This is a genomic window from Lelliottia jeotgali, assembly GCF_977070485.1.
Map to the genome: position 1 here is coordinate 55,540 of NZ_CDRVFO010000017.1, position 51,964 is coordinate 107,503.

General features: G+C 61.1%; 59 protein-coding genes (1 of these 59 cut by a window edge). 14 read left to right on the forward strand and 45 right to left on the reverse strand.

What is annotated here, in order from left to right; genetic code table 11:
* Both ACW4TB_RS22000 and ACW4TB_RS22005 read left to right on the forward strand, forming a co-directional pair.
* Positions 1–593: the 3' portion of a S9 family peptidase gene (locus tag ACW4TB_RS22000; protein ID WP_279930821.1), read on the forward strand. Its footprint begins 1,450 nt before the window's first position; 593 of the gene's 2,043 nt are visible here — the last part of the coding sequence; its start codon lies beyond the left edge, outside the window; it ends in the stop codon at positions 591–593.
* Between the two features lie 113 nt (positions 594–706).
* Positions 707–1,174, forward strand: a complete 468-nt coding sequence (locus ACW4TB_RS22005; RefSeq protein ID WP_012315714.1) for a cyclic nucleotide-binding domain-containing protein — start codon at positions 707–709, stop codon at positions 1,172–1,174.
* Here ACW4TB_RS22005 and ACW4TB_RS22010 read toward each other — a convergent pair.
* Complete coding sequence (locus ACW4TB_RS22010; RefSeq protein WP_279930824.1) at positions 1,171–1,449, reverse strand: hypothetical protein; 279 nt, start codon at positions 1,447–1,449, stop codon at positions 1,171–1,173. The two genes, ACW4TB_RS22005 and ACW4TB_RS22010, sit on opposite strands and share 4 nt — an antisense overlap.
* A gap of 131 nt (positions 1,450–1,580) precedes the next feature.
* Here ACW4TB_RS22010 and ACW4TB_RS22015 point away from each other — a divergent pair, with 131 nt between their 5' ends.
* The 3 genes from ACW4TB_RS22015 to ACW4TB_RS22025 all read left to right on the forward strand — a co-directional run bounded on the left by ACW4TB_RS22015 (position 1,581) and on the right by ACW4TB_RS22025 (position 2,951).
* Positions 1,581–1,952, forward strand: coding sequence for a YajD family HNH nuclease (locus ACW4TB_RS22015; protein ID WP_279930826.1), 372 nt, complete (start codon positions 1,581–1,583; stop codon positions 1,950–1,952).
* Positions 1,953–2,023: 71 nt separating this feature from the next.
* Positions 2,024–2,494, forward strand: coding sequence for an RNA methyltransferase (locus ACW4TB_RS22020; protein ID WP_039602101.1), 471 nt, complete (start codon positions 2,024–2,026; stop codon positions 2,492–2,494).
* Positions 2,495–2,609: 115 nt separating this feature from the next.
* Positions 2,610–2,951, forward strand: a complete 342-nt coding sequence (locus ACW4TB_RS22025; RefSeq protein ID WP_012315718.1) for a DUF2892 domain-containing protein — start codon at positions 2,610–2,612, stop codon at positions 2,949–2,951.
* A gap of 46 nt (positions 2,952–2,997) precedes the next feature.
* Here ACW4TB_RS22025 and ACW4TB_RS22030 read toward each other — a convergent pair whose 3' ends face one another.
* The 6 genes from ACW4TB_RS22030 to ACW4TB_RS22055 all read right to left on the reverse strand — a co-directional run bounded on the left by ACW4TB_RS22030 (position 2,998) and on the right by ACW4TB_RS22055 (position 7,787).
* A complete protein-coding gene (locus ACW4TB_RS22030; RefSeq protein WP_279930829.1) occupies positions 2,998–4,206 on the reverse strand; it encodes a hypothetical protein in 1,209 nt (402 codons plus the stop codon).
* A 41-nt stretch (positions 4,207–4,247) separates the two neighbouring features.
* A complete protein-coding gene (locus ACW4TB_RS22035) occupies positions 4,248–4,736 on the reverse strand; it encodes a YcgN family cysteine cluster protein (protein ID WP_012315720.1) in 489 nt (162 codons plus the stop codon).
* Positions 4,737–4,883: 147 nt separating this feature from the next.
* Positions 4,884–5,819 (reverse strand): D-2-hydroxyacid dehydrogenase, encoded by a 936-nt coding sequence (locus ACW4TB_RS22040; protein WP_455843077.1) that lies wholly within the window; start codon positions 5,817–5,819, stop codon positions 4,884–4,886.
* A 75-nt stretch (positions 5,820–5,894) separates the two neighbouring features.
* Positions 5,895–6,188 (reverse strand): YcgL domain-containing protein, encoded by a 294-nt coding sequence (locus tag ACW4TB_RS22045; protein ID WP_279930832.1) that lies wholly within the window; start codon positions 6,186–6,188, stop codon positions 5,895–5,897.
* Positions 6,185–7,318: a ribonuclease D gene (gene rnd, locus ACW4TB_RS22050; RefSeq protein WP_254466290.1), complete on the reverse strand. Its 1,134-nt coding sequence runs from the start codon at positions 7,316–7,318 to the stop codon at positions 6,185–6,187. Before rnd ends, ACW4TB_RS22045 begins: the two co-directional genes overlap by 4 nt.
* Positions 7,319–7,421: 103 nt before the next feature.
* Positions 7,422–7,787: a 5-carboxymethyl-2-hydroxymuconate Delta-isomerase gene (locus tag ACW4TB_RS22055; RefSeq protein WP_012315724.1), complete on the reverse strand. Its 366-nt coding sequence runs from the start codon at positions 7,785–7,787 to the stop codon at positions 7,422–7,424.
* 115 nt (positions 7,788–7,902) lie between these two features.
* On the opposite strand from ACW4TB_RS22055, the gene ACW4TB_RS22060 reads away from it, so the two are divergent.
* Positions 7,903–8,139: a YdcH family protein gene (locus ACW4TB_RS22060; RefSeq protein ID WP_012315725.1), complete on the forward strand. Its 237-nt coding sequence runs from the start codon at positions 7,903–7,905 to the stop codon at positions 8,137–8,139.
* Between the two features lie 68 nt (positions 8,140–8,207).
* Here ACW4TB_RS22060 and ACW4TB_RS22065 read toward each other — a convergent pair whose 3' ends face one another.
* Complete coding sequence (locus ACW4TB_RS22065) at positions 8,208–9,380, reverse strand: trans-sulfuration enzyme family protein (protein WP_196996882.1); 1,173 nt, start codon at positions 9,378–9,380, stop codon at positions 8,208–8,210.
* 134 nt (positions 9,381–9,514) lie between these two features.
* Between ACW4TB_RS22065 and ACW4TB_RS22070 the strand changes: the two genes are divergently transcribed.
* Positions 9,515–9,976 (forward strand): Lrp/AsnC family transcriptional regulator, encoded by a 462-nt coding sequence (locus tag ACW4TB_RS22070; RefSeq protein ID WP_012315727.1) that lies wholly within the window; start codon positions 9,515–9,517, stop codon positions 9,974–9,976.
* A 23-nt stretch (positions 9,977–9,999) separates the two neighbouring features.
* Here ACW4TB_RS22070 and ACW4TB_RS22075 read toward each other — a convergent pair whose 3' ends face one another.
* A complete protein-coding gene (locus tag ACW4TB_RS22075) occupies positions 10,000–12,327 on the reverse strand; it encodes an FdhF/YdeP family oxidoreductase (protein ID WP_279930838.1) in 2,328 nt (775 codons plus the stop codon).
* A gap of 320 nt (positions 12,328–12,647) precedes the next feature.
* Here ACW4TB_RS22075 and moaA point away from each other — a divergent pair, with 320 nt between their 5' ends.
* A complete protein-coding gene (gene moaA, locus ACW4TB_RS22080; protein ID WP_012315729.1) occupies positions 12,648–13,652 on the forward strand; it encodes a GTP 3',8-cyclase MoaA in 1,005 nt (334 codons plus the stop codon).
* A gap of 20 nt (positions 13,653–13,672) precedes the next feature.
* Positions 13,673–14,572 (forward strand): bestrophin family protein, encoded by a 900-nt coding sequence (locus ACW4TB_RS22085; protein WP_012315730.1) that lies wholly within the window; start codon positions 13,673–13,675, stop codon positions 14,570–14,572.
* A gap of 104 nt (positions 14,573–14,676) precedes the next feature.
* On the opposite strand, the gene moaB is transcribed toward ACW4TB_RS22085, so the two are convergent.
* Positions 14,677–15,216, reverse strand: coding sequence for a molybdenum cofactor biosynthesis protein B (moaB, locus tag ACW4TB_RS22090; protein ID WP_279930841.1), 540 nt, complete (start codon positions 15,214–15,216; stop codon positions 14,677–14,679).
* Positions 15,217–15,355: 139 nt separating this feature from the next.
* Here moaB and ACW4TB_RS22095 point away from each other — a divergent pair, with 139 nt between their 5' ends.
* Positions 15,356–16,243: a LysR family transcriptional regulator gene (locus ACW4TB_RS22095; protein WP_012315732.1), complete on the forward strand. Its 888-nt coding sequence runs from the start codon at positions 15,356–15,358 to the stop codon at positions 16,241–16,243.
* Between the two features lie 83 nt (positions 16,244–16,326).
* On the opposite strand, the gene ACW4TB_RS22100 is transcribed toward ACW4TB_RS22095, so the two are convergent.
* From ACW4TB_RS22100 to xenA, 4 genes are all read right to left on the reverse strand, one after another.
* A complete protein-coding gene (locus ACW4TB_RS22100; protein WP_012315733.1) occupies positions 16,327–17,541 on the reverse strand; it encodes a hypothetical protein in 1,215 nt (404 codons plus the stop codon).
* Positions 17,542–17,551: 10 nt separating this feature from the next.
* The gene (locus tag ACW4TB_RS22105; protein ID WP_012315734.1) at positions 17,552–19,441 is read right to left on the reverse strand and encodes a hypothetical protein; all 1,890 of its coding nucleotides are present in this window, start codon (positions 19,439–19,441) and stop codon (positions 17,552–17,554) included.
* An 8-nt stretch (positions 19,442–19,449) separates the two neighbouring features.
* Positions 19,450–20,307: an SH3 domain-containing protein gene (locus tag ACW4TB_RS22110; protein ID WP_012315735.1), complete on the reverse strand. Its 858-nt coding sequence runs from the start codon at positions 20,305–20,307 to the stop codon at positions 19,450–19,452.
* Between the two features lie 602 nt (positions 20,308–20,909).
* The gene (gene xenA, locus ACW4TB_RS22115; RefSeq protein WP_279930846.1) at positions 20,910–22,001 is read right to left on the reverse strand and encodes a xenobiotic reductase XenA; all 1,092 of its coding nucleotides are present in this window, start codon (positions 21,999–22,001) and stop codon (positions 20,910–20,912) included.
* Between the two features lie 85 nt (positions 22,002–22,086).
* On the opposite strand from xenA, the gene ACW4TB_RS22120 reads away from it, so the two are divergent.
* A complete protein-coding gene (locus ACW4TB_RS22120; RefSeq protein ID WP_455843078.1) occupies positions 22,087–22,386 on the forward strand; it encodes an ArsR/SmtB family transcription factor in 300 nt (99 codons plus the stop codon).
* An 81-nt stretch (positions 22,387–22,467) separates the two neighbouring features.
* On the opposite strand, the gene mqo is transcribed toward ACW4TB_RS22120, so the two are convergent.
* Positions 22,468–24,105, reverse strand: coding sequence for a malate dehydrogenase (quinone) (gene mqo / locus ACW4TB_RS22125; protein WP_012315738.1), 1,638 nt, complete (start codon positions 24,103–24,105; stop codon positions 22,468–22,470).
* Positions 24,106–24,433: 328 nt separating this feature from the next.
* Entirely contained in the window at positions 24,434–24,625 is a 192-nt protein-coding gene (locus tag ACW4TB_RS22130; protein WP_008097338.1) for a DUF4223 family protein, read from the reverse strand.
* Between the two features lie 526 nt (positions 24,626–25,151).
* Here ACW4TB_RS22130 and ACW4TB_RS22135 point away from each other — a divergent pair.
* Positions 25,152–25,415, forward strand: coding sequence for a hypothetical protein (locus ACW4TB_RS22135; RefSeq protein ID WP_279930849.1), 264 nt, complete (start codon positions 25,152–25,154; stop codon positions 25,413–25,415).
* Positions 25,416–25,869: 454 nt separating this feature from the next.
* Positions 25,870–26,613, forward strand: a complete 744-nt coding sequence (locus ACW4TB_RS22140; RefSeq protein ID WP_064314708.1) for a hypothetical protein — start codon at positions 25,870–25,872, stop codon at positions 26,611–26,613.
* A 2-nt stretch (positions 26,614–26,615) separates the two neighbouring features.
* On the opposite strand, the gene ACW4TB_RS22145 is transcribed toward ACW4TB_RS22140, so the two are convergent.
* From ACW4TB_RS22145 to ACW4TB_RS22280, 28 genes are all read right to left on the reverse strand, one after another.
* Positions 26,616–26,840 carry a hypothetical protein gene (locus ACW4TB_RS22145; protein ID WP_064314709.1) on the reverse strand — a complete coding sequence of 75 codons (225 nt, stop codon included), beginning with the start codon at positions 26,838–26,840 and terminating at the stop codon, positions 26,616–26,618.
* 13 nt (positions 26,841–26,853) lie between these two features.
* Positions 26,854–27,348 (reverse strand): DUF2514 domain-containing protein, encoded by a 495-nt coding sequence (locus tag ACW4TB_RS22150; RefSeq protein WP_064314710.1) that lies wholly within the window; start codon positions 27,346–27,348, stop codon positions 26,854–26,856.
* Complete coding sequence (locus tag ACW4TB_RS22155; RefSeq protein WP_064314362.1) at positions 27,345–27,833, reverse strand: glycoside hydrolase family 24 protein; 489 nt, start codon at positions 27,831–27,833, stop codon at positions 27,345–27,347. The genes ACW4TB_RS22150 and ACW4TB_RS22155 overlap by 4 nt, the downstream gene beginning before the upstream one ends.
* Before the next feature lie 59 nt (positions 27,834–27,892).
* Entirely contained in the window at positions 27,893–28,117 is a 225-nt protein-coding gene (locus ACW4TB_RS22160) for a hypothetical protein (protein ID WP_064314711.1), read from the reverse strand.
* A 61-nt stretch (positions 28,118–28,178) separates the two neighbouring features.
* A complete protein-coding gene (locus tag ACW4TB_RS22165; RefSeq protein ID WP_009681808.1) occupies positions 28,179–28,349 on the reverse strand; it encodes a hypothetical protein in 171 nt (56 codons plus the stop codon).
* Entirely contained in the window at positions 28,333–28,713 is a 381-nt protein-coding gene (locus ACW4TB_RS22170; RefSeq protein ID WP_064314712.1) for a hypothetical protein, read from the reverse strand. Before ACW4TB_RS22170 ends, ACW4TB_RS22165 begins: the two co-directional genes overlap by 17 nt.
* Entirely contained in the window at positions 28,710–35,591 is a 6,882-nt protein-coding gene (locus ACW4TB_RS22175; protein WP_455828555.1) for a phage tail tip fiber protein, read from the reverse strand. The genes ACW4TB_RS22170 and ACW4TB_RS22175 overlap by 4 nt, the downstream gene beginning before the upstream one ends.
* Positions 35,591–35,989 (reverse strand): DUF6950 family protein, encoded by a 399-nt coding sequence (locus ACW4TB_RS22180; protein ID WP_064314501.1) that lies wholly within the window; start codon positions 35,987–35,989, stop codon positions 35,591–35,593. Before ACW4TB_RS22180 ends, ACW4TB_RS22175 begins: the two co-directional genes overlap by 1 nt.
* Before the next feature lie 5 nt (positions 35,990–35,994).
* Complete coding sequence (locus tag ACW4TB_RS22185; RefSeq protein WP_064314502.1) at positions 35,995–36,591, reverse strand: hypothetical protein; 597 nt, start codon at positions 36,589–36,591, stop codon at positions 35,995–35,997.
* Positions 36,591–37,175: a hypothetical protein gene (locus tag ACW4TB_RS22190; protein ID WP_455828553.1), complete on the reverse strand. Its 585-nt coding sequence runs from the start codon at positions 37,173–37,175 to the stop codon at positions 36,591–36,593. Before ACW4TB_RS22190 ends, ACW4TB_RS22185 begins: the two co-directional genes overlap by 1 nt.
* Positions 37,176–37,184: 9 nt before the next feature.
* On the reverse strand, positions 37,185–40,526 hold the full coding sequence (locus ACW4TB_RS22195) for a tape measure protein (RefSeq protein WP_154211954.1): 3,342 nt from the start codon (positions 40,524–40,526) through the stop codon (positions 37,185–37,187).
* Positions 40,527–40,563: 37 nt separating this feature from the next.
* Entirely contained in the window at positions 40,564–40,920 is a 357-nt protein-coding gene (locus tag ACW4TB_RS22200) for a hypothetical protein (protein ID WP_064314505.1), read from the reverse strand.
* Between the two features lie 62 nt (positions 40,921–40,982).
* Positions 40,983–41,279, reverse strand: a complete 297-nt coding sequence (locus ACW4TB_RS22205) for a phage tail assembly protein T (protein ID WP_154211957.1) — start codon at positions 41,277–41,279, stop codon at positions 40,983–40,985.
* Positions 41,280–41,302: 23 nt separating this feature from the next.
* Entirely contained in the window at positions 41,303–41,770 is a 468-nt protein-coding gene (locus ACW4TB_RS22210; protein WP_154211956.1) for a phage tail assembly chaperone, read from the reverse strand.
* Entirely contained in the window at positions 41,770–42,240 is a 471-nt protein-coding gene (locus ACW4TB_RS22215; RefSeq protein WP_064314507.1) for a phage tail tube protein, read from the reverse strand. Before ACW4TB_RS22215 ends, ACW4TB_RS22210 begins: the two co-directional genes overlap by 1 nt.
* A gap of 8 nt (positions 42,241–42,248) precedes the next feature.
* Positions 42,249–42,596 (reverse strand): tail completion protein gp17, encoded by a 348-nt coding sequence (gene gp17 / locus ACW4TB_RS22220; RefSeq protein ID WP_455828551.1) that lies wholly within the window; start codon positions 42,594–42,596, stop codon positions 42,249–42,251.
* A 4-nt stretch (positions 42,597–42,600) separates the two neighbouring features.
* The gene (locus ACW4TB_RS22225; protein WP_064314509.1) at positions 42,601–43,071 is read right to left on the reverse strand and encodes an HK97-gp10 family putative phage morphogenesis protein; all 471 of its coding nucleotides are present in this window, start codon (positions 43,069–43,071) and stop codon (positions 42,601–42,603) included.
* The gene (locus tag ACW4TB_RS22230; RefSeq protein WP_064314510.1) at positions 43,068–43,388 is read right to left on the reverse strand and encodes a phage head closure protein; all 321 of its coding nucleotides are present in this window, start codon (positions 43,386–43,388) and stop codon (positions 43,068–43,070) included. The genes ACW4TB_RS22225 and ACW4TB_RS22230 overlap by 4 nt, the downstream gene beginning before the upstream one ends.
* Positions 43,388–43,864: a head-tail connector protein gene (locus ACW4TB_RS22235; protein ID WP_064314511.1), complete on the reverse strand. Its 477-nt coding sequence runs from the start codon at positions 43,862–43,864 to the stop codon at positions 43,388–43,390. Before ACW4TB_RS22235 ends, ACW4TB_RS22230 begins: the two co-directional genes overlap by 1 nt.
* A gap of 3 nt (positions 43,865–43,867) precedes the next feature.
* Positions 43,868–44,257: a hypothetical protein gene (locus ACW4TB_RS22240; RefSeq protein WP_064314512.1), complete on the reverse strand. Its 390-nt coding sequence runs from the start codon at positions 44,255–44,257 to the stop codon at positions 43,868–43,870.
* 43 nt (positions 44,258–44,300) lie between these two features.
* Positions 44,301–45,515, reverse strand: coding sequence for a phage major capsid protein (locus tag ACW4TB_RS22245; protein ID WP_064314513.1), 1,215 nt, complete (start codon positions 45,513–45,515; stop codon positions 44,301–44,303).
* Between the two features lie 14 nt (positions 45,516–45,529).
* Positions 45,530–46,405, reverse strand: a complete 876-nt coding sequence (locus ACW4TB_RS22250) for a head maturation protease, ClpP-related (RefSeq protein WP_009685295.1) — start codon at positions 46,403–46,405, stop codon at positions 45,530–45,532.
* Between the two features lie 13 nt (positions 46,406–46,418).
* Positions 46,419–47,819 carry a phage portal protein gene (locus ACW4TB_RS22255; RefSeq protein WP_455843080.1) on the reverse strand — a complete coding sequence of 467 codons (1,401 nt, stop codon included), beginning with the start codon at positions 47,817–47,819 and terminating at the stop codon, positions 46,419–46,421.
* A complete protein-coding gene (locus tag ACW4TB_RS22260) occupies positions 47,816–49,513 on the reverse strand; it encodes a terminase large subunit (RefSeq protein WP_064314515.1) in 1,698 nt (565 codons plus the stop codon). Before ACW4TB_RS22260 ends, ACW4TB_RS22255 begins: the two co-directional genes overlap by 4 nt.
* Positions 49,510–49,983, reverse strand: coding sequence for a terminase small subunit (locus ACW4TB_RS22265; RefSeq protein WP_064314516.1), 474 nt, complete (start codon positions 49,981–49,983; stop codon positions 49,510–49,512). Before ACW4TB_RS22265 ends, ACW4TB_RS22260 begins: the two co-directional genes overlap by 4 nt.
* Positions 49,984–50,137: 154 nt before the next feature.
* Positions 50,138–50,476 carry an HNH endonuclease gene (locus tag ACW4TB_RS22270; protein WP_064314517.1) on the reverse strand — a complete coding sequence of 113 codons (339 nt, stop codon included), beginning with the start codon at positions 50,474–50,476 and terminating at the stop codon, positions 50,138–50,140.
* Positions 50,476–50,664 (reverse strand): hypothetical protein, encoded by a 189-nt coding sequence (locus ACW4TB_RS22275; protein ID WP_064314518.1) that lies wholly within the window; start codon positions 50,662–50,664, stop codon positions 50,476–50,478. Before ACW4TB_RS22275 ends, ACW4TB_RS22270 begins: the two co-directional genes overlap by 1 nt.
* The gene (locus ACW4TB_RS22280) at positions 50,661–50,954 is read right to left on the reverse strand and encodes a hypothetical protein (protein WP_064314519.1); all 294 of its coding nucleotides are present in this window, start codon (positions 50,952–50,954) and stop codon (positions 50,661–50,663) included. The genes ACW4TB_RS22275 and ACW4TB_RS22280 overlap by 4 nt, the downstream gene beginning before the upstream one ends.
* 391 nt (positions 50,955–51,345) lie before the next feature.
* On the opposite strand from ACW4TB_RS22280, the gene ACW4TB_RS22285 reads away from it, so the two are divergent.
* On the forward strand, positions 51,346–51,576 hold the full coding sequence (locus ACW4TB_RS22285; protein ID WP_042111232.1) for a hypothetical protein: 231 nt from the start codon (positions 51,346–51,348) through the stop codon (positions 51,574–51,576).
* Positions 51,577–51,641: 65 nt separating this feature from the next.
* Here ACW4TB_RS22285 and ACW4TB_RS22290 read toward each other — a convergent pair.
* Positions 51,642–51,964 (reverse strand): hypothetical protein (locus ACW4TB_RS22290; protein ID WP_455843079.1); only part of this gene is annotated, 323 nt, incomplete at its 5' end.

Here is a 51,964-nt window from a genome sequence, read left to right on the forward strand (position 1 = left end):
GCGGTGGCGGCGAGCTGGGGGAAGCCTGGTACCGCGCCGGCAAGCAGGAGCACAAGCACAACAGCTTCAGCGACTTCATCGCCTGCGCCGAGCACCTGATCGCCCAAGGCGTGACAGCCTCCGACCGCTTGGCCATCAGTGGCGGCAGCGCCGGAGGCCTGCTGATGGGCGCAGTGCTCAACCTGCGCCCGGATCTGTTCCGCTGCGCCATCGCCGAAGTGCCGTTCGTCGATGTGCTCAACACCATGCTCGACCCCGAGCTGCCATTGACCGTCACCGAGTACGACGAATGGGGCAACCCGCAAGAGCCGCAGGTGTATGAGCGGATCAAGGCCTACGCCCCCTACGAAAACGTCAGCGCCCAGGCCTACCCGGCCATGCTGGTGGTCGCTGGCTACAACGACAGCCGCGTGCAGTACTGGGAGGCCGCCAAGTGGGTGGCGCGACTGCGTACGCGCAAGACCGACAGCAACCTGCTACTGCTCAAGACCGAGATGGGGGCCGGGCACGGCGGTATGAGTGGCCGCTACCAGGGGTTGCGAGACGTGGCACTTGAATATGCGTTCGTCTTCAATGAGCTGGGCGTGGTGTAAAACGCGCTTTTCGTTGTCATAGGTTGGCAGGGCCAATAGCCCTGATTGCCGGCAAGCCGACGATCGGGGCCGCCCAAAAACTTTCGGACAACACCCGCCAAGAAGAACGACACATGCCCGACCAGACCCATCTCAGCGCCGAAATCCGCGACATGCTCATGGACTGCGACCTGTTCGATACCTTGCAGCCCGGTGACTTCCATACCGCCGCAGGCTACTTCAGCCTCGCCACCCTGGTCGAAGGCGAAACCATCTTCAACGAAGGCGACGCCGGCACCTTCATGTGCATCCTGCACCAGGGTGTGGTTTCAGTGCGCAAGACCGACGCCCACGGCGCCCAGGTAGAAATCGCCACGCTGCGCAGCGGCCGCGCCTTCGGCGAAATGGCCGTGCTCGACGGCGAGCGCCGCTCGGCCAGCTGCATGGCCGCCAGCGACTGCCTACTGCTGACCTTGGGCAAGGATTCGTTGGAAAAGATGCTCAACGAAGCCCCACGCATCGCCGCGCGGATCATCCGCGCACTGGCCGTAGCCTTGTCGAAACGCCTGCGAATGCAGGACGGCCAGCGCCTGGCGCTTTAGTCGTCATTCGCCGGCGGCTTGACCGGTTCCGTACGCAATCCAGGCAATGGCTGATCCTTCGGCGGCCCGGGCACCGGCATGGGCGGCAGCAGCGGCGCGCCGGGCTGGCTGTCGTAGGCGTTGGGTACAGTGCTCGGGGTAATCTGAGGGTACGGCGTGGGCGTTGCCGTGCCAGGTGCCCCGGGCACCGGTGTAGTGATACGCGGCGGCGTGCCGGCGGCATGCGCCAAGGGCAGGCCGGCTAACAGCAGCGCGGCGAGGATCGCATGAAACATCAGCAACCTCCTGTCTGAACATTCCTACAGGCTACGCCTTAATACACGTTTTCGCCTGTCCGCTTGCCCTGCAAGCGCGCTAGACTCGTTGGCATAACCGTTACCTGCCTGATCAGAACAAAGGAAACACCATGAGTTCGGCATCCACGTCCGCCGCCACCGCCCGCCTCGACCGCATCCTCGCCGACGCCAAGCGCGACAAAGAGATGGGCTACCGCGACAAAGCCCTGAGAATGTACCCGCACGTGTGCGGCCGTTGCGCCCGTGAATTCGCCGGCAAGCGCCTGAGCGAGCTGACCGTGCATCACCGTGACCACAACCACGACAACAACCCCCAGGACGGCTCCAACTGGGAGCTGCTGTGCCTGTACTGCCACGACAACGAGCACTCGCGCTATACCGACCAGCAGTACTTCAGCGAAGGCTCCACCAGCACCCCGAACATTGCCAAGGCCACGCACAACCCGTTCGCCGGGCTGGCTGGCTTGCTGAAGAAAGACTGACTGTCGACACAGCCCCCGCTGCTGCCGGCGAGCCCGTATAATCGCGCTTTTTTTGCGAAGGGCCCCGGCACGTGGCAAACAAACGGTACAGTTGCATCGGCCTGTTCAACCCAAAATCTGCAGAGAACGTAGGTTCGGTGATGCGCGCAGCGGGTTGCTACGGCGTCAACTCGGTGTTCTACACCGGCAAGCGCTACGAGCGCGCCCGCGACTTCGTCACTGACACCAAGCGGGTGCACTACGATATTCCGCTGATCGGCATCGACGACCTGCAGCGCATCATCCCGCTGGGTTGCACACCCGTTGCAGTGGAACTGGTGGAAGGTGCACGGCCCCTGCCTGAATACACCCACCCTGATCGCGCCATCTACATCTTCGGGCCGGAAGACGGCAGCCTTGATGCAAACGTGCGCGCGTGGTGTGAAGAAACCATCTACATCCCTACCGAAGGCTGCATGAACCTCGCCGCGACGGTGAATGTGGTGTTGTACGACCGTTTGGCCAAGGGGCTCAATACCCGCTCGGGGCCCAAGTTCAAGTAGCCGGGCAACGCGCAACGCCCTCCCGACATTGGCAATTGCGACCACTTGGCAAACCGACTGAACGTGTGCAGCAAGCATCTGGTCAGCTGCTTACACTTCAGATGGAGGGCTTGCCATGCTCGATATTCATTCCACTACGGCGTCACAGGACCACAACGTACAGGGCCTGGAGCGGGTCGGTTCACTGGCCGGTGGTGCGCTGATGTTCACCAAGGGTATGCGCCACGGCGGGCTGGTCGGGCTGCTGCAGATGGTGGTCGGTGGCCTTGCGGTAGCTCGCGGAGTCAGTGGCCATTGCTCGACCAAGGCCTGGTGGCAGAAGCATCGACAGGAATATCACCGTTTGCGCTCGGATATCGAACGCAGTGCGACGGAGCTGGAGGCGCTCAAACGCAGTGCCGAGGCGGCGACGCGTGGGGTGACGGTAACGGGGAAAGACCCGCTCACGGGTAGTTGATCAGTTGTTTTTAATGGCCCTGTCGCCAGCAGGGCCAGCCTGCAAGCTAACGCAACGCCTTGCTCTGCAAGACCTCGGATCGTCGCCCCAGCACATTCTCACTGATCTGCACGAACTCCTCGGTGCTCACCGTCGGCACGCGCATCAGCGCCTGGGTCACATCATCCAGCGAGCGCTTGGCCTGGGTGTGGATGCGGATCTCCTTGTCCAGCGCCTGCAGCAGCAAAACACCACGGGCAACCTGGGCCGGGCTTGCCCGCTCGCCGCGCAGCTGGGTGACCTTGGCACCCTGCTTCTGCAAACGCGCCTGCCACACCTGGTAGCGGTCATCGCTCACACCCCCTGCCCGGCGCAGCAACTCATTGGCGTAATAATCGGTGAGGCTCTGGCCAAGCCAGTCGCTGTCAGCACTCACTTGAACCTGCGCAAACAGCTGCACCAGTTCACGCAGCAAAGGGCTGTTACCGCTCTCGCTGACCATGGGCCGGGCGCTGTGCAGGTACATCGACCCCCGCGCTGCCATTGCTCCGCGCCACATGCCATCACGTGCCCCCACCAACAGCAGCTTTGCCGGGTCGCGTGGGAATACCGCCTGCAGGTGTGGCCAGACGAAGGTCAGCAGGGTGAGATTGTCCATGCGGCGCATGCCCTGCCCCACCGGGGCCGCCACCGTCACCTCGGTCTCGCCCAGACGCGCACGTCGGCTGCCAAGGTCGCCGGCCAGCATCCAGCCAGTCGGGCGATCGAACAGGCGCGATACATTGTCGATACGGAATTTGTCCTTGCCGATGCGCGGCCAGGAGGTTTCGATGCTTTTCCACCCCTCAGGCAGGTCGACCGACAAGCGCGCCACCAGTTCGGTGCCGTCTTGCTGGTCAAGGCGTGCCGGTGGCACCAGCTGGTCACCCAGGAACAAAGCCCAGTGAGGGGTAATGCGCGAGGAATAGGCGCCGCTGCGTACTTTCTCGTCCAGCTTGACCCGGTAGCTGAGGCTGGTCTTGCCCGCCGCCGGGTGCCACACGCCGCGCTCCCCCTGCACCTGCCACTGGCCGTCAGCCTGGAAACCGCTATAAGCGCCCTGCTTGCCCAGGTCAAAGTCGAGGCTACGCACCGCATTGCCGTCTGCCAGGGTCAGGCGGACTTCGGCCTGGCCATTGGCAGGCAACAGCCGCACCTGGTAGTCGAGGTCGACCTTCTTCGCCCAGACAGGCGAGCTGGCCACAAGGCCCAGCAGGAGCAACAGCTGGCAACGCATACAGAAACTCCTTGTTTCCCAGAGGCGACGGAGGATGCCGCTCAGCTGGCGCGAAAAATCAGGTGGTCTTCCCAGTCGTCTTCGTCCACATCCTGCTCCCTGAGCATACGCCCCGACTGGGAAATGCGCTGTTCATGCACCTGGCTGCGGTCGCCGCAGACCAAGTGGTGCCAAGCCGGCAGGTCCTTGCCCTCGCTGACCAGACGATACCCGCAGGTGCTCGGCAGCCACTTGAACTGGTCAGCCTTGCCAGGGGTGAGCTGGATGCAATCAGGCACCTGGGCGAAACGGTTGGGGTAGTCGCTGCACTGGCAGGTGTTCATGTCCAGCAGCTTGCAGGCAATACGGGTGTAATAGACGCTGTTGTCGTCCTCGTCCTCGAGCTTTTGCAGGCAGCACAGGCCACAGCCGTCACACAGCGATTCCCACTCTTGCGGGTCGAGTTGTTCGAGGGTCTTGCGCCGCCAGAACGGCGCGCTTTCAGCGATCATCACACGGGTTTCCTGCATTGGACCTGCGCCAGGCTTCATGCTGGAAGCTCCAGGCAATTGCGGCGCGTATGGCTTTTTTCTGGTGGCTTGCAGCTTGAATGTTGTAGCTGGGCGCCATGGCGGCGCCAGTCTAGAGCCTGGCCTTCGGCAATGCCAGACCGCTTGTCAGTACCGACCGGCTGCAGCTCAATAGCCCCGCGCGAAATCCACTTCGCCACGCAACCCTTGCCCTGCCTGGTATTGCCGCACGTTCTCAACAAACAGCCGTACCATCGCCGCCGGCGAAGTCGGTGCCGAGCTGTGCCCGGTCAGCAACAATCCCCACGCCGTCCAGAACGGGTGACGCTGCGGTAACGGCTCCTGCCGGCACACATCGATCACCGCGCCCGCCAGATCCCCCTGCTTCAGCGCCTCGACCAGGTCAGCATCGACCACCGCCACCCCACGCCCGGCATTGATGAACAGTGCACTGGGCTGGAAGCACTTGAACAGCGCGGCGTCATAAAGGTCATGGGTTGCCGGTGTATCCGGCAACAGGTTGAGCACGTAATCGGCCTGCCCGACCATCCTTGGCAAATCAGCCAACCCGGCGACCTCGACGAACGGCGCCTGCTCGCGGGGCGTGCTGGCGATGCCATACAGGGTCACGCCAAACGGCAAGAGGAACTCGGCCACGCGTTGGCCGATATCGCCGGTACCCACGATCAGCACCTTGCGCCCTTCAAGCGTGCGCCCCGGGCGGTCGTCCCAACGGCGCTCCACCTGGCTCACCAGCCGAGACAGCACTTCGCGCTCGTGCCCCAGCATATAGGTGAGCATGTACTCGGCCATCACCTGGCCAAAGATGCCGACCGCACGGGTCAGGCGGTAATCACGCGGCAGGCCATCGGCCAGCAAGGGCGTGATGCCGGCCCAGGTCGATTGCATCCAGGCCGGTTTGTGGCCCTGGCGCAGCAGACTTGCCAGCAGGTCTGGCTGGCCCAGCCAGACCGGGCACTGTGGTGCCTGCAAGGCCAGTTCGGCGGAATCGCCGCTGGTCAGAACCTCCAGGTCCGGGGCCGCTTCAGCCAGCAGGCGGGCGAAATTGGCATGATCCTGCTCAGCGATCAGAACGCGCATCAAAGTGACAACCTTGGCAGACAACGAAGGCGGCCCGGCATACGGGCCACCTGAGAATGTGAAGGGATCGTGGCCGGGTCAGACCGGGTCGTTTCGGCGCAGAAGTTCTTCCGGCAAATGCTCGATGTACTCGTCCTCGGCCGGCGGCATCTGCAGGTGGTAACCCTGGTTTTCGAGGTTGTCCAGCACCTTGACGATGTCCTCGCGGGCCAGCTTGCGCTCGGGGCTCAGCACCAGGTCGAAGGCATGCACGGGCGTGCCGAAGAACGGCAGAAGCGCCTCGGGCACGCGCTCCAGGCCCTCGGCCTTGAGTATATAGAGGTACATTTCGTTCTTGCGGGGGCTCTTGTAGATCGAGCAGATACGTTTCATCGGGTTTCTCCGGCGCCCGCCAGGTCGTCCAGCAGGGCCTGGCCCATCCGCTCACGGCGCCAGCCGCGCAGCGAATCGGGCAGTTGATAGGGGCCATTGGGGTAGCCACTCTTGAGCAAGGCTTCCAGGGCCTTTTTACGCAACATCAGCTCCGGGGCAATGCCCAAACGCTCGCCTTCGGCCTGGCCGATGGCGCGCAAGCGCTTGAGGATGCCGGCCGCTTCGATCGGCAGCGGTTCGGGCAACGTGGCCGGCCATTGCTCAGGCGGCAGGCTGGCAGCGCGCTTGATCAGCTCGATCAGGAAAGGGCCATCCTGGCGGATGGTGCGTGGGTGCATTTCATCGATCTTGGCAAGGGCCGACAGGTTGTCCGGCTGGTTCTTGGCCATTGGCCACAGCGAGTGTTCCTTGAGGATGCGGTTGCGCGGCACATCGCGGCTGCGTGCTTCACGCTCGCGCCAGGCGCACAGTTCACGCAGTACCGCCAGTTGCTGGCGGCCCAGCTTCCAGGCCAACTTGACATCGCGGTACAGGGTCTCGGGCTCGACCTCACGGCGCAAGGCCGCCACCAGTTCGGCACCGTCTTCCAGCACCCACGCGTACTTGTCGTCGGACAGCCGGGGGCGCAGGGCCGCAAACAGTTCAGCCAGGTGCACGGCATCTTCGGCGGCGTAGCTGACCTGGGTGTCCGACAGCGGGCGCTGCAGCCAGTCCGAGCGAGTTTCACCCTTGGGCAACTCAAGGCCCAGCACTTCCTGGACCAGGCGCGAATAGCCCATGGAGAAGCCCAGGTTCAGGTAGCCCGCGGCCAACTGCGTGTCGAACAGCGGCTGCGGCAGCTTGCCGGTCAGGCGCAGCAGCACTTCGAGGTCTTCGCTGCAGGCGTGCAGCACCTTGACCACGCCGGCATCCTCTAGCAGTTCGCCCAGCGGCTGCCAGTCGCCGATCAGCAACGGGTCGATGAGAAAAGCCCGCTCACCGTCACCGATCTGGATCAGGCCGGCTTTCGGATAAAAGGTGTCGACCCGCATGAATTCGGTGTCGAGCGCCACAAAGGGCAATGTGCGCCACCTCTGGCAGAGTTCGGCCAGGGTCTGGTCGTCACGGATCCAGTGTATTTCGATGGCCACGAGGCTCTCCCACAAACATTGGCGCGCAGTATATACGGCGCGGGCCCTGCGGGTGAAACCTGACGAACATCTGCGCCGGCTGCCGGGAAGCTTGCGATACCGGTCAGCCTGGCAAGCGATGCTTGGCGTAAGGCTCGCGGTCGATATCCAGCACTTCCACGCACAATTGCAGGTCTACGCCAGCCTGCTCCGGTATGGCCTCACGCAGTACCTCCAGCAAGCTGGCGGACAATTGCTTCTTTACCTCCGCCGGGCGCCCGCTGAGGATAGCCAGGCGCACATGGGCAAACGCCCGCTCGGCCGGCGCGGTGCCCACCCGGTAATGGGTGAACGCCTGGGCGCGGCTTTTGATGTCCGCCTCATCGGCAAACTGGCCGCTGCCGACCAGGGCGTGGTTCAGGCGCAGCAGCAGTACCTCGACATTCAGCTCGCGCAAGTTGTCGCTGTATTCCAGGTTCAGGTGAGGCATGGCACAGGTTCCAGGCGTTGGGGGAAGCGACAGCCTACCCCAGTCCCCTACCCGCGCAAAGGCGGCTATCCTCAAAGGTCAGGACCTTACTGACAACCCTGACAGAGGTGAAGAAATGCCAGTTCCGCATGATCTGCTCGCTGACTTGCACGTTACCGCCGATGCATTCCAGGCACTGATAGACAAGGACCAGACGCTGCATGCCCTGCACAAGGAATACAACGCCAAAGACAAGGAGGTGGTGGCCGCCGAAGGCAATGGGACCAACGACGATACCGTCAACCGCCTGCGCAAGGAGCGCCTGCTGATCAAGGACAAGATCGAGCGAATCATTCATCCGCCGAAATCCTGATGGCTTTTTGCTGAATCAATCGGCCTGTCGCTGGCAAGCCCGCTTGCCGGCGACAGGCCCAACAGCCGTTACACAGCAGCTGATGCGTTCAAAGCCCCGTCCAGGTCTTCGATCAGGTCCCGGTAATCCTCGATCCCGATCGACAGCCGCAACAGGCTCTCACTGATCCCCATCACCCCCTTCTGCTCGGGGCTCAGTGAGTTGTGCGACATGCTCCAGGAGTGGTTGATCATGCTCTCCACGCCGCCCAGCGAGTCGGCCAGAACAAAGATCTGCAATGCCTCCACCAGGCGATTGAGCGCCGCCCGGTCACCGTTCTTGACCTTCATTGCCACCACCGCCCCGCCAGCGCGCATCTGGCGTTTGCACAGCGCGTGCTGCGGGTGGCTCTCCAGGCCCGGGTAATACACCTGCTCGATCTGCGGATGGCTTTCCAGAAAGCGTGCCACCTGCAGGGCATTGGCACACTGGCGCTCCATGCGCACGTCGAGGGTTTTCAGGCCACGCAGGGCCAGGTAACAGTCGAACGGGCCCTGGATTGCCCCCACGGCCATGCTGATCTTGCGCAGGCGCCCCAGCAAGGCGTCATTGGCAGCCACCACCACGCCGCCGGTCAGGTCGGAGTGGCCACCAATGTATTTGCTGGCCGAATGCATCACCAGGTCCACACCGAGGGTGATCGGCCGCTGGTTCCACGGCGAGCAGAAGGTGTTGTCGATGCAGGTGAGAATGCCACGCGCCCGTGCCAGGTCGCAGACCGCCTTGATGTCGACCAGGTGCAGCAACGGGTTGGTCGGCGACTCGATCCAGATCAGCTGGGTTTCGGGTTTGATCGCCGCCGCTACGGCCGCGACATCGTTGAGGTCGACATAGGTGGTGGTAAGGCCCGACGTGCGTGCGCGGTAGTCTTCAAGAATGCGGAAGGTGCCGCCGTAGACACCGTTCATCACCACCACATGAGCGTCCTTGGGGAGCAGCTCCAGCACCGTGGCGGTGGCGTTTACACCGGAGGCACAGGCCACCGCGCCAACACCCTCTTCAAGCGCCGCGACACAGCTTTCATAGGCATGCCGGGTCGGGTTGCCGACGCGGCTGTAGGCGTACTCGGGGTTGTCATCGAGGCTGCGCTTGATATATGAGCTGGCGGTGTAGATAGGCGGGAAGATCGCGTTGTCGGCGACACTGAACTGCTCACCGGCGTGGATGGTACGGGTGGCGAAATTGCGCGGCTTGTCGGACATGGTCGGGCCCATTGGCAGATGTAAGTGCGCAACTATCGCACAATCACCTGCCGCCACAACGCCTGCGGTTGCGGGAATTTTTTCTATCGTTGGGGTAATCTGGGGAATATTTTCCTGACCGCCAGCGGATCCTCATGGACAGCTTCGACCAGCACATCCTCACCCTGCTTCAGCGCGACGCCTCGCTCTCGCTCAAGGACCTGGCCGAAGCCGTCAACCTGTCCACCACCCCCTGCTGGAAGCGGGTCAAACGCCTGGAAGAGGATGGCTACATCCTCGGCCGCGTCGCCCTGCTCGACCCCGAACGCCTGGGCCTGGGCCTGACGGTGTTCGTCCAGCTCAAGACCCAGCGCCATGACAGCGCCTGGCTGGAGCAGTTTGCCGAGACGGTGAAAGGCTTCGAGGAGGTGATGGAGTTCTATCGCATGTCTGGGGACTGGGATTACATGCTGCGGGTGGTGGTGGGGGATATCGCCGCCTACGACCGGTTCTACAAAAAGCTGATTACCAGCACCGATGGGCTCTCCAACATCACGTCCAGCTTTGCCATGGAACAGATGAAATACACCACGGCTTTCCCGGTACACAGGCCCTGATCGCGGCCAGCCTTAGCGCCGCATCACTGCGCCGCCACCGCTTCGATCCGGTTCCCCGCCTTGGCCTTCTCAAGCCGAATCGCCACGAATTTGGACGTCGGCGTATAGGTGCCCTCGCCGTAACTTTCCAACGGCACCAGCGGGTTTGTTTCCGGGTAGTAGGCAGCTGCCTGCCCATCGGGAATGTCGTAGGGCACCAGGCGGAAGCCCGATACCCGGCGCTCCACACCGTCCTCCCACAGTGACACCAGGTCTACGTGCTCGCCCGGCTCGAAGCCCAGGCGGCGGATATCCGCTTCGCTGACGAACACCACTTCTCGCAGGCCAAACACGCCCCGATAACGATCATCTAACCCATACAGCGTGGTGTTGTACTGATCATGCGAGCGCATCGTCTGCAGGATCAGGTCAGGCTTGTCGCCACGGGCGAGCACCTGGGCATTGACCAGATGCTCTGGCAACGGGGTGGCACTGAAGCGCGCCTTGCCGGTCGCCGTGCGCCAGCTGCGCTCGGCAGCACTGTTGCCCAAGTGGAAACCGCCTGGCTGCAGCAGGCGTTCGTTGAAGTTGGCAAAGCCGGGAATGACATCGGCAATCATGCTGCGAATACGGCCATAGTCGGCAACGGCGTATTCCCAATCGATGGGCTTGTTGCCAAGCGTGGCCTTGGCCATGCCGGCAATGATCCAGGGTTCGGACCGCATGTGGGGTGAACGCGGGCGCAGTTGGCCATGGGAGATATGCACCATGCTGAAGGTGTCCTCCACGGTCACGCCCTGCGGCCCGCCGGCCTGCAGGTCGATCTCGGTGCGCCCCAGGCAGGGCAGGATCAGCGCATCGCGGCCAGTGACCAGGTGCGAACGGTTGAGCTTGGTGGAGATCTGCACCGTCAGCGCGCAGTTGCGCAGGGCCGCGTGGGTACGGGGAGTGTCCGGCGTCGCCTGGGCGAAGTTGCCACCCAGCGCGATGAACACCTTGGCACGCTGTTGCTCCATGGCCTGGATCGCCAGCACCGCGTTGTGCCCATGGGCGCGAGGTACGCGGAACTGGAAGCGTTTTTCCAAAGCATCGAGCAACGCCGCCCTGGGTTTCTCGTCGATACCCATGGTGCGGTCGCCTTGCACATTGCTGTGGCCACGCACCGGCGACAGGCCCGCCCCGGGCTTGCCGACGTTGCCGCGCAACAGTTGCAGGTTGACGATCTCCTGCACGGTCGGCACCGAGTGACGGTGCTGGGTGACGCCCATCGCCCAGCACATGATCACCCGCTCGGCCTTGCGGTACATGCGCGCGGCCAGCTCGATCTCGGCCAGGGTCAGGCCGGACTGCTCGACGATATGGTCCCACGAGGTGGCATCCACTGCCGCCAGGTAGGCGTCCACACCGCTGGTGTGCGCGACGATGAAGTCATGGTCGAATACCGCTGGTTCACCCTTGGCCTGGGCTTCGCGCTCCCACTGCAGCAGGTACTTGGCAATGCCGCGCATGGCCGCCATGTCGCCGCCCAGGGCTGGGCGGAAGTAGGCGGTGTTGGTCGGCTCGGAGCCGTTGCTGAGCATTTCGAACGGGTGCTGCGGGTGCTGGAAGCGCTCCAGACCACGCTCTTTGAGCGGGTTGAAGCACACCACCTGGGCGCCGCGCTTGACCGCTTCACGCAGCGGCTCGAGCATGCGCGGGTGATTGGTGCCGGGGTTCTGGCCGATGACGAAGATCGCGTCGGCCAGTTCCAGGTCGTGGAACACCACGGTGCCCTTGCCTACGCCGAGGGTTTCCGACATGCCCACGCCACTGGCCTCGTGGCACATGTTCGAGCAGTCAGGGAAATTGTTGGTGCCATAGGCGCGGACGAACAGCTGGTAGAGGAATGCCGCTTCGTTGCTGGCCCGGCCGGAGGTGTAGAACTCAGCCTCATCGGGCGAATCAAGCGCCTGCAAGTGCCGGGCGATCAGGGTAAAGGCCTCTTCCCAGGAGGTTTCGACGTAATGGTCGGTACCCGCATCGTAGCGCATCGGGTGGGTCAGACGGCCCTGGTATTCGAGCCAGTAGTCGGTCTGCTCGGCCAGCGCGCTGACGCTGTACCTGGCAAAAAACGCGGGGTCGACCGAACGGCCGGTGGCCTCCCAGTTGACCGCCTTGGCGCCGTTCTCGCAGAACTTGACCATGTCGCTTTCCGGCGACTCGCCCCAGGCGCAGCCGGGGCAGTCGAAACCGCCGTTCTGGTTGGTCTTGAGCATGGCCCGCAGGTTCTTGAAGGCGTTGTCACTGCCCAGCCAGCTCTTGGTCACGCTCTTGAGCGCGCCCCAGCCGGCGGCCGGCCCCTTGTAGTCCCTGATATGTTCGTCCTGGCTCATGCGGTCAATCCTCACGCGGGCATCGAAAAGTGCAGCGGATCGTGTCGTCCGGTGCTTGTTTTTCAGCCTATGGAGGCAGACAGGGGGCCGTCCAATCGAAATGTCTTACGGGGTGATAGGCCGTTTCGATGACGGGTTGGTGTTGGCACCGTTCCCTTCGCGGGTAATCACGCAAACGCGACAATCCGATCAAGGCATTGGAGTACTGGCCCTGCAGCCGTGATAGATGAGATTGATCAAGCAGTCGGGCAAAGCAATTTGACGGCGAACACCGCAGGTTATAGCGTGGAGCCAGTACTCCTCCCCTGCCGAGCGCGAACGTGGAACAGAACAGCCGGGCCCTGATCGACGGCTTCAACCGGAAAATCGACTACCTGCGGATGTCGGTCACGGACCGCTGCGACTTCCGTTGCGTCTACTGCATGGCTGAAGACATGCAGTTCCTGCCGCGCCAGCAGATTCTCAGCCTTGAGGAACTGTTCCAGGTGGCCGAACGCTTCGTCGCCTTAGGCACTCGCAAGATTCGCCTCACTGGCGGCGAGCCGCTGGTCCGCCAAGGCATCGTCGACCTCTGCGGGCGCATTGCCGCCCTGCCCGGCCTGCGTGAACTGTGCATGACCAGCAACGGCTCGCAGCTCCCCCGCCTGGCCCAGCCGCTGTTCGACGCCGGCCTGTCACGCCTGAACATCAGCCTCGACAGCCTTGATGCAGAACGTTTCAAGCAACTGACCCGCACCGGCGACCTGGCCCAGGTGATCGCCGGCATCGACGCGGCCCGCCGCGCTGGTTTTCAGCGCATCAAACTCAACTGCGTGGTGCTCAAGGGGCGCAACGACGATGAGCTGGTCGACCTGGTGCGCTTTGCCATCGACCGCGAACTGGACATCACCTTCATCGAAGAAATGCCGCTGGGCGTGATCAGCGAGCATGAGCGCGGCGAGTCGTTCTGCTCCAGCGACGAAGTGCGCGCGCGTCTGGCCGAGCAGTTCACCCTCATCGAATCGACCGAATCGTCCCAGGGCCCGGCGCGTTACTGGCGCCTGGCGGAAGCGTCGAGCACCCGTGTCGGCTTCATCTCCCCGCACAGCCACAACTTCTGCGCCACCTGCAACCGTGTGCGCCTGACCGTCGAAGGCCGGCTGTTGCTGTGCCTGGGCAATGAGCATTCGATGGACCTCAAACAGGTGCTGCGTGCCCACCCGGGTGATGCCGAGCGGCTGGAAAAGGCCATCCGCGATTCGCTACACCTCAAGCCCTACCGCCATCATTTCGAGGTCGGTGGCGATGTGCAGATCCTGCGTTTCATGAACATGACCGGCGGCTGACCGGCCGTCTCTGGACTTCCATGATCGTTCACTCTCGCCCCGATGTGTTGCGTGTGCTGTTCACCCTCAAGGGTTCGATTGTCAAACGCATTGCCCTGCGCTGCCTGATGGTGACCTTGCTCGCCGCCCTGATCGTGCTGGTCGAACGCCACTTCCCGGCGTTTTTCTACCCCGTCAGCGCTACCCCCTTCACGCTGCTTGGCCTGTCGCTGTCGATCTTCATGAGTTTTCGCAACAATGCCTGTTACGACCGTTGGTGGGAGGGGCGCAAGGCCTGGGGGAAAATGATCATCGAGACCCGCTCGTTCGTACGTGAGAGCGTGGTGATCACCGATGAAGAGCTGCGCGCCGAGGTACTGCGCAGCCTGTGCGGCTTTGCCCATGCGCTCAATGCCCGGTTGCGCAACGAGGATGATGTGGCCGCCGCCCGGCCGTGGCTGGCCAACCCCGCTGCGATCCGCCCGCACAATGTCTGCGACGGTATCTTGCAGGAAGTTGGCGCCCGCTGCTCACGCCTGGCCGAGCAGCAGCAGATCAGCGACTGGCGCTACAGCCTGTTGGAACAACGCCTGGTCGGGCTGTCAGAGGTGCAGGCCACCTGCGAGCGGATCAAGGGCACACCGTTGCCTTTCCCCTATACCCTGCTGCTGCACCGGACCATCTACATCTTCTGCCTGTTGCTGCCGTTCGCGCTGGCCGAGCCGCTGGGCTGGCTGGCACCGCTGTTTACCACCATTGTGGGGTACACCTTCTTTGGGCTGGATGCGATCGGCAATGAACTGGAAGACCCGTTCGGACGAGACGAGAACGACCTGCCGACCGATGCCATGGTGCGCACGGTCGAGCGGGATGTGCTGGGGGCCTTGGGCGTGGAGCCGCTGCCACCGGCGTTGCAGCCGGTGGAGCATGTGTTGAGCTGACTGGCCCTATCGCCGGCAAGCCGGCTCCCACGGGTGCACCACAGTAATCAAAGACTGCGATCAACCCGTGGGAGCCGGCTTGCCGGCGATAGGGCCGGAACTGATCAACCGCGAGTTTCGCAGGGCGCGATGGGCTTAAGGTGCTTCACAAAATTACAAGGCTGGTGCCGCGCATCCAGCTGCTCCACCAGGATGCCTTCCCACGCCGTGCGGCAGGCACCGGTAGAACCTGGCAGGCAGCACACCAGAGTGCCATTGGCCATGCCGGCCAACGCCCGGCTCTGCACGGTCGAGGTACCGACATCAAGAATGGACAACGCCCGGAACAGCTCGCCGAAACCGTCGATACGCCGATCGAGCAGGCACTCCACCGCTTCCGGTGTGCTGTCCCGCCCGGTGAAACCGGTGCCTCCGGTGATCAGCACCACCTGCACCTGTTCATCGGCAATCCAGGTGGCCACCTGGGCGCGGATCTTGTACAGATCGTCCTTGAGCAGCGCACGCGCCACCAGGCGATGGCCGATCTGCACCGGGCGGCTGGCGAGCAGTTCACCCGAAGTGTCGTTGTCGTAGGTGCGGGTGTCGCTGACCGTCAGTACGGCGATATTGAGCGGTAAGAAGACCGCGTCGGATTGAACGCGCACAGTGAAGCTCCTTGTATGGCATGGTCGTTACGCTAGAGACATGACCAGAGCACGTCCAATCGATATGCCGTACCGCCTGATCAATGACATCTATCGCTGACTTGGTTAAGGTCAGCACAACCAGACCCCAGGCACTCCCATGGACATCAAGCAGCTCAAGTTCCTCATCGCCCTCGACCAGACCCGCCACTTCGGCCAGGCCGCGGCGCTGTGCCATATCACCCAGCCGACCTTGTCCATGCGCCTGCGCAACCTGGAAGACGAACTGGACCTGGTGCTGGTCAAGCGCGGCCAGCGCTTCGAGGGCTTCACCGAAGCCGGCGAGCGCATCCTGGCTTGGGCCCGCACCCTGCTCGCCGCCCATGATGGCCTGCAGGCCGAGGCGGCCAGCTGCCGCGGCCAAGTGGTTGGTAGCCTGCGCTTGGGCACAGTGCCGCTGGCCAGTTTCAACCCCATGCAGCTGCTGCTGCCGCTGCGCGAAAAATACCCCGAGCTGCAGTTTCAGCTCAGCTCGCACAGCACCGAGCAGATCATGGATGGCCTGAGCCGCAACCAACTCGACCTGGGGATCTGCTATCTGGACCAGGTCAACGCCAACTTCTTCGAGGTGATCGAACTGGGCACCACCACCATGGGCCTGCTGCACGATACCCGGCACTTCCAGTTCGAAGCTGACACCCTGCGTTGGGAGGAACTGGGTGAAATCCCTCTGGGCTTGCTGAGCAAGGGGATGCACTACCGTCAGTCGCTCGACCTGAGCTTTCGCAGCCGCAGCCTGGAACCCAATGCCGTGCTGGAAAGCGACTCAAGCTTCCAGTTGGTTCAAGCCATCAACACCGGCGTGTGCTGCGCAATCATGCCGCTCGATTGCGGGTTGGAAGACCTGAGCGAGCACATGCGCATCATCCCGATCACCGACGCCAGCATCCACAGCCCCGTCGGCCTGCTGCTGCGCCGCAGCGAGCCGCGCTCGGCGATTGCCGAACAGTGTTTTGACGAGGCGAAGTTGCTGTTCAGCGCAGGCTGATTAAAGATGCAACAGAAAGGGTGGCCTGAGCCACCCTTCCTGTTGCATCTATTGGCGCCCCATTGCAGGGCGCCGTCACCGTTTCAATCGCTTTCCAGTTCGTACGCCCTGCTCACGAAAAGCGCAGCAAACAGGCTCTTGCCTTCCTTGAATGTGTACGCTTCTTCGAAACTGCCTTCCTCAACCAGCTTGCGGCTGATGGCACATTCCGAGTCGTTGTGGTTTTTGCCCTTCGCCCCAAAGTCGCTCGACCACTGTGACAGCCCGACCTCTTTGCAGAAGGCATCGAACTTGGCTTTAGGCGCAGTTTCCTGGTAGCTACCGTAGGCCTCTTTCAGCGGTTTGAAACCACTGTAGCTGACTGAGTAATTCTCGACCTTGGCCGCGCGTGCAAAGCTGCTGACGGCTTCTGTCAGCGCCGCCTGGCCGGCGTATGGCTGATAGGCACCGAGAATGAAGCCGCTCAGCGCATTCTTCAGCCCGCCTTCCACATCATCAAGCTCCGGCAACGAGGCGAAATCGGCCTTGCGTACGATCTCGCCGACCTTCGAGCCGTCATTACGGTGGGTCACCACGAATTTCATCGAGCCTTCACCATCGCTGGAGCGCTTGAGGATGAAATCCAGGTCGACCTGAGTGCCATAGGTGCCGGTGCTGTTGACCAGGAACGCGCCGGTCACCGGCTGGCGTACGACCAGGTTGGTGCCCCAGGAGAAGTCCGACTGGGTGGCGCGACCGTTGGCCGACAACTCGGCGCGGGGCTGGATCTCGTCGTTCACGTCAGAGACCAGCACCACCTCGGCGTCCTTGTGGGAGATGAACGGGTTACCCATCTGCAGGCCGAGCAACTGGATGTGAATCTCACCTGCCTTGCTGTCGCCATCACGGGCAACTTTCAGGGCATCGGCCTTCAGGTAGACACCCGCGACATTGCGACCGGAAACGGCATTGAGCTGGTACTTGGCCCAGCTGGCCAGGCCCGTTTCGCTGGCCCCTGCAGCCCTGGGGTCGAATGACCCCATGATGCTGCGCAGGAAACTCATCGCCCCGTTGGTCTGCGCGACGGCGATGCGGATCTCGGGGTCGGCTACGGTCAAGTTGCCGGAGAAGGCCGAGTATGAGACCTCGCCTTCGGACAGCACGTCCTCAAGGAAGTAGCGCTCCTTGAACTCATCGTAATAGCTCAGCGCGGCCTTCTTGCCGGAGCTCGAAACCATCGCAAAGCCGCCGCCGAGCACCAGCACCGCAGCGGCAACACCGCCAATCAGCAGCTGCTTCTTGTTCATCTGTTTGATCATGGTGTTTGCCTCACTGGACCTGAGCGGAAGCGTTCTTCCAGTCGTTCACGTACTTTTGGGAGACCTCTGGGGTCCAGCTGAAGTCGATGTCCGCATTGGGGAATTCCTTGGCCAGCACGGCACCGAACGACACGCGGTCGGCACAGTGGTCCTGCTTGCAGGCCTCTGGCTCGCCGACGCTGTAGGCACGGTAGGTGGCGACTGCCCGGCCATCTTCCAACGGGAAGTACGGGGTGGCGTTGGCGACCTGGGTGACGTACCAGCCTTCGCTGTATTCCTCTTCCGCCACGAGGCGGCCCTTGCTAGGGAAGTCGATGGTGTAGAAGTCACCTTTCTTACCGGTGACATGCACCATCATTGGCATGACGCTGGCCGACGACGACGGGTCCTGCAGCGCCAGTGGCGAGCCGAAGCGCACCTTGATACCGGCCATCTGCGCGAGGGCTTCGGTTTCTCGGCCCTTGAACTCGCTCATGCCTTCTTGCAGCTGCTGGTAACGCTCCAGCACACGGCTGTGGACACGGGCCAGTTCCTGCTGGCGCTGACGTGCTTCACGCACACGCTGCTGCTCACGCTGAACCGCCCAGTTCGCACCTTCGCGCACATCGAAGAACAGGCCTTGGCGGTTGATGCCGATGCGGTTGCGGGTGATCTTCAGCGCATCATTGCCCCAGATGTTGTTCGAAATCGCCGACAGGTCTTTGACGATGAACAGGGTGTTCACATCGGTAGTGGTCGGCGAGGTGGTCTTGATGAGATTGAAGATCTCAAGTGCGGCTTCCTTGTACTGCGCCGCGTCCAGCGCGAACGACTCGTCAGGCGTTACCGCCAGATAGTACGGGTCGCTGCCGAACGGCCTGAGCACGCCATAACTGGAACGCGTGAACGTCAGGTACACCTTCATCTTCCGGCTCGGTATTTCACCGACCAGTAACGCCGCCTGGTCGGCTTGCGGGGTGAGGTAGGCAACTGCCTTGTCCTTTACCGCAGCCTCAAGGTTCTTCGTGAAAATCAGCGCGCTCGGGTGAACGTAGACACGGTTCCAGTTATCGCCACGGTAAGTACCGACGGCCTTCCAGGTGATTTTCTCGAAGCTGCCCTCGCCGAAACCGGACACAGGGCACGGCATGGCCGGGGTGGTGCCGAACGAAAGGGTATCGCCGTCGCCGATGGTCGAGGTGCTGAGCACCCATTTACAGCCGGTGCCGTCCGTGACCTGCATCAGTTTCTGGTTCTGCAGGACAACGGCACGGCCGTAGTCGGATGTGGGGGCAGCGGCTACGGCTCCGCTGGGTACAGGGCTAGCCGGCGCGGCAGGCGCTTCTACGGGGGCTTGGGCGGTGGTAGCTGGCGTGGGCTCTGCGGCAACGGCCGGGGCTGGCGCTGGCGCAGGGGCCGGCGGGACTTCTACTTTCGCAGGTGTTGCTTCTACGGCAGCAGGTGCAGGTTCAGGGGCTTGTGCTGGCGGCGTAGCAGCGGCCACTGGGGCCTCGGCCGGCACTGGCGCCGCAACGGGTACTGGAGCCACAGCAGGTGCAGCCGGTGCCGGTGCGACAGGCGCGGGGGCCAGGGTTACCAGGCCAAGGTTCGAGGCATTGCCCGAACCGCTGGCGTAGAGGGTACCCTTGGCATCAACTGCCTTCCAGCTCACCTTGGCCGTCGAGCAGTCCTTGGCGAACACGAACGGCAGCTTGGTCAGCAGGCCCGACAGCAAATCCTGGTTATCCCAGGCCGGGCGCGTGATGGTCAACTCAACTTCGGGCTTGCACCAGGTGGTGGCGTCCCCAGGCACTTCGACCTTGATGTTTTCTTTCTTCGAGAAGGCCAGCTCGTGAGCGAACGCCTGCGGTACCAGACCACAAGCGCCGAACACTGCCAGCGCGAGCGCGTGCTTTTTCATGGAGTTCCTCAGATCAGTTCCCAGGTGCCGTTGGCTTGTTTGCAGAAGGTGTTCTGCTCCTGCTCGGTCTGGCCGCTTTGCGACTTCAGGCTGACGGTGACCGGGCGGCAAGCGGCCTCGGCGGCAACCGTCTCGGTCGGGAGCGACTGGATGGAATCAAGGTCGAAGCCTTGGGTTTCCTTGTTCGCGGCGACGTCCAGATCGTCCAGGTTGACGGCTGGGGCCGCGCGCTTGGCAATGGCTTGAGCCTTGGGCTCGACGTAGTTCTTGTGTACGTAACCGACTGTCACGCCCTTGCGTCCAACCAGGATCCAGTCACCGGTCGAACCCACTGCGGTGAATTCGGTGTGGCTCTTCAGGCTGCCGACTTTTTCGCCAGTCGTGTTGGGTGCGGCGCGCACATTCAGGTTGTCGCTGATGGTGACGTAGGGTTCGTTGATCAGCTTCATCGAGGGCACCGCCTGGATCTTCGGCGCACGTTTCACCTCGACCTTCTTGGTCTGGGTGTATTCCTTGCCTGGGGTGATCTGCGCAGTGGCACCGGAGTGATCGGACTTCCAGGTCACCGGCTGAGCGCTGGCGGTGGCCGACTGGCTCAGCACTTCCTGGGTGCGTAGCGCCAGCGCCTGCTGGTCCTTCTCATCGAGCATGTGGCCGATGCGATTACCGACATAGGCACCGATACCGCCAGCGATCAGTGCCGCGGCAATCTTGCCGTTGCCGCTGCCCATGGTCGAACCGATGGCTACACCGGCCAGGCCACCGATGACGGTGCCCGCTTGCTCTTTGCTGATCCCGAGCTGTGCACAGGCTGTTGTCGTAGCGATGGCGACCGCCAACAGGGACGCGACGAATTTCTTACGCAAGTGGAGCACTCCATTTCCGGTGGGTCACTCTGCGAGGGGCAGAGACCTGGTTTGTTTGTAAAAGAACGACAAGCGCACGCAGGCAAGCTGGCCGCCGAGGTCGTGGCTGTTTGGGGATGTTCAAGAGAATGGCAGCACTGGGCGGGTTCAACGGCCGGGCGTTGAACAGGGTTTCACCCTGCAAGCCGAGGGCGTTGAGCGAAGCCGGTACGACGGGGAGCATCCAACCGATCCATGTCAGAAAAGGGTCATCGTCCAGCGCGTATTCATTACGGCGAGGGGCCTGGACGAGAGTGGCGTTTTGCCGCCGCATTGTAACGCAAGGTTACATTGGCAATACAAGGCAAAAAACGGGACTGGAAGGGGGAAGTGGCAGCGCTTCTACATTTTTGACTCAGATTTTGCCCATTCCTTGTAGTCTACTTGCGAAACATACTGCCAGCCCTGCCAAACCATTGAGCGTGCCTGGGTTGCGACCTGGTTTCTGTCCGTTGCACAAATCAACGGCCGGCGTTGACAGGCTGATAGCATTCCCGGCGCATATTCAGCCTGTGCAGGAGCCGGCTTGCCGGCGATTGGGCTGCACAGCAGCCCCCTTTCACTCAGCGATAACGCTCAAGCCAGTGCGCGTAAGGCGCAGGCAAAGTCCACGAGGCTTTATCGACGCCCAGTTCCTTGGCCGCAAAATACGCCCAGTGCGGGTCGGCCAGGTGCGCACGCCCTACCGACACCAGGTCGAGCTGATTGGCCTTCAACGCCCCTTCCGCCAACTGCGGCGTACCGAAGCCCCACGCCGAGGTCACTGGCAAATCCGCCTCACGACGCACACGCTCAGCGATCGGCCCCATGAAGGCAGGGCCCCATGGAATGTTGGTGTCCGGGATGGTGAAGCCGACGCTGACACTGAGCAGGTCCAGGCCACCCGCCTTGAACAGGCGGGCCAACTCGATGGACTCTTCCAGCGTCTGCTCATCACGGCCGTCGTATTCCAGCACGCCAAAGCGGGCGGTCAACGGCAGGTTTTCCGGCCACACCTCGCGCACGGCTGCCAGGGTTTCCAGCAGGAAGCGGCTGCGGTTTTCGAAGCTGCCACCGTAGGCATCGGTGCGCTGGTTGGAGTGCTCGGAGAAGAAGCTCTGCCCCAGGTACCCGTGAGCGAAGTGCAATTCGATCCATTCAAAGCCCGCATCACGCGCTCGACGTGCGGCATCGACGAAGTCCTGCTTGACCCGGGCAATATCGTCCAGGGTCATTTCACGCGGCACTTTCGGCAAGTTGGCGCCGAAGGCGATGGCCGACGGGGCGATGGTGTCCCAGCCTCGCGCGTCATCCGCGGCGATATGGTCGTCACCTTCCCACGGGCGGTTGGCACTGGCCTTGCGCCCCGCGTGGGCGATCTGGATGCCCGGCACCGAGCCTGCAGCCTTGATCGCCTGCACCACCGGCACAAACGCCTGGGCATGGGCGTCGCTCCAGATACCGGCGCAACCAGGGGTGATACGCCCTTGCGGCGCCACCGCAGTGGCTTCGACCACTAGCAGGCCGGCGCCACCACGGGCCAGCCCGGCGTAATGCACCTGGTGCCAATCGTTGATCATGCCGTCCTCGGCCATGTACTGGCACATCGGCGGAATGGCGATGCGGTTGCGCAAGGTGACGTCTTTGAGGGTATAGGGTTCGAACAGTGCGGACATGGAGAACTCCGGGTTCATCTGAATACGATAGTTCGATCATAATCGAACTATGGCAATTAATGAAACCCCCGTTATCATGACGCCCATGCGAGCCTACAAACATCCCACCCCTGAAGACCTGATCCTCGAGCGCCTGCTGTATGCGCTGAGCGACCCTGTACGCATGGAAATCGTGCGCCACCTGGCGGGCGTGGCGGAGGCCAGCTGCGGCGAGCTGGACGGCGGCCGGCCGAAGTCCAGCATGTCCCATCATTTTCGCGTGTTGCGCGATGCGGGGCTGGTGCAAACGCGCAATGTGGGCACTACCCATATGAACTCACTGCGCAGCGAAATGCTCGATGCACGCTTCCCCGGTTTGCTGGAGTGCATTTTGCGTCAGCGGTGAGCCAGGGTTGGCGGTGGGGCCGGAAAAGGCAAAAAAAAACCACGAGGTCACCCCCGTGGCTTTCGATCACAACGCTGACGCTTACAGCGCCATGTCGTTCTCTGGCTTGCTTTCAACCGGCTGGCTAGCACCCGTGCCGGTACCGACGCTCTGGTCGATGACCGGCGGCTTCTCCAGCTGCAGGACTTCAGCGGTGTAGTTCCACTCTTTCTGCGTGGCCGCTGCCGAATCGTTGAGCTTGGTGCCGTAGCTCGGCACGATCTCTTTGATCTTGGCTTGCCATTGCGGGGTGGCGACCTTGTCTTTGAACACGGTTTCCAGCACGTTCAGCATGATCGGCGCGGCGGTCGAGGCACCTGGCGATGCGCCCAGCAGGCCGGCGATGGTGCGGTCTTGCGAGGCCACCACTTCGGTACCCAGCTTCAGCACGCCGCCCTTGTCTGCGTCACGCTTGATGATCTGCACGCGCTGACCGGCCTGCCACAGCTTCCAGTCTTCCTTCTTGGCGTTCGGGAAGTAGGTGCGCAGCGCTTCGAAGCGGTCGTCGTCCGACAGCATCAGCTGGCCAGCAAGGTACTCGACCAGCGGGTACTGCTCGATGCCGACCTTGGTCATTGGCCACACGTTGTGCATGGTGGTGCTGCTGAGCAGGTCCAGGTACGAACCGTTCTTCAGGAACTTGGTCGAGAAGGTGGCGAATGGCCCGAACAGGATCACGCGCTTGCCGTCCAGCACTCGGGTGTCCAGGTGCGGTACCGACATGGGTGGCGCGCCGGTCGAGGCGATGCCATAGGCCTTGGCCATGTGCTGCATGGCGATGGTCGGGTTCTCTGTCACCAGGAACGAACCGCCAACCGGGAAGCCTGCGTATTCCTTGGCTTCAGGAATGCCCGACTTCTGCAGCAGCTTCAGCGCGCCGCCGCCGGCACCGATGAACAGGAACTTGGCGTCGGTGGCCGACTCGGTCCCGTCCTTCAGGTTCTTGTACTCGACGTGCCAGGAGCCGTCCTCGTTGCGGGTGATGTCCTGAACTTCGCTGGACAGCTTCAGGGTGAAGTTATCCTGGGTCTTCAGGTGGCCGACGAACTGGCGGGTGATCTCGCCGAAGTTCACGTCGGTACCCAGTGGCGTCCAGGTGACCGCAAGCTTCTGGTTCGGGTCGCGGCCTTCCATCATCAGCGGGACCCACTTGGCGATCTGCGCGTGGTCCTCGGAGTACTGCATCGAGCGGAACAGCGGGCTTGCCTGCAGCGCGTCATAACGCTTCTTGAGGAACTTGATGTTGTCATCGCCCCACACGAAGCTCATGTGCGGAGTGGTGTTGATGAACGAATGCGGGTTCTTCAGCACGCCCTGACGGACCTGCCACGACCAGAACTGGCGGGAGATCTGGAAGGCTTCGTTGATTTCGATGGCCTTGGTGATGTTGACGTTGCCGTCTTTGTCTTCCGGGGTGTAGTTCAGCTCAGCCAGCGCGGAGTGGCCGGTGCCGGCGTTGTTCCAGCCGTTGGAGCTTTCTTCGGCGACGCCATCCAGGCGCTCGACCATTTCCATCGACCAGCTTGGCTCCAGCTCGTGCAGCCACACGGCCAGGGTGGAGCTCATGATGCCGCCGCCGACCAGCAGCACATCGACTTTCTTGGTTTCTGCGGCGTGCGCTTGCATGAAGCTCGCAGCGACAGCCAGACCCAGCAAGGTCTTGCCAGCTTTCTTGAACATTGATCAATTCCAGTCTGTAGAACGGAGGACGGGCCTGTGGCTGGCCCAGGTGCTTCGTGTTCTTGTGCGCAGGCTTTTTGTGATCATTGTTCAGCGGCTTAAAGAACCAGAAAACGACCCAGGCTTTTGTCGTATTGACCGACAGGGCTGAATCGTTTCGCTGATTGTATCTGAAATGCCAGCACAAACAAATTGCGGGCGTACAAGCAAGGCGGCAGGTTGTCCCAGCGGCAGGTTGTCACGCCAGACAAACAAAAGCCCCCAGCCATATGCATGACTGAGGGCTTTGGATCAGGTCACAGATGACGCGATCAGGGTATCGCCAAGCTTACTGCGGCTGAGGCAGTTTATCGATCGGGCCGCAGCCACCGATGACCTTGGAGATGGAAACCGATGGGTGGAACAGGTAGTCGTACGAGCAGTTTTTCTGCTGGTTGTAAACTTGGCCAGTGCAACCGGACAGCAGGGCAACGCCCGAAACGACAGCAACGGCTACAGTGGCCTTGAACAGCTTTTTCATTACTTCAGTCCTTTAAATAATTATCGACCATCATTCTGATGGCGGCCGGATGATACAGAACCGGAGTATTGGATCCAAGTCGCTTAAGAAGATAGGCCGCCATCCAATGCACCAGCGGGAGGGGAAACGCATAACGATAAGGCCTCTGACAGCTCATCGCTTTCAGGGGCTTTTTGCATCCGTGCCAGGGAAGAATATTCACGCCTGGTGCGTCTAAGGTCCTACAGATTTAACTCCGATTTTTCCCATTCCCTGTAGTCCATTTCCGAATTATATTGCCGGCGCTGCCAACCCATTGCGAGCGCTCGGATTGCGGCCTAGTCTCGGTTCGTCGTTGACACCTCAGCGACCGGCTTTGACAGGCTGACCGATTCAAGGGTCCTTTGCAGCGCTTCATGGCAGCTGTACATGGGGCACCTTCGTGTGCGCCGGGTTCCTTGGGTCACCGGTCTGTCAACCCGTGTATAGCTGCCTCCATTCGTTTGACAGCGTTTAAAGGTAGCTCCACCTGACTCAAGGAGCATTCATGCGCAAGATAGTCCCCGATCCACCCTCCCCCCTCGATCCCTCGTACATGCTGCAGGACACCCTGGTCCAGACCTCAGAATACGTGATCTGCGCCTTGTCCGTAGCGCGCCAGTCCGTACGACTGACACCTACCTCGCACAACTCGATCGTGATGCGGGCGGTCATCCATGAAATGGAAGTTGCGCATGCGCTGCTGGAATCGGCGCTGATGCAGCTGCAAAGGCAAGCGGATTCGCCCACAGAGCCACAGACATTGCACTAGGGCCGAGCTACGAAAAATCCGGGAGTGCCGCAAAGTTCGCCCTGGCGCTCTGATTCGATCCAGCAGGCCCGTCGCTAGCGGCGACATGGCCCGGCCATGCGCCCGGCGATGCTTTGAGGTTTAACTCGGGCACAACGAAAAAGCCCCTGAAAACTTATCGTTTTCAGGGGCTTTATCTACCACATGTATGGCGGAGAGATAGGGATTTGAACCCTAGGTACTGTTGCCAGTACAACGGATTTCGAATCCGTTTTTGGCCTCATATTCTTTTGAGGTATTTTCATAAAATCTAAATAAATCAGAAACTTCGACGCAAGGTGACGCAACAGCATTCCACAACATTCGGGGGATCGATTCCCCCAAGATTCCCCCACAGCTTCTGATAGCATTTGGCCTCTCCAAACCAGCGTCGTAGCTCTACTCACCGCTACCCCAGCGTTTACTGATTTACCCCATGGATGAACAGATGACTACAGATAATCCAGCCGCTCGCGCATTTCGCGTACTGAAAGCAATCGAAGCGATGCCTAACACAACTGAGACGAAGAAGGCATGGCGTGAAGCATTGGGAATCAAGGGGAATGATGAAGGCCCCCTGCTGATTGGGCTTGGTCAATTCATCGCGGTCACAACCGAAGCCGTTGAGCTTATGAATGATCGATACCCTCCCCTGAAATCCCAGACCACCACGTGGCACCGGACGTTCACGAAGGCCATGCAAGAGCAGGTGTTAACTAGCCACATCTCGACTTTCACATCGAGATATAGCAGCGCCTCGAACGATTTCCTACAGGTCATGAATCAAATGCTCGCTATAGATTCGCCTCCTGAAATTGACAGCCTGGTTATTCTCGATTTCCAGCAGGCTATCTCCAACTTGATCAAAGAAGTTATAAGCAGCGACGTTGAAATCAAAGTTAAAGAATACCTTGTCAAGTCACTTAGAAAAGTGGAATCAGCACTTGACAATTACCGCTTCACTGGAGTCGTACCGGTACTGGAGTCAATTGAGATCGTAGCTGGCCATATGTTTACTGACTCGAACTTCAAAAAATCGTTGGACGCGGATCTCGGATACAAGGTCTTTTCGACCTTGGGTGCAGTAGCCGATGGCGTGTCAATAGCTACCGGAGCACCGCCTTCTCTGTGGGCTCAGTTGGGAGAAGGCTTGAAAGGTCTCTTACCGCAATCAGTCTGATATCAGTGAAGACGGGGCAGGTCTTTGCCCCGGGCCGTGGCCACCACGCGCAGTTGATAGTCGGATACCGCCTGGAACAAAGATTCCGCCAGCAGCCGCAGCCGCTCGACCTCCTCGGCCGGCGCGCCGCAATCCTTGGCCTGGTGATACTCGCGCATTGCGTCGATGGCCTGCTGAATCAGCGGCTCGCCGGCCTCGACCATGCCGATGAAGGTGCGCTTGTCCACTGCCCTGCTCCGATCACTTGATCAGCGCATTATAGGATGCTTCGCATGCGAGCCCCGCTATTCGGGCTTGGTCATAAGCTTTCGCCAATTCTCCCGCTCGAGCATCAGCCCGTGTGAGCAGGTCGGAGAGCACCATGGCGGCGCGGGTGGCTGCCTTGCCTCGGGCGATAGCACCGGTATCCGGGCCGGGGCAACTGACGGAGGCTGCGAGCTGAGCGACGTCGTGCTGCAGCCGCTGGCCAGCAACATCGGCGCCAGCAGCCCCAGTGTCAGCCACTTGGTGTTGTTCGTGTGCACGGGCTCTCGCCTCCTCCTGCGCCTGGGCGCGTCGTTGTTCTTCCGCGCGGGCATCGCGCTGTCCCAACGTCTCGGCCAGCCGATCGCCGCTATCACGCTGCGCCGATGTGGCAAGCGCCTGACTGCGCTCCACCGACCGGCCATGCTGGTATATGCCCCAATATGAAGCCAGCACCAGGGCCAATAGGCCCAGCCGCACCGGCCAGTTCATGCCAGCGCTCCGCCGAGCTCCACCCAGCGCCCGAGCAGCTTGTCCAGGCGGTGCGGGTTTTGCCCATAGCTGTTGCCCGGGAAGCTGGCCCAGATGTTCGAGCACTTGGCGATCGCCTCCTGAATGCGGCCGGCTTTGACATCGTCGAGGGCGCGGCGCTCGCGGATCTGCTGCAGGGCTACGCGATCCTGATTCTCAGGGGTGAAGCCGCCAGACAGGCGCAGGCTGACCCGGTACGCATCCCAGTAACGCTCGAGCAGCTGGTACCGGCCGGCAGCGGTGCTGGTGACCGGTTTGCCGTTGATGGGGAATGTCAGCTTGCGCCTTGGGTGGTCGGCGTACCCCTGGAACAGGCCGCCACCGTACAGCACGTTGTAGCCGTCATCGCTGGCTTTTACGGTCGAGGTGCCTTCGGAAAAAGCGATCAGATCCAGAAACCGGAGCACATTCGCGCCTCCGGCCTGGGGTTCGGTGAGTCTGGCCATGGTTTCTCCAAGCGAAAAAAAGCCCGCGCTTGGCGGGCATTGGGTGGTTGCGAACGCCGTCAGGCAGCAGACGCCTCAGGCCCTGGTGCTGGTTCTGCCGGATCTTTCGCGCTGATGGAGACCTTGGCGGTGTAGTCCTTCAGCACTTGGGCGACACAGACCTGGGCGGCCGGGAACTGGGTCAGAATCTCGCGGGCTCGGGCGTCGGCCTCCTCCTGGGTGGCGTAGCGAGTTTTGTTGGCAACTTCGTAGTCATTGCTCAGGTTGATGGCGACAAATGGCATGGGTAAATCTCCAGGCAAAAGAAGCCCGCTCGATGGCGGGCATTGGGTAGTCGGCTTGGATTCAAGCCTTGGGGTGTTGCTGCTTGATCTGCTGCAGGGTCGAGAAGAACGGCTCAGCCTTGGGCATATGCCCTTGATTCATCGCGTGCCACAGCATGTCCAGTTGCTCCTCCACCGGCGGGTACTCGGCCGCACGGCGCTTGGTGTGGTCGCTCTTATGCTGAATTTTCAACGGTGAACTCCTGATCGCGGTATGGCCAAAGGGTGACCGTGACGGTGTAGATACCCGGCGCCGAAAATCCCAGCTCGATGTCACTGCCGTCAGCGGTGTAGGTTTCGCTCTCGATGTTGACGGCGGCACCTTCGTGCACCCCCTTCAACCAGAGCCCTTGGAGAACCGCCCCCATCTGGGGGCGCTCCTTGAGCATTTGCCCCATCACGAAGTGATCGGCCGGCCTTGCCGGTGTGGCCACCTGGATGAAAGGCCGGTCGGTGTTGAGCCTGATGATCTGCTTCCCGTACTCGGGCGGGCAGCTGACGGCAAATACGATCCGGCCGTCAGGCTCATAGGCTGCGAAGTGTCCAGTGTTGATCATCGTTTGGTTCCCATCGCAAAGAGGTTATGATTTTTCACGCCGACCCCCGTGTTCTCCCCCCACCACTTCACAGTGACGACGAAAAAACCCGGGCCAACGCCGATTGATCCCATCAGGTTAGGGAAACCATCCGCCCAGTCGCCGCCACCTTCCGCGATCACCAAGCCGTTGATATCCATCTGGAATTGGTACTTACGGATACCACTGCCAAACCCTTGGTAGCAGCTGTACTGGGCCGTGATGAAACCGCCCTCGTCCATCTGAACGCCGACAGCGACTAGGTTTTGCCATTGGCCTACCCCCGCACCCAGCACATTCCCGGGGCTGCTTGCCGATACCGGCACAGTGACAGCGTTACCACGAATTCGCAGCGTGTCGATTTCCGCCACCCCGATCTTCGCGGACGTAATCGCACCGTTGGCGATCTTGGCGTTGATGATGCTGCCATCACGAATGAAGGCATCATTCATAAACACCTGGCCGCCTTGAATCGCAAACGGGCTGACGTAACCATTGCCGGCGGCGTTGATTACCGCGAACTGGTCCGCCAAGACGGCCACGACCGACTGCAGCACCCCATTCTGGTTCTGAATGCCTACTCCAATCCCACCGAGCGCATAAACTCCGCTTTGCGTAACTGCAACCTTGATCGAGAACTGAGCGTTGACCCGATTATTCAATCCGGTCTGCGCGGTACTGATCTGCTGTACCGAAGCATTGGTGGCCCCCAAAGACGATTGGGTGCTCTGAATTTGCTGACTGAGTGCTCCATCAGCATCGCTTCGGGCCTTGGCTTCGTTCTGAATCGCGGCGTTGGCATCTCCGACAGAGGACAGCAGTCCATTTATCCTCTGTGTTTCAGCCGCCAGCTTGTCGCCCTGCTGGGATACGTTGACACTGAGCGAATCAAACGCCCTACCCGAAGCAGCCACCGACCGCCGACCGGCTGCGATGTAGGCAATGTCCACCTCGCCATTGGCATCACCTGAGTTGTACATGTCCAGGCGGATGGCCCAGATCTTCTTCCCGTTCCAGCCTGCGTGGCCGGAAAGGTCGAACTCAATGTCCTGCCAGTCCCCGTTAGAGGTGCTGATAGGCCAATTGAACCGCCGGGCCTCGGCAAGGCCCCCATCCTCATTGGCCCAGTACATAGCCGCACTGGTCCGGCCGGTGTTGCGCCGGCGCAGCCTGATCCTCACAAGAGGGTTCGCGGCTCCGTCTATGACGGGGAAGGTGTTGGTTGCCTGAATGGTCGTGAACTTGGCGACAGTTGCGTACTGAGGGCCAGCGGTCAGGGTTGCTCCAGACGTATTGGCTATCCATCCCTCGACCGAGTTAACGAACTCCCAAGTCTGCCCAGCCACGAATGGCAGAGCGGTGCCAATCTTCGCCTCCAGGTTGGTGATGCTCGTGGATTGCGCAGTCAGTCCGCTTTCCGTAGCAGCGACGCGGTTGGCCACGCTGGTCAGCGCAGCGGTCGACGCCTTACTGGCCAGGCCAGTGGAACCGTTGTTGACGCTGTTCTCAAGGCTGGTCGTTCTGCCGGACACAGAGGTGATGTCTTTGCCCTGCTGGCTCACGCTGGATGTCAGGCCGTCGACTGCCGGAGAAACGGCGCCGATGGTGGTGCTGTTGACCTGCCCGTTGTCTCGCCAGCCAGTCGGCCGCGAACCGTATTCGACCTGTGGCCTGGCAACCTCGAAAGTACCAGCAGCACTACTCCCGCTTGCAGCGTGGGCCCGGTAAAACACCCGAACCTTGGCGGCGCCAGCAGGAGCAATCGATGTGAACGACACGCGATCGCCGGACACCGATACGGGCACAACCAGCGAGGCCGGAGCAGAGATTACGGCTCCGGCGGCGTTTGCCCACTGATGGAAGATCCTCAATCCCAAATCGCCTGAATCGGAGGTCTTTCTTGCATAGATCGACGACGTCACCGTCTGACCTGGGGCAACTGCAGGAGCCCGTTCACTTGCTGTGACCAGCGACGTGTAAGGGTTGCCCGAAGCTGTTGTGCCAACGCCGGTGGTGGTGCACCGATATGCATTTTCTGCAGCGTTAAGCCAGGAGCTGACCATTGAGGGCGTATAGGTCGCCGTCCCTTCCGGCACCCATCCATCAGGATTGTTCCCCGTAGCTGCTCCCAATTTGGTGAAAGCCGGGTTGTAGAGCAGATTCTCTCCGCCAACGTCTCCGATCGAATTGTCCAGTTGAGTTAGCCGACCACTGACTGACGTCAGCCCCTCCTCCGTGCTGGAGACACGACCCGATACGCTGTTGATCGCTGCAGCGTTTGCTTGCGCTGCGCTTTGAGCGTTCTTGGCGTTGTCCTTCCAGGCACTCACTACCGTGGATAGTTCAGCTTGGGCGCGATCAATCTCGTAGTAGCCGTCACTGGCGGTACCACCCAAAGGACCTCTGACGCGTAAAAGAAGGTCTGCCCCGATCGTCCCCGCTGGAGCGGCAGCGCCAGTGAAGACTGGTCGGTTCCATGCGTCGCTCAGAATGGTTCGGAGCGGTCCATGCGTCCCTACCGTGGCCCCACCACTGTTCTTGTATTGCAGGTATATCTCGCTGACCAGATCCTGGGTGCCCCGGACATACGCCGACACTGTCAGTACCTGCCCTGGCGCCATGGACACCCAGCTTGCGTTCGGTAGCGCAACATCCACATACGCGGAGCCGGACAGCCCTTTGGCATCGACACGCTGCGCCTTACCGCGAGGGTCCAAGGTTGACGGCACCAACGACAGGAGCCGATTGGGTGCAGACAGCGAGGAGCCAATACGCCAGCCATCAGCAAGGCCGGCAGTTGGCCCCTCTACCTCAAACGAAGGGTTAGGCAGTAGGTTCTCGCCGCCAACCTGGCCGAGCGATGCATTAATGCCAGTGATCGCCTCGCCAGCGGCGGTGATGGCTGTGCCCTGTTGCTCTACCTTATTCGTGAGGCTCTGAACGGTAGAGGCATCAGCCTTTGTCGCTACTTGGCTCAGGGCATTGGCCGCTGCTGCTGCGGCATCCGTGGCTACCTTGTCCGAAACTGCCTGCCATGCGGAGCCATTCCACCGTTTGGGTGTGTTCCCGCCACCTGTGGTATCAATCCAAAGGTTCTGGATCTGCTGGTTGATGGCTGAAGGTGTTGAGTTTTGGACGATCACCTTGCCCTTGGCGTCAGCGAGGCTGTATGCGTCTTGGGCAGCCTTCTGCGCAGCTGACACATTACCGTTGGTGGCATTGAGCCCACCCTGCAGATTTACGATCGACTGGCTCTGGCTGGATAGCTTTCCTTCTGCTTCGGTAACCGCGTTGTTCAGAGTGGAAACGGCTTCTGCCGAGGCCGAGGCGGAACGCCTACCAACGGCGATATAAGCGATATCGATCTCGCCGCTTGTATCACCGGAGTTCATCATGTCCAGGCGGATGGCGTAAATTTTCTTGCCGTTCCACCCGGCATGGCCGGACAGGTCAAGCTCGATGTCCTGCCAATCCGTGGTTGTGGCGCTGATGAACCACCCAAAGCGCCTTGCCTCGGCCAATCCGCCGTCTTCGTTGGCCCAGTACATCTGGGCACCCGCCCGGCTGGTATTACGCCGCCGTAGCCTGATCCGCAGATAAGGGTTCTCTGCGCCTGCAACGACTGGGGTGAAATTGCACTGAAGGTTCGGGTTTGCAGTCACGGTAGCAAACAGCGGGCCCGCAGTAATCGTCCCGTTTGTCGCGGTCGCCACCCAACCCCTTGTCGAACCGGTGAACTCCCAGGCACGGCCAGCAACGAATGGCTGGGCAGCGCCTACGCTGTTTTTCAGCTGCGTGATATCAGTGCTCTGGCTGCTCAGTGCCCCTTCAGCAGCCTCCACTCGGTTACCCAGGGACTGGACAGCCGAAGCATCCGCCTTCTTGCTCACACTATCGGTCAACGAAGTCAGGGCTTGGCTCTGCGACAAAAGCTGCTGATCCTGCGCCTTGTCCTTGTCTTCGGTAGCCGCCACCCGGGTGGTGACCTGCTGCAGCGCCTGCGAGCTGGCCTTGCCGTCGATGCTGGTCTGCATGCCGTCCATGCGGGTGGCTTGCGACGTGAGCTTGCCCTCGGCATCGCTGACCCGGGTGGTCAGGCTGCTGACTACCGTGGCGTCGGCCTTAGTCTGGGCCAAGGCCAATGCGCCGGCGGCAGCTGCGGCAGCATCGGTTGCAACCTTGTCAGTAACAGCGACCCAGGCGGTGCCACTCCACCTCTTCGGCGTGTTGGCATTGCTGGTGGTGTCGATCCAAAGGTTCTGAGCCAGACGGTCGGCGACGGCAGGCGCGGCCGACTGAACAATGACCTTGCCCTTCCCGCCCGCGAGCGTGGCCGCATCCTGCGCAGCCTGCTGGGCAGCCGACACGTTGCCGTTGGTGGTGGTAAGGCTCGACTGCAGGCCCGAGATCTGCTGGGCCTGGGCTGAGGTGGCGCCCTCCAGGGTTTCGACTTTTGTTTCCATGGTCTGGACGCGCGCGGCCATGCCGTTGGCAGTCACCACCGCCTGGCCAACATCGGTCCAGTAGGTGGCGTTCGGCGGTGGCGTGTTCAGCGGTACCGCTTTTAGGGCCTGGTACAACTTGCCATCACTGCCCAGGGCGCTTTGCCCGACGCTGTAGGCCTTGTCTTTCCGGTACGGCAACGAGCCGGCCAAGGCCGAGACGTTGGCGATCTGCTGCTGCAGGTCGGCCTTGGCAGCCGACACATCAGTGCTCACAGCGGTGATCTGCTGCTGCAAATTGCCTTTGGTGGTGTTGAGGGCGTTGTTCACCTCACTGATCTGCTGGGCCAGCTCGGTCTTGGCCGTTCCTATTCGATCGTTGACCGACCCAGGCCCGTTCATGTCTATCAGGTCGATGCGACTGGTGAGCTGTTTACCCAGTTCGCTTTCGGTGATCTGGCCTGCAATGACATCCAGCATCTGGGTTGGATCGCTGGATGTCGCAGCAGGCACGAACAGGAAATCACTTTTTCCATACGCGTTCGCGGCCCGCACGTAGTAGAAGTACTCCCGGGCGAATGCCAGCCCAGTGTGGGTAAAGGTCAGGCCCTGTCCCAAGTACACAGCGTCCGCAATAGGCGCCGAAGGGTTGGTGGCATAGAAGTACTCATAGGTGCCGCCATTAAGGCTGTTTTGCAGGTTGGCCGGTACCAGCGTGATGGTATCGACCGACGCAAACACAGCACAGCTCTCCGGAACGGGAGGGCCACCCACGTTAACGCTGATGCTTGCCTCGCCAGATCGGGTGCCAGGGCCAAAGGCAACAACACTCATGGCGTAAACGCCAGAGGTGAGGCCATTGATGTTGCAACTCGAGGCTTCACCGCCAATCTTGAGGGACTGTACTACCTCGGTGCCCTTGCGAATCGTCACGGTGTAGCTGAGCACGGTCTGTATCGGTGGCGTCCAGCTCAGCACGCCTTGGACTACCTCGGCCACACCGCTGGGGGCCCAGGCCAAGCCAGTGACTGCAGCCAGGCCGCCAACCGGCAGGTTGATGAACCCTAACGGGTCATAGGGTTGGCCCACAGCATCATCAAAAATCGCTTGCTCATAGGGCTTGAGGGTGACTTTGCAGGCATCAGCGGCGCCCATGGTCCAATCGGTGACTATGAACTCGCCCAGGATATTCAGCGACGGCAGATCGACTTTGACTGCACGCCCCGGGCGGCAATTGTAACCATTGAAGTTCAGCGGCACGGCCAAAGAGCCACCCGAGCGCCGCCGCCGAAGGCTGATGTTAGCGAGCCGCTGAGCCAGGTAGGCGTCCGTCACGTAGGCAAACGACTGCGACTCAGCGAGCTCGCCACCATCGCTAGCGATCCAGTCCTGAATTGCGACCTCTGGATAGTCGGTCTCTGCCCAGGCCTGCGCGGGATCAATAAACGTCCCACGCATGGTGTTGATGGCGTCGCTGTTGCTGACCTCGGTCGTGCCCTCAACGGTGCCGATGACCATGTCTTCGTTGATGGTGAAGTCAGCCGGGCCATAGTAGGCGCCCACCTGCAGCGACCAACGGCCGCCAACGCGGATCAGTGTCCCGGCGCAGGCCGACAAAAGGTTATCCAGAACGGTATTTCGCTTTTCATCGGCACCAATGACCGCGCCGGCGAAATACCTGCGGGTGCCCGTGTTATCTGGCCCGATAACAGTTTCATCGCATACGTTGGCCGCACTGGCGAAAGATTCAAAGATGATCTCGTCATCAGGAATCGCGCAGCGGTTGCGCAGGTACCAGAGAATCAGCAGCGCCGTGTTGGCCGAGTATCCCAAGGCGCCGTTGCGCGGGTCATACACATCACTGCGCCCGCGGACCACGAAGCGCACATCAGGAATGCCGGATGGAAATTTCTCTGCGTCATACTTGAACGACAGGCGAACAAACGATAGGCCGCGGCCGATCTGCTCTTGGCGCCAGTCTGGGCAGTTGGCCAGGAGGAACGCGTTTGCCTGGGTCGGGTCAATGATCACCTCAGAAGTGGCATTCTCCCCCAACTCAGACAGGGGTCGCTCATCCACGTAGATCTCATCGACACCCGCAATGGCGCCTTCGGACAGTACGTAGACAATATGCAGCCACTCACCACTGGTCTGATCACCAGGCTGTTCCTGAACCCAGGCGAGCACACCCCCAGTGCTGACACGGCCAAGAATGAAGCGAACCGGAGCCTTGGACGACCGAACGGTCTGTGAGCTTGGCTCGGAGCTATTGGCGCCTGATACCTTGGCTGCGCCAGTGAGGCCGGCGAAGATGCCCTGTACGCCGCCGAACACGTCCTTGATCGCGCCAACGGGATCGTACAACGCTTTGATTGGAGCCGTTACCAGCTTGGCAACCGACTTGATAGATTTGCTCACTATTCAACTCTCCATGCCGCCAGTGGGTTGCAGTCCACGCTGGCCGCGCCTATGTCGGTTGCCGCCCAATAGCGATCTGACCAATACACCGCCACGCATTTGCCCTGCTCGTTCTCAAAAGCGACGATGTCGCCGCGCTGCACGAACTCAACGGGCACCCGCATGAAGTGAGCATCCAGTACGGCCTCAAGCGAGCCATGACGCGCTGCAATGACGCGCTTGGCGCCGATCTCCGTCTTGTATCGCCCGCGGTACTCCTTCGCCGGATCAACGCCGCAAATAGCCATTGAGCAGTCCGACACGAACAGGCAGCAGTCAAATTCGCCCCATAAAAAAGGCCGCTCGGAAGCGGCCTTAATGGTTGCGTGTAGCCTCGCGGGCCAATCTCGATAGCGCATGACATTTACTCGTAAGTGAAGGACGGCGCGTCTTTCTTGGCGCCCCAGTAGATGGGCCATTCCGCCATCTGCGCGACGGCGTAGAAGAAGCGGTCACCGTCGTGGCGGGCTCGGTGGTTCTCGTCGGTCCAGCGCTCAGTACCAATCCGGTTCCACTCGGCCATGCGGTCGATAATGGTGACCGTGATGGTGCTATCCCCGCCCGATCCGCCATAGGAAAGTTTGGCGGCGTCCATACGACCGCTGAACAGAATATCAGCCGCGTAATTCCCGGCCTCGTCATAAACGACAAACATCAGGCGGGCCGACCGGCCTCGACAGCCAGCCACCGAGGTTTGGGAAAGGATGTAGCTGTCCAGGCCATTCAGCGTCAGATCGATGGACAGGGAAGAGCCCGAGTCAGCGCTTTCGCTGGCCGCGCCCACTTCGCCGAAGGTGCCAACGCCGTCGTACGCGTGACCGTTGATGACCAGTTGACCAGTGCCTGTGTGTGCTCTGACCATGCCATCCGCGAAATCCAGCTCGCAGGCGAACACCGGCGTGAAGTTGCCTGCAGCAATGATGCTCAGCACTGAGGATGAAAATGGGAAAACTGCAGCCATTAGAAGGCCTCCCGACATTCGATGGAGAGCTCGGCCACCACGGGCCTGATAGCAAGGGTGTAGCTGTCTTCTGTGAGGCGCATGATCGAGTAAGGGTTTCGGTATTCCACTGCCGTGCCAGCTAGCAGGGCAGAGCGCAACCGTCTGTTCAGGGGCAATACAGCCGTGCCACCGGAGCTGGATACCACATCCTCAACCACCTCGTGCATCACACCATCAATGGTGATGTAGTCGCCCTGCCTGAACACCCGGCGGCTGCCCTGCAATCCACTCAGGGTAATAGTTGAGGCCATGGCTGAACCGGTCTGCACAACCGGGGCACCGATATTGTCCGTCCGCTTGCGCGTGAACGCAGGCAGCTTGAACGTGCCGAAGCGCCCCTGCAGGCGCCCCATGAACGCAGTCACGATCCGGTCACGATCACGGGTCAGCGGTGGCAGCGACAATGAGCACTTCCAATACGAACCCGGGTAACCCACGATCTGCTGGCTGTTGTTCAGCGTGGAGCTGAAGTCGCGGTTGTTGTAGAACATGCCCCAGCTCATCTCAGCAGGGCACACCTGGGCTGGCCATTCGATCGCCATCGTTCCACCTTAAATTTTCTTGCGGATGCTCTGCATGATCTGGCCATTTCGGTTCACGTCTTGGAGGATCGCAGTTACCGTCTGGCGCATGCCTTGCTGAACCATCGCTACCGTCTGAGGGCTCACGTCGCCGTTCACATGGAAGACCTGGTGGATAGCCACGGGTTGAGAGGCGAGCTTAGGATTAGAGCCAGCGCCAATGCTCGCACTGTCTTCGCCAGCAGATCCCGATCTTTCAGAGGCAAAGAATGAGGGCAGATTTGCTGAGCCGACGTAGCCACCATTGGCAAATCCACGCTTACCGCTTTGGTTCAGGCCAATCAGGTAGTCCTTCATGCCCGGCTGATCAACCACCTCCTTGCGAATCACCACTTCCCCGCCGTGCACAACACCTTTGGGCTCGTACTTGCCGCCCACGCCGGTGTAACCACCCTCCGAGAAGCCCGCTATCGCCGTAGCTGCCATAATCCCGATCGAGGCATAACCCAGGCCGGAAACCAGTGCTGCCGCTGGAATCCCGAGAATAGGCCCCATGGTCAGAGCTTTGGTGGCGGCCTCCTCCGTGTTAACGATGGCCTGGGCAATTGCCGCAGCCTTCGAGGCTGCAAACATGACCTTGTAAGCCGTCGAGCTCTTGCCAGCCATGTCGCCCATCATGTCCGCAACGCTGCCAGTCATTCCGGCGAAGATGCCAAGGGTTGTTGAGGTATAAGCGGACTGTATAGATTCGAGTTGGTCGGTATTTTGCTGATTGATATCCCTGACGCGATCAAGATACTGCTGCTCGCTCGACAGCTTAGCGTCATGCAATGCTTTTTGTCGGGCCAGCTCGGCTTCGTGCCATTCGGCCAATTTTTTATCGGCCTCAGCTACTTTTATTAGTTCACCGCTAGGCCCTCCGACAGAGGCGTCTAGGCCTCCAAAGCTTGGCGCCTCGGTGACGGATGCTTTTGAAATAGCGTCAGCGCCAGCGCGGTACTGATCAGAGCTAAGCGTTCCAGCACGATTGGCATCCTCCAGAACCTTCATCCGTTCGCGGGTGGTGGCAAGCAGCGATTGCTCCTTTGTCTGCAAGCTGGCCATTAAGCCGTCGTATTCCTTGCGCGCATTCAACGCGTCAAGTTCGATTGCTTTCCCCTCCAGCCGCAACTTGTTCTGCTGGCTCAGATTCGACAGTTCGCCGTTGGCCAGCTCGTAACGCAGACGACCCAGCTCGGTAGTCTCGCCGAACAGAGCCACCTGCTGGGTCAAGTTGGCCAAGGTCTGCTTGTAGGCATCATTCAGGCGCTCAGCCTGACGCTGGATATCCTCGGACGCCTTTTTAGCCCTCTGCTGCGCCTCTTCAGATGCCTTGGCTGCAGCTTCCGAACCCTGAATGGCCGTAGCGAGGATTCGCCAGCCCTCGGCTGTCCCTGGGTCAACCCCTTCACGCTCGATCCGACGGTTGATTTCGCCCAGAAGATCACCGCCATCACGAACAGATTGCAGGCGCTCCACCAGGTTCTTGGTGTAACTGTTCCAGCCGTCGACCGTTTTCTGGTCCGGGCCCGGCATGCTCTTCAATCCGGCATTGGCGCCAGCCGCAGCGGCGGCAACGTCATCCAGTCGGCCACGCAGCATGTTAGCCACGTCGCCATAATCACCCGAGGCCTTGATTGCCTCACCATAGGCAGCCGCCGAGGCGTTGATGGCTTTCGTCATCTCCTCGTTCGGACGGATGGCAGCGACAAGCTGCTGGGTGGCTGAATCAATGTCCTGGCCACCAGCAATCCGTCGATTGAACTGGGTTACTGCCTGGTCGCGCTGGAATGGGTTTGCGCCGTAGGTGTCGCCCCATTTGTCATTGGCCTGGGCAGATGCGCGAATCTCGCGCAAGGCTTTCTGAGCTGCGGCCTGGGCGTCAGCCTGCTGATCAAGAACTCCAGCAAGCTTGTATCGGGCCTGCTCCTTGCCCAGCTCGGCAAACTCCTTACGGAGCTCTTCGACGGGACGCTTGAGGTCAATGGTAGCTTTCCTGGCCTTTTCGCTGTTGGCACTGAACAACAGGTAGCTGGCAGCAACGGCGCCAGCGGTCAGAGCGAGGCCTGCAGGGCCTCCAAGGACGCCAAGAAGCGCACCGCCTGCCCTACTCGCGAGAGAGGTAGCCGCATTGTTTGCCGCTTGGGCAGCGGTTTGTGCAGCAGCCGCTTGGGCGTCCGCGAGACGCGCAAGCCTCAGTCGACTCAAGGCAGCGGCGTGAGCATCGGTGAACTTGGTAGCAGCAACCTGGGCTTCCGCCGCAATGGTCTCAGCTGCAGCGCGGCGGGCTGCCATTGTCGCCGCATCTAGTTGAGCAGCAGTCCTTCCGATCTCAGCAGATTGGGCGCTGCGGATTGCCTTTACCTGGTCCCACAAGTTCTTTGTGAAGTCGAGTACTTTTCTTCCGCCAAATGCGGCTCCTAGCGCCAGCGCCGAACCCGCCAGTACATCCATGTTTTCAGCAACTAACGTAATAGCTGCTGCTAGAACTTTCGTGCTGCCGGTGGTGCCATCCAACCCGCCAGCCCATGCCTGAAATGAGTTGTTGACGGTAGTCATGGCCGCGCCCACGGACCCGGGAAGGTCCTTAAACTCTCCCTGGAGAGTGCCTAGCTGGCTGATCAGAGCTGGGACAACTTTATCAATCGTAAGCAGACCTTGGTCCGCCATCGCTTTCAAGTCTTTCCGAGCGACCCCCATCCCTGTTGCCAATGCTCGTATAACTCGATCGCCGTTTTCGTTGACCGAGTTAAACTCCTCCCCTCTCAGCACCCCTTGACCAAGTGCCTGGGAGAACTGAGTGATCACAGATGATGCTTCGGCGCCACCTGCCCCCGATAGCTGTAGGCCGAGCGCCAATGCTTCCGTTACACCCAGCACATCGCTCGAGGAATATCCGAACTCGCGCATGGACGCGGAAGATCTGCTGAATAGGTTTGCGTTATCTGCGAAAGCCGTTCCGGTTCTTTGGCTGATTTCAAATAATGCTTTCTGGCTGACGGTAAAGTCTTCTGTACTGGTGGACGCCTGCTTAAGCCTGGCGTTAACCTGATTCCAGCTATCTGCCTGGTGAATCAAATTTCCAACTGCCAGCGCCCCTGCCATCGCACTTGCATATCCTCCGACAGAGGACGTTAGAGATTGCATAGCCGCACTTTGAGCGCGAACCGCAGCTTCTTGTGATCGCCAAGAGCTTACCGAGTCCCGATTGCCTGTCGTAATGGTGCGCAGATAGTTCTGTCCCATTCTCCCGGCTTTGGCCATCTCGCGCTGATAAGCACTGGTCTCAGCGGACACGCTAACGATCAGAGAGCGAAGTGTTTGCCCTGCCATGCCTTTCTCCAGACATTAAAAAACCCGCCGAAGCGGGTTAATTGGTTCTTTCACTTTGAACAATCTCGTTGCCCTCATCGATGTAATACCTCCATCGATTCCGGCAATCTGCATACACGACGATTTTATCTGGAGGGTTACTCAGCTTCTCAGATAGCCCAACGTACTCCACCTGGTCGCATCGAGTTTGTTTGCCGGCCTTGAATAGAGCAGCCCGCTCAACATTCTTGATTCGTTCAATTCCAGAATCCCCCCACTTCTGAAAAGTTCGAGGGTAATTTTCTCGCGTGTAAACAGAAAGGGCAGATTCGTCCACCACTACTTCGGAATCTGGCCTCTCAGAGCTTCCGCAACCGTAGATCACCAGCGGCAAAATAAATAATAAGCGCTTCATATTTCCTCCTTGGAAACGGAGGAATCTACCACGATGCACCATGTTGGAAAAAACTCGCCGACCTAACTCTCAACCGATTTCGCCATCAAGAAGGCCTTGAACAGCTCCTCCCCTTCTTCCAAGGCTTGCTCTGTAGCCGGCTTCTCCGCCTTCCATTGCGGCAGCAGATCCATCGGGGTCACCTTGGCGCCCTGGGCCTGCAGCGTCGATGCGGCTACGATCGCCGCCTGGATGTCACCTCGAGCATCGCTCAGCGGCGAATCCTCGTTGTAGGCCTGCCAGAGGAACAGTTCCTCAGCACTCATGTTCTGCTTGAGATCCTGCAGGGTCATGCCCAGCCGGAGGGCCAGAGTCAGCATGAAAGCCAACTCTGGCTCCTCCGTCAGCCGTTTCCCGCCGCTTCGACCGGGTCTTGTGCGCCAGCGCCCGCCTCGACACCGCTCAGCTCGAACGCCTTGCCCACCAGCCGGTCATGCACCGGACTGAATGCCTTCGCCACGGCGGGCACGTCCTCGTCCTCGAAGATTCGGGCGTGCGATTCGTCCAGCAGGGTGCGCGCCAACACGAAGGCGTATAGCGAAGAAGAGTCTATATCGACCAAGCGTGCGGCCTGGTCCTCATCGCCCCCCTCTTCCGGCTGCTTGCTCAAACCGACAGCCGCACGCGCCGCAGCCACTACAGCCGCAGCGCGACGCCGGTACTCGGCCCAGTCGCCTGCGCTCAATGCCATCACCACGACCTTGGCACCATCCCATTCCGGAACCTCAAGCGGCTCGTGCTTGAAATTCCGGATGGGGTCGAGGGCCATCGCACGCAGGCTAGACGCACCTGCAGCCTTTGTGCGGGCCATTATGGAGTCACCGGTGGAACAGTGAAGCTGACCTTGCCGGTGATACGAACGTTGAAGGTGCCATTCACGGTGCCGTTAGGTGCGGCGTCCCAAGTGAACTGGGTGACCAGGCCCAGGAAGGTCGAGGATGTGCCGTCCTTGAACACCGACTTGAATGCGCGTGGCTCGCCGTCATCACGAGCGGTGCGGAGCACGGTCTGGGCCTCGTCATCGGCTTTCCAGTTACCGGCCATGCTGAAGGTGCCGTTGTCGGCCAGACCGACGGTGAATTCCTTAGCCTCACTGGCCAGGGTGGTAACCTCGATCTCATCCGACTGGCCGCCTTGAAACTGCGGCTGCTTGATCGTCACCGACAGGTCGGCGTATTCCAGGCCTGCTTCGGCCGGATCGAGGGTGGTGGTCTTGGAAACGCTGAGCTGGGTACCCTGCGTTTTCACAAACTTCGCTTTGGTGGGGTTCTGCGCGGCCATGAGGCCTCCTATGGTTGCAGGGTGTACTCCCAGCGGACGCTGAAGAGCTTGGTGTCATCTTCGAATTCGTCAGGCAGGCGATCAGCGCTGCCGGTGGTGAAGTCGTCGCCGGCGGCGGTCATGGCCGCAAAGGCCTGTTCCGCAAGCGTGAGCGCTTCGAGGTAGGTGGTGCCCCAGGCGTCTAGCTGGATACTCGCTCCCCGAAAGCCATCTGGCCCGGATAGGGTGATTCCTACTTCACCACCTATGGTCTGGATCACTAGGCGGGGCTGAGCAGCGTCTACCGGTGCAACGCCGAAATACACGCGCCCCTCGACAAGAGGCGACAGCCTGTCGATCAGGGATTTCTCGATCATGGGATTACCGGGTGATGGCGTTATCGATACCTTCGGCCAGCTTGTCGCTCACGGCCTTTTCTATCTGGGGAAGGCTTCCGTCCCAGGCCGGCCGGATGAATGGATGGGCTCGCATCTTGGAGGTGCCAAGCTCCAAAAACTTCCAGTAGAACGGGGCATCCCAGTCGGTTGCCGAAGTTCGCCCTTTCTTGCCTGGGCGCTTTAGGGCCTTGGACTTCTTTCCTTTGGGACTCTTCACCCGGACGCCAGCAGTGGCGCCGCCTGGGGTATCCGACTGTTTGAGGCGAGTCGCGGTGATGTTTTTCTTGAGCTTGCCGGTGCGCACAGGCGCCGCAGCCCGAGCTTTGTCCCGAGCGATACGGGCACCGGCCATGACGGCATCACGCACGATCTTGTTGCCTGCGGCTTTCGCCAAGCGCTCGAAGTCCGCCTGTAGTTCTCCCAGCCCGAGCACCGTCAACGAACCATTGCTCATGATGGTTTCACCGTCTTGCACATGAGTTTGAGCATGTCCCGCTGGTTGGTAGGCAGCGGAGCGATGATCTCGTAGGTGATGCCCTGGTGAACCAGGTGCTGACCAGCGACCACATCCTTGCGGTACCGAATGTTGATCTCGGCGCTGACCTGTACTTGCATCTGTGACGCAGCTTCGTACATGCGGCCGGATGGAATGTTGATCTCCGCCCACAGCGGGCCAAGATCCCCCCAAACCTTGGTGGGCTGGCCCAAAGTATCCTTGCCCTCAATAAAGCCGCGGCGCATGCAGCGGTGCCGCAATGGTCCGGCACGCATCACACACCCAGCCGGATGCGATAGGGCATCAGCAGGTGTTGCGAGGCTATCGGAAGCTCAGTAACGGTGATCCCGGCCACAACGTCCTCACGATTGGCAAACAGGTGGCCGAGCTTGAGCAGGCAAGCCGCCTGGATGGACGGATTCAGCACCATGCCGTAGACGATGGCGTCGGCTTGGTCGTAGGCGTCGGCCAGCGCCTGGCGGGCGTGCTCGAGGAGGCGGCAGCGCAGGGTATGGTCCTGCTCCGCCTCCGCAGCAGCGACCGCGGCAGCATGCTCATCCTTGGCTTGCTGCAAGGCGGCCGACACGCCAGCGCGTGCTTCGTCGAGCGTAACCTGATCCAAGTAGAAGCGGCGGTTGAGGAACTGCATGGCCGTCTCTTCCGCTGCATCAAGCTGGGCTTGGACCAGTACCTGATCTTCAGGATCGGCCCGCAGGTGGTGCATGGCCAGATCGATGGCGATCACGGGCATGGGTTACTCCTCGGCCTGCGCCGGCTCGCCACCGGCGATCAGTCGCTCAGCTTCCGCATTGGCTTCTTCCTGATTACCGGAGAACGCGCCAACCTGGTTGCCTTCAACGTCCACCACGATGTACTTGCCAGCGCCCTTGTGCTTAGCCTTGAAGGTGGCGACTGGCGGAGCAATCGGCAAGGCTACCGGCCCCAGGCTGCTGGTGGTCAGCACGCCCGCGCCAGCGGCATCTTCCTTCGAAATGGTCACCACCACCTCGCCTTCGGAGTCGTCCAGTTCGACATAGCCCTTCTGGATCAACTGGCGTCCGTGCTGCTCGATGGTCTCGAAGGACGTGCCCTCCACAAGCGTCTGGCCGCCCAGGTACAGAGGTTTCAGGGTTTTCAGCTTCATGAATGCCTCCAGGGGCCGTCACTCGGACGGCCCTTACGCAGGGTTAAGGGGTGACCGGGGCGGCGAACTCACCGAAGATGAACGCTTCAGGACGCTTGACCGCCAGCGCAGCACGCTCTTCACAGCGGATCGAGATGAGGTTCTTCTCGAAGTCGTCGGCGTTCTCGGTCGAGATGACCACGTTGGCGTCTTCACGGTCGAACAACTGAGCGCCGGTCTGGAATGCGCCGGTCAGGAACTTGCCCAGGAAAGCAGCGACCTCGGTAGCCACCACAGGCAGCCCCCACAGCACGGGGCCAGCCAGACCCAGCGGGTTGGCAAGGATGTAACGGCCCAGCGTGTCCTTGGTCAATTCGATCTTGGCCCAGTCCATAAAGTGCAGGACATGGCCAGACGCAGGCAGGCGCGCTAGCTGGGCCTGCAGCATCGCCAAGCGGAGGTCGTCGATGCCCGAGCGCTTCTCGACCTCGAATGCCGGCACATACTTGGAGGCCTGCGGGACGATACCGTGCAGGTGCACACCGGTGCCGTCACCGAACAGGATCTCCTGCTCTTCGACGTACTTGAGGCCGTAGCGCATTTCTACGTCGATGGTCGAACCCAGCTGGGCGAAGTCGTCCAAGATCTGCTTGGAGGCCTTGAACATGTGGGCGATGGTCGATACCGCGGTGAGCTTCGACGCGAATTCGATGCTCGAGTACGGCTTGGCAGTTCCCTCGGCCACGACTTTGGCGGCGTTGGTGAAACCGGTCTGCTGCACCCAGAAGATCGCCGGGGCGGTAGTTCGACCCGGGGCGATCAGGTCGCGAATGAACAGCCGCTGCTTGGGCGCGGTGTCGATCCCGGGCAGGCGCTGAGGCTCGACGATGCCGGCGGGAACATCGGTGGACAGCAGGGCGGCGCTGACCGGGATGTTCACGCGCTTGCCGCCTTCGATGCTGGCCGCGAACTGCTTCAGCGCTTCGCTTTTGATCACCACGCCGCCAAGGCTGTCTTGGGCTTGCGGGGTGCCTGGCGAAGGCAGGCGTGCGAACTCCTGTTCGAGCTCGCCCAGCTGGGCTTTCAGCTGCTTCTCGGCCTCGGTCAGGCTGTTGAACTTGGTGGCCATCTCATCGACGGCGGCTTTGGTTTCTTCGGACAGGCTGCCGGCCTTCTTGGCCTCGGCCAGGGCGTTTTCGGCCTGTTTACTGAAATCGCTGGTCGCCTGTTTGAGCTCGGCGGAAACCTGCTTGAGCAGGTCAGCGGTATTGTCTGCCATGGGATTGTCTCCGGTTATTTGAGGGCTGCTGCCGAGAACCGCGACATGGCGGTCTGTAGTTCGGCAAAGTGGGTGGCCAGATCGGCCGGGGGTTCGGCAGCGCTGCGCGTACCGGAGGGGGCAGCGCCTGGCGTACCACCCTTGAGTTCTTGAATGAGGGACCGCCGCTCGGAGCGGGGCATCCCCTGCTTGGCCAGGATCGCGTCCAATCGGCGAGCTGCGACCTGGTGCGGCGCCTTGGCCTGTGGGTCTTCCTGCGCGGCGTCCGATGGGAGAAGGCCGTCAGCGAAGCCCGCTTCTACGGCCCCGCTCCCGCCCATCCACGTCTCGACATCCATGAGGGCGCGCATCGCGGAGACCTCATCGCCGGTTCTGACCGAGTAAATGTCGGCTAGGGTCGCGTCGATCTGGTCGAGGAAGTCGGCGACCTCGGTGAAGTCGTTTCGATCGCCGGCGGCGATGGTCCAGGCGTTGTGGATCATCATGAAGCCGGCGCGGGCGATCTGGATCTCATCGCCTGCCATGGCGATGAACGATGCAGCCGATGCAGCCAGGCCAAGCACCTGGACGGTTACCTTGCCCTTGTGCTCGCGCAGCAGGTTGTAGATCGCCAAGCCTTCGAAAACATCGCCGCCTGGGCTGTTGATCTTCACGGTGATGTCTTTGTCGCCGATGCTGCGAAGTGCGGCACTGACGCGCTTGGCGGTAACGCCCTCACCCGTCCACCAGTCCATGCCGATCGGGTCGTACATGGTGATGGTGGTGGAGTCGTCACCAGCTGCCGCCTTGATCGCTGGATTCCAGCGCTCCATGGCCTTGGGCAGTAGATCGGATTCGACGCGCGCGTGCGGCCGCACCGCCGGCGCTGCCGGTAGTGTCTTGAGAGTCATGGGTTACTCCAGGTCAGGCCGCTTTGAGCAGCGGCATCGATATCAGCGCGTGGGCCATCATTGGGCCGTCCGGGTTTCCGGCTTCCAGAGCCTGGGTCGCCAGTTCGACCGCCTGGTTGATGGCCTCTCGGTCGTCGCTGTTGCGCGCCGAGACCAGCCGAAGCATGAATGCCGAGGCCGCCGGGGATACGCCTGCGCTCGGCTTCCCGAGTTGATCCAGAGGTACCAACGCAGACTGGACCGTGTAGGTGTCACCGCCCGGGATAGGCGGCAGGTTCTCCAGCCGGCGCACCTCGTTGCGAGACATCCAGCCATTTTGCAGAGCCGTGTTGTACCAGGCCCCGCGGCCGGCGCTGTCCGCGCGCAGCAGACCTTCCACCGCGAACTCCGCGAAGTAGTCGTCGGCATCGGCCTCGCCGATCAGGCAGCGCGTGATCTCCTGCTCGATGTTGACCAGCAGAGGGCGCAGGCTGTTGGTGAGGAAGTGAAGGTTCTGCGCCTCAACCGAGGCGGCCCAGCTGGACTGCTTGTCCATGTGACCGACCATGAAGGGCGGCACACGGAACCAACGGCACATTTCCTCGATCCCGAAAGACCTGGACTCCAGCATCTGGGCGGCCTCAGGGTTCATCGTGATGCCCTGGTACTTGAAGCCTGCCTCCGCCACCATGATCTTGCCGGCGTTCTTCGACCCCATGAACGCCTGCATGCTGGCCCGAAGCTGCTCGCGCTGCTGCGGTGTGATCTTGGCGTCGCTGCTCAGGATGCCGGACGCCTGCATGCCCTGTGCGAACACCTTCGCCGCGGCCTCCTCGATCGCCATCGCCGAGCCGAAGATCTCGCGCCCAGTGGTTACCGGAAGCATCCCGCACACCCCATCCAGGCCAAAGCCGCGGATGTGCATCAGGTTCTTCTCGGGAATGTCGCGGTCCACGCCATTCCCGTTGTAGGTGTACTTCAGACGCCCGTTGTCCTGCCGTTTCACCCTCATGGACTGGGGGAGAAGCGGCACCAGGGCGATGATCCGGCTGCCGATCATCTTCTTCTCGACAAACGCATTACCTCGAAGGCAGATGCTCGCCACCACCAGCAGCATGAAGCGCTGCGGGGTCATCTCGGCGTTTGGGATTCGGCACAGCACACGGAACAGCGGATGGTCTTTGGCAACCTCGCGTGATCCGTCGGGAAGGCGCCGAAAAAGCTTGAGCGGCAGCGTAGAGACGGACTCGGACAGCAGCCTTACGCATGCCCATACCGTGGACAACTGCATGGCCTTGTCGACTGATACGTGCTTTCCAGATGCAGAGCTGCCGAACCATTCTTGCCAAAATGCGCCGTCCTTCAGGCCTATCGGCACCCCGAGCCAGTTTTGCAGCGCAGCCTTCACCCGGCCCGGTTTCTTGTCGGCCATCAGATTCCTACCATGATCGGGTTGTCAAAGAAGCCCTGGAGATCACCAGAGCCTTCCGGGTTCAGCGCCATCAGCGAAACAGCATCGAATGTCGACATCAGCGGATCGATCTTTGCCGAGCCGCTGGCCTGCTTGGTAATCGTGATGGCATTGCCTTGCGGAACGACACGGGCATTACCGACACACCAGTTCATCAGCGCGCTGCCGCAGTGGACCAGTTCGCCCCCAGCCACTTTGCGCTCGGTCGTCTTGATCGCGCCGTTGAGCTTCCAGCCCTGCGAGATGGCCACGATCTGCTCCATGGTGATCCCGCGCTCCTGGGTGGTCAGCTCGTCAACGATGTCGCCGATACCGGCCGAGTCCACACCGATTGCCAGCTTCTCCGGCAGCAGGCCGCGGTCCCTGATATCGCAGATGATGTCAGCCACCTGCTGGACGTCATCACCTGGTCGATCAACGACGGTCAGATCGCCCGCCTTCTCGAAGTCCCTCAGCGCACTGGCGATATCCTTCCGCCGCTCGAACACGATGTTGTGCGCCCAGGCGTGAGCCCAGTGGAGCCATTGGCGAGTGAAGGGCTCGCGACCGAGCACAGTCAGGCCGAGCAAGTCGTCAAGGCCGCCTCCGTCGATCCCCACCGTGACCACTTCAGAACGCTGCAGCAGGCTCTCCAGAGTCAGGCCAGCCTCGGCTCCAGCTTCCCAATGATCAGCGCCCGCCCAGCGGTCCGACCGCAGGTCCAGCCCAATCTCGACGTTGAGGTGTTTAGCCAAGAAGCCGCGAATTGCTCCCTCGCCCTCTGCCTGCGCCTCCTGATACTTCTGCTCGATCACCTCCTGATCGACAGAAAGCCCCCAATTGGGGTTTGTCACATGGGCGTTTGCCAGGTCACGATGTTCGTTCCGCTCGATCATCTCTTTCGGGAACTCGTAGATCACCGGCAGGAAGCGCCGGTCCTCGATCTCCCCGTCACGCACTTTGCGCGCATAGTCCAGCTTGGCCTTGAAGGCGCCGGCCGGCGGCTCATCGGACTGGGTGGTGCAGTAGAAAACGAAACCCTCTGGGCGTGACGCTAGGCCGCCAGTGGCCTCGACCAGCATCTTCGCCGACTTGGCCTGCTTGCCGAACTCCCAGAGCTCGTCGATGAACACACCAGTCGCTTTCTTGCCAGTGACAGTGGCCGAGTCGGCCGCCACCACCTTCAGGTTTGCCTTGTTCAGGTTGTCGGTGACGATCCGGTTGTATTCCTGCACATGGAACCTGGCCTGCAGGTCTTCGTCCGCATCGATCATGTCCCGGATCGGCTTGAACGCGTTGTCAGCCGCTTCCTTCGTGGGCGCCAGGATCAGGAACTCGCCAGAGGGCCGGGTGTTCAGGATCAGGGCCGTGAGCATGATGCCCGCTGCGATCGTCGACTTGCCGTTCTTCTTGCTCACCATCAGGAAGTAGTTGGTGATCAGCCTGCGGCCGGCGTCGGCGTCGTACGCGCCGAAGAGCGCGGCCACAACATCAAGCACCCAGCTGCGGCAGGTATCCCCCATCAGGGGGCTACCGTCGGCATCAACCATTCGAAGGTTGCAGAACACGTCGAGAGCATCTTCTGCCTGCTCGGGGAAGATGGGCTCCACCGGCACGAGTGCCTGGCCACGGACGATCCTGCTCTCCCAGTCGGGGCACGCGGTAGACCACTTCTTCATTTGACGGCCTTCAAGTGGCGCTCACGCAGCCCGAAGCGGTTGCCGCTAGCTCCCACCTTCGCCGCTTCTTCGAGCTTCTGTTCCTTTTTGCCCATGCCGGACTTCTTGCCGTGAAAGTACGGGAGCGCCGACTGGGCGGCGTTGCGCCGATCAAAGATCTTGGCCTGGGGATCGTTCATCAGCGCCAGTAACCAAACGAGCGGATCATCGGTGTTGGGTAGGTCAACCAGGTCGCCCGACTCGTCACCTGGCGGGTCGGCCTCGAAGGTCTCGCGCTCCGGCTCAGGCTTAACATTTCGGGGCGCCTTTAACTTTTCCAGGGCGGCAACAACGTCAGGGTCTTTGGCGAGCCGAGAACCTGCAGCCGAAGCGCTGCCCGCCGCGTAACCTGCGGCTTCCGCCGCTTCGCGATTCGAGGCTCCAGCAGCCTTGGACTCGACAAAACGGCGCTTTTTCGATGTTAACGCCATTAACAAAAACCTCTGAAACAGGGAAAAATTTCACGCGTGCGGGGGCAGGTGGTCTGGAAGCGAAAAGCCATGAACTCTCGACCCACCCCACCCCACCCCTTGAAATCGGGGAAATGACGTGCTTCAACCGCTTGAGGCACGCCATCGCCGTGCATCAACCGATCTGGCCGGCGGCCTCCTCGGCTGCCTTCACCACGTCGTGACAATGCCTGCACAGGGTCTGCCAGTTGCCTCGGTTCCAGAACAGCTTCATGTCGCCCCTGTGCGGGACGATGTGGTCGACGACAGTACCTGCGGTCACCCGCCCCTCACGCTGGCAGTACACACACAGCGGGTTGGCCTGGAGCCATTCGGCCCGCGCCACTTGCCACTTGTACCCATAGCCACGCTGGGCAGCTGTATCCTTCGCCGTTCGCCATGACTCCGGGTTGACCGTCGCCAGCCTTGATGGCTGCGCCTGCATCGGTGGCTTGAGGGACGTGAGCCTGGCCATCAGCGGCCACCGTGAACGGGCGTGCCATCCAGGTAGGCCAATGGCACGGCGTCAGGATCTACATCGTCACCGTCAGCCAGCGCTTCGATCAGTGCCAGGTTCTGCGCTGCTATCTGCTCAAGCAGGCTCGTCTGCTTCTGCAGCTCAGCGAGGAGCTGATCCATTCGCTCTTCAACAGCCAGGCTCATTGCTCTGCCTGCCGACACTGCCGCGAGTCGCTCATGAGGCTGGTGACCTCGATCTGATCCACCTGGGCATCCACCGTCACAACGGGAATCTCTCGAGGTAGCACGGTGATCACCGCATGCCACACCGGATTGTCCACCGAAACCTTGAGCTCAATGCTCAACACGCCCTCCAGCTCACTTCCATCACTGAGCAGGACCTTGGTCCCCGTCGCGAGGTGCGGGCTGTTCGGATTGGTGTTTGGTGCTGGAACGATGGTCGCCACCGCCAACGATTTGCTTTGATCGTTCATATGCCACCTTCATCCACTTGTTGATCCACTCGCGCCGAGCGGCGCATCCACTACAGGCCATTGCTCACCTCCTGTACCAGGTCAGCTGGTAGCACCGCGCATCGGCGGGTATCTCGGCGATGGGCCAGCGCAAGCAGCCCATGTACTTTCGCTCTGGCCGGGTGCGGCTCACACGCAGCGTCTGCACCAAATAGGCAGATCCGGCAGCAGTGGTTATGAAATCACTGACTGCAATGCCGTCGGCACCGTCGACATACAGCCTGCATGGTGTATAGGGTTGCTTGGCCATGTTCGATAAGCTCTCTCGCGCAATGAAATCGGCGCATCCGCGGGGTCGTCGGAACGACATTCCGCCCGGATGGTCGTAGCGGAAAGATCTGGAGAAACCGTGATGAAAGAAATCGAAGAGCTTATAGACAGGTGCGTTTTGTTAACCGAGAAGCTTGAAGGCCTACTGGAGGAGCATCCCGAGGCGTCCGGATCAGTTGTTTATCAAACTGCCGTTCGTGTCCTCACCATGGAGGTTAATCAGCTTCAGCAAGATGTAATTACCAAGGCAGCGCGCGGAGTCATCCACGAAAGGGATCAGCTTCAACCGGTCTTCGGTCGAGTGCTTCACTAATCTGGCGGAACGCATGATCAGCGTGCTCGCGCCACGAAACGGCGCATGTCTGATTTGTGGCGCGGCTACTGCGATACCCGGTTCAGCGCCTCATCAGCCTTGTCGGCTGCCTGGGTCGCGGTAGTGGCTGCCTTCGACGCCTTGGTCGCGGCGCTCTCGGCCTTTCTGGTCAGCTCGTCCAGACGCTTGTCACGTTCAGCCATTGCGGCGTCGTAGGCCTTCCGGATCTCGTCGACCTGGTGCGACTGAGTGCTGGCCATCGACCAATAAGCAGACTGCCAACCCAGAACTGCACCGCCTGCAATGAGCACCACAGCGATGACCCACACCTCTGCCCGTCGCCACCAGCGTCGAGCGATGAATTCCAAAGCGCATTTGTCCATCAGGC

Coding starts and splice junctions, on each gene's coding strand:
- ACW4TB_RS22005 (WP_012315714.1), top strand. CDS start 707: ATGCCCGACCAGACCCATCTCAGCGCCGAAATCCGCGACATGCTCATG.
- ACW4TB_RS22010 (WP_279930824.1), bottom strand. CDS start 1,449: ATGTTTCATGCGATCCTCGCCGCGCTGCTGTTAGCCGGCCTGCCCTTG.
- ACW4TB_RS22015 (WP_279930826.1), top strand. CDS start 1,581: ATGAGTTCGGCATCCACGTCCGCCGCCACCGCCCGCCTCGACCGCATC.
- ACW4TB_RS22025 (WP_012315718.1), top strand. CDS start 2,610: ATGCTCGATATTCATTCCACTACGGCGTCACAGGACCACAACGTACAG.
- ACW4TB_RS22030 (WP_279930829.1), bottom strand. CDS start 4,206: ATGCGTTGCCAGCTGTTGCTCCTGCTGGGCCTTGTGGCCAGCTCGCCT.
- ACW4TB_RS22035 (WP_012315720.1), bottom strand. CDS start 4,736: ATGAAGCCTGGCGCAGGTCCAATGCAGGAAACCCGTGTGATGATCGCT.
- ACW4TB_RS22045 (WP_279930832.1), bottom strand. CDS start 6,188: ATGAAACGTATCTGCTCGATCTACAAGAGCCCCCGCAAGAACGAAATG.
- ACW4TB_RS22055 (WP_012315724.1), bottom strand. CDS start 7,787: ATGCCTCACCTGAACCTGGAATACAGCGACAACTTGCGCGAGCTGAAT.
- ACW4TB_RS22060 (WP_012315725.1), top strand. CDS start 7,903: ATGCCAGTTCCGCATGATCTGCTCGCTGACTTGCACGTTACCGCCGAT.
- ACW4TB_RS22065 (WP_196996882.1), bottom strand. CDS start 9,380: ATGTCCGACAAGCCGCGCAATTTCGCCACCCGTACCATCCACGCCGGT.
- ACW4TB_RS22070 (WP_012315727.1), top strand. CDS start 9,515: ATGGACAGCTTCGACCAGCACATCCTCACCCTGCTTCAGCGCGACGCC.
- ACW4TB_RS22075 (WP_279930838.1), bottom strand. CDS start 12,327: ATGAGCCAGGACGAACATATCAGGGACTACAAGGGGCCGGCCGCCGGC.
- ACW4TB_RS22085 (WP_012315730.1), top strand. CDS start 13,673: ATGATCGTTCACTCTCGCCCCGATGTGTTGCGTGTGCTGTTCACCCTC.
- ACW4TB_RS22095 (WP_012315732.1), top strand. CDS start 15,356: ATGGACATCAAGCAGCTCAAGTTCCTCATCGCCCTCGACCAGACCCGC.
- ACW4TB_RS22100 (WP_012315733.1), bottom strand. CDS start 17,541: ATGATCAAACAGATGAACAAGAAGCAGCTGCTGATTGGCGGTGTTGCC.
- ACW4TB_RS22105 (WP_012315734.1), bottom strand. CDS start 19,441: ATGAAAAAGCACGCGCTCGCGCTGGCAGTGTTCGGCGCTTGTGGTCTG.
- xenA (WP_279930846.1), bottom strand. CDS start 22,001: ATGTCCGCACTGTTCGAACCCTATACCCTCAAAGACGTCACCTTGCGC.
- ACW4TB_RS22120 (WP_455843078.1), top strand. CDS start 22,087: ATGCGAGCCTACAAACATCCCACCCCTGAAGACCTGATCCTCGAGCGC.
- mqo (WP_012315738.1), bottom strand. CDS start 24,105: ATGTTCAAGAAAGCTGGCAAGACCTTGCTGGGTCTGGCTGTCGCTGCG.
- ACW4TB_RS22130 (WP_008097338.1), bottom strand. CDS start 24,625: ATGAAAAAGCTGTTCAAGGCCACTGTAGCCGTTGCTGTCGTTTCGGGC.
- ACW4TB_RS22135 (WP_279930849.1), top strand. CDS start 25,152: ATGCGCAAGATAGTCCCCGATCCACCCTCCCCCCTCGATCCCTCGTAC.
- ACW4TB_RS22140 (WP_064314708.1), top strand. CDS start 25,870: ATGGATGAACAGATGACTACAGATAATCCAGCCGCTCGCGCATTTCGC.
- ACW4TB_RS22150 (WP_064314710.1), bottom strand. CDS start 27,348: ATGAACTGGCCGGTGCGGCTGGGCCTATTGGCCCTGGTGCTGGCTTCA.
- ACW4TB_RS22155 (WP_064314362.1), bottom strand. CDS start 27,833: ATGGCCAGACTCACCGAACCCCAGGCCGGAGGCGCGAATGTGCTCCGG.
- ACW4TB_RS22160 (WP_064314711.1), bottom strand. CDS start 28,117: ATGCCATTTGTCGCCATCAACCTGAGCAATGACTACGAAGTTGCCAAC.
- ACW4TB_RS22170 (WP_064314712.1), bottom strand. CDS start 28,713: ATGATCAACACTGGACACTTCGCAGCCTATGAGCCTGACGGCCGGATC.
- ACW4TB_RS22180 (WP_064314501.1), bottom strand. CDS start 35,989: ATGCGCTATCGAGATTGGCCCGCGAGGCTACACGCAACCATTAAGGCC.
- ACW4TB_RS22185 (WP_064314502.1), bottom strand. CDS start 36,591: ATGGCTGCAGTTTTCCCATTTTCATCCTCAGTGCTGAGCATCATTGCT.
- ACW4TB_RS22190 (WP_455828553.1), bottom strand. CDS start 37,175: ATGGCGATCGAATGGCCAGCCCAGGTGTGCCCTGCTGAGATGAGCTGG.
- ACW4TB_RS22195 (WP_154211954.1), bottom strand. CDS start 40,526: ATGGCAGGGCAAACACTTCGCTCTCTGATCGTTAGCGTGTCCGCTGAG.
- ACW4TB_RS22200 (WP_064314505.1), bottom strand. CDS start 40,920: ATGAAGCGCTTATTATTTATTTTGCCGCTGGTGATCTACGGTTGCGGA.
- ACW4TB_RS22205 (WP_154211957.1), bottom strand. CDS start 41,279: ATGCTGACTCTGGCCCTCCGGCTGGGCATGACCCTGCAGGATCTCAAG.
- ACW4TB_RS22210 (WP_154211956.1), bottom strand. CDS start 41,770: ATGGCCCGCACAAAGGCTGCAGGTGCGTCTAGCCTGCGTGCGATGGCC.
- ACW4TB_RS22215 (WP_064314507.1), bottom strand. CDS start 42,240: ATGGCCGCGCAGAACCCCACCAAAGCGAAGTTTGTGAAAACGCAGGGT.
- gp17 (WP_455828551.1), bottom strand. CDS start 42,596: ATGATCGAGAAATCCCTGATCGACAGGCTGTCGCCTCTTGTCGAGGGG.
- ACW4TB_RS22225 (WP_064314509.1), bottom strand. CDS start 43,071: ATGAGCAATGGTTCGTTGACGGTGCTCGGGCTGGGAGAACTACAGGCG.
- ACW4TB_RS22230 (WP_064314510.1), bottom strand. CDS start 43,388: ATGCGTGCCGGACCATTGCGGCACCGCTGCATGCGCCGCGGCTTTATT.
- ACW4TB_RS22235 (WP_064314511.1), bottom strand. CDS start 43,864: ATGCCCGTGATCGCCATCGATCTGGCCATGCACCACCTGCGGGCCGAT.
- ACW4TB_RS22240 (WP_064314512.1), bottom strand. CDS start 44,257: ATGAAGCTGAAAACCCTGAAACCTCTGTACCTGGGCGGCCAGACGCTT.
- ACW4TB_RS22245 (WP_064314513.1), bottom strand. CDS start 45,515: ATGGCAGACAATACCGCTGACCTGCTCAAGCAGGTTTCCGCCGAGCTC.
- ACW4TB_RS22250 (WP_009685295.1), bottom strand. CDS start 46,405: ATGACTCTCAAGACACTACCGGCAGCGCCGGCGGTGCGGCCGCACGCG.
- ACW4TB_RS22260 (WP_064314515.1), bottom strand. CDS start 49,513: ATGAAGAAGTGGTCTACCGCGTGCCCCGACTGGGAGAGCAGGATCGTC.
- ACW4TB_RS22265 (WP_064314516.1), bottom strand. CDS start 49,983: ATGGCGTTAACATCGAAAAAGCGCCGTTTTGTCGAGTCCAAGGCTGCT.
- ACW4TB_RS22270 (WP_064314517.1), bottom strand. CDS start 50,476: ATGGCCAGGCTCACGTCCCTCAAGCCACCGATGCAGGCGCAGCCATCA.
- ACW4TB_RS22275 (WP_064314518.1), bottom strand. CDS start 50,664: ATGAGCCTGGCTGTTGAAGAGCGAATGGATCAGCTCCTCGCTGAGCTG.
- ACW4TB_RS22280 (WP_064314519.1), bottom strand. CDS start 50,954: ATGAACGATCAAAGCAAATCGTTGGCGGTGGCGACCATCGTTCCAGCA.
- ACW4TB_RS22285 (WP_042111232.1), top strand. CDS start 51,346: ATGAAAGAAATCGAAGAGCTTATAGACAGGTGCGTTTTGTTAACCGAG.